The 57,671-nt window shown below is 66.2% G+C and carries 47 protein-coding genes and 1 tRNA gene (2 of these 48 running past the window's edge); 16 read left to right on the top strand and 32 right to left on the bottom strand.

Annotation, left to right across the window (positions count from 1 at the left end):
• The 5 genes from WIX41_RS13145 to WIX41_RS13125 form a co-directional block, all read right to left on the bottom strand.
• Positions 1 to 999 carry the 5' portion of an aspartyl/asparaginyl beta-hydroxylase domain-containing protein gene (locus tag WIX41_RS13145; RefSeq protein ID WP_339448214.1) on the bottom strand. The gene continues 165 nt to the left of window position 1, outside the view, so the window shows 999 of its 1,164 coding nt (coding positions 1–999); its start codon is at positions 997 to 999; its stop codon lies beyond the left edge, outside the window.
• 65 nt (positions 1,000 to 1,064) lie between these two features.
• Positions 1,065 to 2,447, bottom strand: a complete 1,383-nt coding sequence (locus WIX41_RS13140; RefSeq protein ID WP_339448213.1) for a sensor histidine kinase — start codon at positions 2,445 to 2,447, stop codon at positions 1,065 to 1,067.
• Positions 2,444 to 3,109, bottom strand: coding sequence for a response regulator (locus WIX41_RS13135; RefSeq protein WP_214901655.1), 666 nt, complete (start codon positions 3,107 to 3,109; stop codon positions 2,444 to 2,446). The genes WIX41_RS13140 and WIX41_RS13135 overlap by 4 nt, the downstream gene beginning before the upstream one ends.
• Before the next feature lie 234 nt (positions 3,110 to 3,343).
• Positions 3,344 to 3,417 (bottom strand) — tRNA-Gly (locus tag WIX41_RS13130).
• A gap of 142 nt (positions 3,418 to 3,559) precedes the next feature.
• Positions 3,560 to 5,356 carry an autotransporter outer membrane beta-barrel domain-containing protein gene (locus WIX41_RS13125; RefSeq protein ID WP_409187503.1) on the bottom strand — a complete coding sequence of 599 codons (1,797 nt, stop codon included), beginning with the start codon at positions 5,354 to 5,356 and terminating at the stop codon, positions 3,560 to 3,562.
• A 237-nt stretch (positions 5,357 to 5,593) separates the two neighbouring features.
• Here WIX41_RS13125 and thiS point away from each other — a divergent pair, with 237 nt between their 5' ends.
• The 4 genes from thiS to WIX41_RS13105 all read left to right on the top strand — a co-directional run bounded on the left by thiS (position 5,594) and on the right by WIX41_RS13105 (position 9,335).
• A complete protein-coding gene (gene thiS / locus WIX41_RS13120) occupies positions 5,594 to 5,803 on the top strand; it encodes a sulfur carrier protein ThiS (protein WP_339448210.1) in 210 nt (69 codons plus the stop codon).
• Positions 5,804 to 5,931: 128 nt separating this feature from the next.
• Positions 5,932 to 6,726, top strand: coding sequence for a thiazole synthase (locus WIX41_RS13115; RefSeq protein ID WP_339448209.1), 795 nt, complete (start codon positions 5,932 to 5,934; stop codon positions 6,724 to 6,726).
• Positions 6,726 to 7,460 carry a tRNA (guanosine(46)-N7)-methyltransferase TrmB gene (gene trmB, locus WIX41_RS13110; protein WP_339448208.1) on the top strand — a complete coding sequence of 245 codons (735 nt, stop codon included), beginning with the start codon at positions 6,726 to 6,728 and terminating at the stop codon, positions 7,458 to 7,460. The genes WIX41_RS13115 and trmB overlap by 1 nt, the downstream gene beginning before the upstream one ends.
• Positions 7,461 to 7,487: 27 nt before the next feature.
• A complete protein-coding gene (locus WIX41_RS13105) occupies positions 7,488 to 9,335 on the top strand; it encodes an SLC13 family permease (protein WP_339448207.1) in 1,848 nt (615 codons plus the stop codon).
• A gap of 123 nt (positions 9,336 to 9,458) precedes the next feature.
• On the opposite strand, the gene WIX41_RS13100 is transcribed toward WIX41_RS13105, so the two are convergent.
• On the bottom strand, positions 9,459 to 9,809 hold the full coding sequence (locus tag WIX41_RS13100) for a Rieske (2Fe-2S) protein (protein ID WP_339448206.1): 351 nt from the start codon (positions 9,807 to 9,809) through the stop codon (positions 9,459 to 9,461).
• 177 nt (positions 9,810 to 9,986) lie between these two features.
• Here WIX41_RS13100 and WIX41_RS13095 point away from each other — a divergent pair, with 177 nt between their 5' ends.
• The 4 genes from WIX41_RS13095 (at position 9,987) to WIX41_RS13080 (ending at position 13,057) form a co-directional block, all read left to right on the top strand.
• Positions 9,987 to 10,262 (top strand): hypothetical protein, encoded by a 276-nt coding sequence (locus WIX41_RS13095; protein WP_339448205.1) that lies wholly within the window; start codon positions 9,987 to 9,989, stop codon positions 10,260 to 10,262.
• A 55-nt stretch (positions 10,263 to 10,317) separates the two neighbouring features.
• Positions 10,318 to 11,028 (top strand): fumarylacetoacetate hydrolase family protein, encoded by a 711-nt coding sequence (locus WIX41_RS13090; protein ID WP_409187502.1) that lies wholly within the window; start codon positions 10,318 to 10,320, stop codon positions 11,026 to 11,028.
• A gap of 60 nt (positions 11,029 to 11,088) precedes the next feature.
• Positions 11,089 to 11,493 carry a large-conductance mechanosensitive channel protein MscL gene (gene mscL, locus WIX41_RS13085; RefSeq protein WP_339448203.1) on the top strand — a complete coding sequence of 135 codons (405 nt, stop codon included), beginning with the start codon at positions 11,089 to 11,091 and terminating at the stop codon, positions 11,491 to 11,493.
• 142 nt (positions 11,494 to 11,635) lie between these two features.
• Positions 11,636 to 13,057, top strand: a complete 1,422-nt coding sequence (locus tag WIX41_RS13080) for a M28 family peptidase (RefSeq protein WP_339448202.1) — start codon at positions 11,636 to 11,638, stop codon at positions 13,055 to 13,057.
• 174 nt (positions 13,058 to 13,231) lie between these two features.
• Here the strand turns inward: WIX41_RS13080 and WIX41_RS13075 are convergent, their stop codons facing one another.
• From WIX41_RS13075 to WIX41_RS13030, 10 genes are all read right to left on the bottom strand, one after another.
• Positions 13,232 to 14,671: an alanine/glycine:cation symporter family protein gene (locus WIX41_RS13075; protein ID WP_339448200.1), complete on the bottom strand. Its 1,440-nt coding sequence runs from the start codon at positions 14,669 to 14,671 to the stop codon at positions 13,232 to 13,234.
• Positions 14,671 to 15,663 (bottom strand): hypothetical protein, encoded by a 993-nt coding sequence (locus WIX41_RS13070; protein ID WP_339448198.1) that lies wholly within the window; start codon positions 15,661 to 15,663, stop codon positions 14,671 to 14,673. Before WIX41_RS13070 ends, WIX41_RS13075 begins: the two co-directional genes overlap by 1 nt.
• A gap of 584 nt (positions 15,664 to 16,247) precedes the next feature.
• Positions 16,248 to 17,081, bottom strand: a complete 834-nt coding sequence (locus WIX41_RS13065; protein WP_339448196.1) for a TrmH family RNA methyltransferase — start codon at positions 17,079 to 17,081, stop codon at positions 16,248 to 16,250.
• The gene (locus tag WIX41_RS13060) at positions 17,074 to 18,591 is read right to left on the bottom strand and encodes an alanine/glycine:cation symporter family protein (protein ID WP_339448194.1); all 1,518 of its coding nucleotides are present in this window, start codon (positions 18,589 to 18,591) and stop codon (positions 17,074 to 17,076) included. Before WIX41_RS13060 ends, WIX41_RS13065 begins: the two co-directional genes overlap by 8 nt.
• A 179-nt stretch (positions 18,592 to 18,770) precedes the next feature.
• Positions 18,771 to 19,307 (bottom strand): GNAT family N-acetyltransferase, encoded by a 537-nt coding sequence (locus WIX41_RS13055; protein WP_339448192.1) that lies wholly within the window; start codon positions 19,305 to 19,307, stop codon positions 18,771 to 18,773.
• On the bottom strand, positions 19,300 to 22,425 hold the full coding sequence (locus tag WIX41_RS13050) for an efflux RND transporter permease subunit (protein ID WP_339448191.1): 3,126 nt from the start codon (positions 22,423 to 22,425) through the stop codon (positions 19,300 to 19,302). The genes WIX41_RS13055 and WIX41_RS13050 overlap by 8 nt, the downstream gene beginning before the upstream one ends.
• Positions 22,422 to 23,600, bottom strand: coding sequence for an efflux RND transporter periplasmic adaptor subunit (locus tag WIX41_RS13045; RefSeq protein ID WP_339448189.1), 1,179 nt, complete (start codon positions 23,598 to 23,600; stop codon positions 22,422 to 22,424). Before WIX41_RS13045 ends, WIX41_RS13050 begins: the two co-directional genes overlap by 4 nt.
• Before the next feature lie 279 nt (positions 23,601 to 23,879).
• Positions 23,880 to 25,940, bottom strand: a complete 2,061-nt coding sequence (locus tag WIX41_RS13040) for a TonB-dependent copper receptor (protein ID WP_339448187.1) — start codon at positions 25,938 to 25,940, stop codon at positions 23,880 to 23,882.
• A 75-nt stretch (positions 25,941 to 26,015) separates the two neighbouring features.
• Positions 26,016 to 26,492, bottom strand: a complete 477-nt coding sequence (locus WIX41_RS13035) for a DUF2946 family protein (protein WP_339448185.1) — start codon at positions 26,490 to 26,492, stop codon at positions 26,016 to 26,018.
• 293 nt (positions 26,493 to 26,785) lie between these two features.
• Complete coding sequence (locus tag WIX41_RS13030) at positions 26,786 to 27,769, bottom strand: LysR family transcriptional regulator (RefSeq protein WP_339448183.1); 984 nt, start codon at positions 27,767 to 27,769, stop codon at positions 26,786 to 26,788.
• 207 nt (positions 27,770 to 27,976) lie between these two features.
• On the opposite strand from WIX41_RS13030, the gene cysK reads away from it, so the two are divergent.
• Together cysK and WIX41_RS13020 are read left to right on the top strand one after the other, a co-directional pair.
• The gene (gene cysK, locus WIX41_RS13025) at positions 27,977 to 28,936 is read left to right on the top strand and encodes a cysteine synthase A (protein ID WP_339448181.1); all 960 of its coding nucleotides are present in this window, start codon (positions 27,977 to 27,979) and stop codon (positions 28,934 to 28,936) included.
• Positions 28,937 to 29,196: 260 nt separating this feature from the next.
• Positions 29,197 to 29,793, top strand: coding sequence for an O-acetyl-ADP-ribose deacetylase (locus WIX41_RS13020; RefSeq protein ID WP_339448179.1), 597 nt, complete (start codon positions 29,197 to 29,199; stop codon positions 29,791 to 29,793).
• Between the two features lie 101 nt (positions 29,794 to 29,894).
• Here the strand turns inward: WIX41_RS13020 and WIX41_RS13015 are convergent, their stop codons facing one another.
• The 7 genes from WIX41_RS13015 to gap all read right to left on the bottom strand — a co-directional run bounded on the left by WIX41_RS13015 (position 29,895) and on the right by gap (position 40,255).
• Entirely contained in the window at positions 29,895 to 30,899 is a 1,005-nt protein-coding gene (locus tag WIX41_RS13015; protein WP_339448178.1) for a class I fructose-bisphosphate aldolase, read from the bottom strand.
• Positions 30,900 to 31,128: 229 nt separating this feature from the next.
• The gene (pyk, locus tag WIX41_RS13010) at positions 31,129 to 32,595 is read right to left on the bottom strand and encodes a pyruvate kinase (RefSeq protein ID WP_339448177.1); all 1,467 of its coding nucleotides are present in this window, start codon (positions 32,593 to 32,595) and stop codon (positions 31,129 to 31,131) included.
• A 180-nt stretch (positions 32,596 to 32,775) separates the two neighbouring features.
• On the bottom strand, positions 32,776 to 33,462 hold the full coding sequence (locus WIX41_RS13005; protein ID WP_339448175.1) for an HAD hydrolase-like protein: 687 nt from the start codon (positions 33,460 to 33,462) through the stop codon (positions 32,776 to 32,778).
• Positions 33,462 to 34,637 (bottom strand): phosphoglycerate kinase, encoded by a 1,176-nt coding sequence (locus WIX41_RS13000; RefSeq protein WP_339448173.1) that lies wholly within the window; start codon positions 34,635 to 34,637, stop codon positions 33,462 to 33,464. Before WIX41_RS13000 ends, WIX41_RS13005 begins: the two co-directional genes overlap by 1 nt.
• A 167-nt stretch (positions 34,638 to 34,804) precedes the next feature.
• Positions 34,805 to 36,157, bottom strand: a complete 1,353-nt coding sequence (locus tag WIX41_RS12995; RefSeq protein WP_339448171.1) for a DUF3999 domain-containing protein — start codon at positions 36,155 to 36,157, stop codon at positions 34,805 to 34,807.
• Entirely contained in the window at positions 36,154 to 38,808 is a 2,655-nt protein-coding gene (locus tag WIX41_RS12990; RefSeq protein ID WP_339448169.1) for a DUF2339 domain-containing protein, read from the bottom strand. Before WIX41_RS12990 ends, WIX41_RS12995 begins: the two co-directional genes overlap by 4 nt.
• A gap of 442 nt (positions 38,809 to 39,250) precedes the next feature.
• Positions 39,251 to 40,255 (bottom strand): type I glyceraldehyde-3-phosphate dehydrogenase, encoded by a 1,005-nt coding sequence (gene gap / locus WIX41_RS12985; RefSeq protein WP_339448167.1) that lies wholly within the window; start codon positions 40,253 to 40,255, stop codon positions 39,251 to 39,253.
• Positions 40,256 to 40,455: 200 nt separating this feature from the next.
• On the opposite strand from gap, the gene WIX41_RS12980 reads away from it, so the two are divergent.
• From WIX41_RS12980 to WIX41_RS12965, 4 genes are all read left to right on the top strand, one after another.
• Positions 40,456 to 41,082, top strand: coding sequence for an OmpW/AlkL family protein (locus WIX41_RS12980; RefSeq protein WP_339448165.1), 627 nt, complete (start codon positions 40,456 to 40,458; stop codon positions 41,080 to 41,082).
• A 339-nt stretch (positions 41,083 to 41,421) separates the two neighbouring features.
• Positions 41,422 to 43,281 carry an ankyrin repeat domain-containing protein gene (locus WIX41_RS12975; protein ID WP_339448164.1) on the top strand — a complete coding sequence of 620 codons (1,860 nt, stop codon included), beginning with the start codon at positions 41,422 to 41,424 and terminating at the stop codon, positions 43,279 to 43,281.
• A 119-nt stretch (positions 43,282 to 43,400) separates the two neighbouring features.
• A complete protein-coding gene (locus WIX41_RS12970; RefSeq protein ID WP_339448162.1) occupies positions 43,401 to 44,216 on the top strand; it encodes a S1/P1 nuclease in 816 nt (271 codons plus the stop codon).
• Positions 44,217 to 44,225: 9 nt separating this feature from the next.
• Entirely contained in the window at positions 44,226 to 45,026 is an 801-nt protein-coding gene (locus WIX41_RS12965) for an MBL fold metallo-hydrolase (protein ID WP_339448160.1), read from the top strand.
• Positions 45,027 to 45,161: 135 nt separating this feature from the next.
• Here the strand turns inward: WIX41_RS12965 and WIX41_RS12960 are convergent, their stop codons facing one another.
• Genes WIX41_RS12960 through WIX41_RS12950 form a run of 3 tightly spaced genes read right to left on the bottom strand, consistent with a single transcriptional unit; the run spans position 45,162 to position 47,270 of the window.
• On the bottom strand, positions 45,162 to 45,722 hold the full coding sequence (locus WIX41_RS12960) for a hypothetical protein (protein ID WP_339448158.1): 561 nt from the start codon (positions 45,720 to 45,722) through the stop codon (positions 45,162 to 45,164).
• The gene (locus tag WIX41_RS12955) at positions 45,719 to 46,912 is read right to left on the bottom strand and encodes a M56 family metallopeptidase (protein WP_339448156.1); all 1,194 of its coding nucleotides are present in this window, start codon (positions 46,910 to 46,912) and stop codon (positions 45,719 to 45,721) included. The genes WIX41_RS12960 and WIX41_RS12955 overlap by 4 nt, the downstream gene beginning before the upstream one ends.
• Positions 46,905 to 47,270: a BlaI/MecI/CopY family transcriptional regulator gene (locus WIX41_RS12950; protein ID WP_339448154.1), complete on the bottom strand. Its 366-nt coding sequence runs from the start codon at positions 47,268 to 47,270 to the stop codon at positions 46,905 to 46,907. Before WIX41_RS12950 ends, WIX41_RS12955 begins: the two co-directional genes overlap by 8 nt.
• 126 nt (positions 47,271 to 47,396) lie before the next feature.
• Here WIX41_RS12950 and WIX41_RS12945 point away from each other — a divergent pair, with 126 nt between their 5' ends.
• The gene (locus tag WIX41_RS12945; protein WP_339448153.1) at positions 47,397 to 49,349 is read left to right on the top strand and encodes an acetyl-CoA hydrolase/transferase C-terminal domain-containing protein; all 1,953 of its coding nucleotides are present in this window, start codon (positions 47,397 to 47,399) and stop codon (positions 49,347 to 49,349) included.
• 215 nt (positions 49,350 to 49,564) lie between these two features.
• Here WIX41_RS12945 and WIX41_RS12940 read toward each other — a convergent pair whose 3' ends face one another.
• Both WIX41_RS12940 and WIX41_RS12935 read right to left on the bottom strand, forming a co-directional pair.
• Positions 49,565 to 49,807, bottom strand: coding sequence for a hypothetical protein (locus WIX41_RS12940; protein ID WP_339448152.1), 243 nt, complete (start codon positions 49,805 to 49,807; stop codon positions 49,565 to 49,567).
• 7 nt (positions 49,808 to 49,814) lie between these two features.
• Positions 49,815 to 50,720 carry an RHS repeat-associated core domain-containing protein gene (locus tag WIX41_RS12935; RefSeq protein ID WP_339448150.1) on the bottom strand — a complete coding sequence of 302 codons (906 nt, stop codon included), beginning with the start codon at positions 50,718 to 50,720 and terminating at the stop codon, positions 49,815 to 49,817.
• 557 nt (positions 50,721 to 51,277) lie between these two features.
• On the opposite strand from WIX41_RS12935, the gene WIX41_RS12930 reads away from it, so the two are divergent.
• The gene (locus tag WIX41_RS12930; RefSeq protein WP_339448148.1) at positions 51,278 to 52,813 is read left to right on the top strand and encodes an MASE1 domain-containing protein; all 1,536 of its coding nucleotides are present in this window, start codon (positions 51,278 to 51,280) and stop codon (positions 52,811 to 52,813) included.
• Here the strand turns inward: WIX41_RS12930 and WIX41_RS12925 are convergent.
• The 4 genes from WIX41_RS12925 to WIX41_RS12910 form a co-directional block, all read right to left on the bottom strand.
• Entirely contained in the window at positions 52,810 to 53,226 is a 417-nt protein-coding gene (locus WIX41_RS12925) for a hypothetical protein (RefSeq protein WP_339448146.1), read from the bottom strand. The genes WIX41_RS12930 and WIX41_RS12925 overlap by 4 nt on opposite strands.
• Before the next feature lie 556 nt (positions 53,227 to 53,782).
• On the bottom strand, positions 53,783 to 55,792 hold the full coding sequence (gene tkt / locus WIX41_RS12920) for a transketolase (protein ID WP_339448144.1): 2,010 nt from the start codon (positions 55,790 to 55,792) through the stop codon (positions 53,783 to 53,785).
• Between the two features lie 152 nt (positions 55,793 to 55,944).
• On the bottom strand, positions 55,945 to 57,270 hold the full coding sequence (locus tag WIX41_RS12915; RefSeq protein WP_339448143.1) for a dicarboxylate/amino acid:cation symporter: 1,326 nt from the start codon (positions 57,268 to 57,270) through the stop codon (positions 55,945 to 55,947).
• A 33-nt stretch (positions 57,271 to 57,303) separates the two neighbouring features.
• On the bottom strand, positions 57,304 to 57,671 hold the 3' portion of the coding sequence (locus WIX41_RS12910; RefSeq protein ID WP_339448142.1) for a BatD family protein. 1,303 nt of this gene lie beyond the right edge of the window; the window shows 368 of its 1,671 coding nt (coding positions 1,304–1,671); the start codon falls outside the window, past its right edge; its stop codon occupies positions 57,304 to 57,306.

Raw genomic sequence — 57,671 nt, 5'->3', positions numbered from 1 at the left:
CCAGGTAACCACCCCTTGGGGATCTTCGTCCGTGTTCGGCACCACCATCGCCCTTGCCAGCAACGAGTACAGCCGGTTGAACGAACGCCCGAACAGGTTCATCGGCCGATCCACGTCGCACATCAGGATCAGCCGGGGCGCATCGGAATCGTTCCGCGCGAAATGCGGATAGGTTTCGTCGAACACGAAATCGACCCCATTGCGCCAGGACATCCGCTGTCCATCCACGCAGATGTAGCATTCATCCGACTCCGGCGTTTGCAACCCCATGTGGTAGCGCAACGAGCACGCCAACGGGTCCGAATGCAACGTCAGTTCCGCACCGGCCGGAAGCACGGAGAACATGGCAGCGCGGATGCCCGGAACGCGGCTCAGCAACTTCACTGTGTCCGGGCAAAGTCGCACTGCCGACCCATGCGGCTCCCCGTACCACTTCAGGTAGAACTTCCTCCATCCTCGTTTGTGGAAGGTACGGAATCCCAGGTCGTGGAATCCGACCGATCCAGGCGCCGAAGCGGCCTCGAACGCACCGGATTCATGCAACGCAAGGGCTTCGCCCCGGATGCGCCGCCAGTTGCGACGCAGCGCGGACACACCTTCCAGGTAGTCCGCCTCCATGACGGCATGGCGTGCGCTGCGGTGGGTAGCCATGTACAACAGGCAGTTGAACGGCGCGAATACCGGCCAGCTCTTGCGCAGGTATTGGGTGAATCGCGTGTAGCGCACAACGCCGCGGAAACGGTAGACATAGGCAACGGCCGTACAGGCGAGCAACAGGATGATCGCGAGCATCAAGGAAGCAAGGTTCATGTTGAACCTCGATTGCCGGCCGTTTCGGCCCCGTCTGCCGTCTCGACGCTTCTGCTGCGGGTACATGCAATCGCTGTAGGCTTGGGAGCCTTCGCGCACGCCGTACGCGGCGCATTTGCGGGCGGCCTCTGCTTCATTCCGGTATTCCTCTCTGGGGGCTGACGCGTTCCTGTAAAGAACGTCGAACATGACGAACACGATGGGTTCGCCAGCCCAGATAGTGGCCGGACAGATTTAAGCGCTCGTTAGGCTCTTTAGGATTGCGTTAACTGCGCGGGAAACGTCACCCGCACCAACAGCCCACGGCCTTCCAGGCCGGTGCCTGTCTGGATAACAGCTCGATGCGATGCGACGATGCCGGCTACCAACGACAAGCCGATGCCGATGCCACGCACGGGTGTGTTGGCGACACGATGGAACCGCTCGAAGATCGCATCGCGGTCCGCGGCAGGAACACCAGGTCCATTGTCGGCGACCTCCAGGAAGACCGCCGGCGGATCACCCGCCTGCGCTGGGGTCACGTTGCCGCAGCGGATCAGAACATGCCCCCCTTCGGCGGTATAGCGCATCGCATTGTGCAGAAGGTTGCGCAGCAGGATGCCAATCTCGTCGATATCGCACATGATGGTGCATGACGCCAGGTTCAGGAAAAGCGAACGCTCGTTCTGGCTCGCATGCACCTCAAACTCCTGCGCGACATGCTGCACCAGTTGACTGAGGTCCGCCGGGGCACGCCTTGGTGCCTTGGCACCGGCGTTGATGCGGGCCAGGTCCAGCAGCTGTTCAGACAGCCTTGTGCTGTGCTGGGCAACAGTCAGCAGCTTCCTCAGGGCCTCATCCTTCTCTTTCGGGTCATCCTCCCGCAGTGCGATTTCGGCCTGCCCCTGCATGGTTGACAAGGGCGTACGAAGCTCGTGGGCGGCATCGCCGATGAAGCGCCGTTCTCCCTCGATGGCTTCGTCGAGCTGCTGCAACACATGGTTGAACGATTCAACCAGGGGGCTCAGTTCCTTGGGCAGTCCGTCCAGCGGTAGTGGCGTGAAGTCGAAATGCGGTCGGCGGCGCATCGCCTCCCCCAGCGCTCGCACCGGCTTGAGGGCGCTGAGGGTGACTATCCACATCGTAATGCCGACAATCACCAGCAACAGGGTTGCCTGCACGACCTCGCCCATTGCCTTATGGCGCATATCTGCATCCACCACGCTCTGCAGGTTGCCCACCTGGACGGTCACCCGCCCAGTGCTGTCAGAAGCAGAGTAGACGCGCCAATTCCTGTTCTCAACGTGGGTCGATAATGGACCGTCAACGAAGTCTGGTCGCAACGCGGTTCGCGGCGCGCCGGGTGTACTGGCCAGCAATCGGCTTCGATCCACCCAGACCTGGAACGCAAGCGGACCGCGGATGCGGTCGAGTCGAGGCGGCAACGTCAACGAAGGCTCCGTGCGCGAATCGAAGTGGCCGTCAGCGGGAATCGTCACCAGCAGCTGCGTAGCGATTGCCGCCAGCCGCTCGTCCCAGGTGCTGGTGCGGTTGAGCGACAATTTGGTCAGCACAACCGCCACGGCGATCATCCAGAACAGCGCGGTGACCCCGATGATCACCAGCACGAACTGCGCGTTCAGGGACCTGGATTTCATGCCGTAGGCTGACCCACGACGTAGCCCAGTCCATGGACTGTCCGGATCAGATCGTCACCCAGCTTGCGCCGCAACTGGTGGATGAAGACGGCGATGGTATTGCTTTCCACGCTACTGGTGGTGCCATACACAATGTCATGCAACCGGTCGCGTGTGACCACGTGCCCGGGGCGCTCGACCAGTGCAACCAACGTTCGAAATTCCTGCGCACTGAGCACGACATCGACGCCTGCTTTCGTCACTACCCGGCGGCTGCGATCGATCTGCACGTCCCCATACGTGAACACAGGCACCACCCGCCCTTGGCTGCGGCGGATGACCGAGCGGAGACGGGCCCACAGCTCATCAAACGGGAATGGTTTGACCAGGTAGTCGTCGGCCCCTGCATCGAGTCCAGCGATCCGCTCACTCAGCTGGCCACGGGCGGTCAAGATCAGCACGGGCGTGGAATCAGCTCGTGCGCGCATGCCGCGTAGAACGGCCAGCCCGGAGTCACCGGGAAGTCCGATATCGAGCATGACCGCCGCGTAGACATGATCTTCCAGCGCGGCGCGAGCGCCCGCAGCATCGCCCACGAGGTCCACATGCCAGCCACCCTGCCGCGCGCCGCCGCGGATGGTCTCGCCCAGCATCAGGTCATCTTCGACGAGAAGCAGTTTCATCGCCTGTCCGCCCTCATCCTTCCACACGCCCTTTTCACCGGTCGCCGGAACTATGGCCCATCCAGTTTAGTTTTTCTTTAAGGCACCTATGGTCATCGCCAGGAGGGTGATGCCGGGGACGCACAAGGTGACGCAAGCCTACGGAGGGCTGCGGGTCACTGGGGACGAAGAAATGGGCATATACGCCGAAAGGAAGCCCTGCACCACCAACCCGTTGCTGGAAGACGCCAGACATGGAGCGGGTGAAGGGAATCGAACCCTCGTCAGTAGCTTGGGAAGCTACAGCTCTACCATTGAGCTACACCCGCATGGTGCCCGGCAAGTTTATGCGTCGGGGCGGTAAAAAGGCAACGGGCGGCGTGGAGCCGCCCGTTGCTTTCGGCACGACCAACGGTCGTGCCCTACCGGGCCGGTGCACGGCAATTTGCCGCGCACCGCCGGGGTTCAGGCTTAGAAGCTGCCGCTGACCGTAGCGAACAGGCTGATGTCGCGGGCGCGCTTCTGCGCCGCGGTGGTGCTCATGCCGATGTTGCTGTTCAGGCCGAACAGGCTCATGCGTGCGCCCAGCACGGCGGTGGCGTAGTTCTTGTCGAACTCCAGGCCCGGCACCTTGTACGTGCCCACTTCCGGCATGGTCTGCAGCCAGGCGCTGGCCTGCTTGTCGTTCTCGAACTCGTGGTCGTAGGTGACCTGCACGTACGGCTTGATGTTGCCGCCGTCGTAACGGGCCTGCCAGCCCACGCGACCCACGGTGGAATCGGCGTCCTGGTTGGCGTAGCCCAGCGCAGTGGCACTCGGATTGGATTCGACGTAGCCATCCAGCTTGACCTGCTGCCAGATCACCGCGGCCACCGGACCGTGGCGGAAGCCGCCTTCGGTGCCGAATTCGTAACCGGCGGTCAGGGCGGCGGTCAGGTTGCTGCCTTCCGGGGAGCCGGTGTGGGTGCGTTCGGCCGGGCCCAGCTGCACGCGGCGGGTCACGTCATAGTCCAGCCAGCTGTAGCTGATCTGGCCGTTGACCCACACGTTTTCGCCATACCAGCCCGCGAACAGGCCCAGGGTGGTGTCGGACTGGGTGAAGTCGCCCTTGCTGTTGCCGAAGTCGGCGTCCATGCGGCCGTAGCCGGCGAAGCCGCCGACGACCATGCCGTCATGGGCCCAGTCGATACCGAACAGGCCGGCCGGGGCCATGCCGTCATACAGGTCGGCGTGGTCGTAACGCTGCATGTCGCCACGCAGGCCGCCCCACCAGCTCAGGCCGTCGGCCGGTCGGCCATCCAGGTGCCCGCTGACCTGGTCGGCGCGCGCACGGCCCACGGTCTGCGCCGAGTGGGTCAGGATCTGCTGGTTGCGCGGGGCTTCCAGGATGGAGAGCGTGTACTGGCCCAGCATCTGGTGGGTGGCCGTGGTGGGGTGCACGCCGTCGGCGAACACGTAGTTGTTGGCCGCGTTCGGGTTGACGTAGGCGGTCGGGTTGCAGGTCAGCGAGGAGGCCGTGGTGCAGGCCGGGCTGGTGACGTTGACGAACCCGTAGGTGCCCGGGCTGGCGACGATTTCCTGCAGGATGTGGAAGGTGTCCACCGGGATGACCTGCAGGCCGGCCGCCTTCAGGCCACCGAACAGCGCATCGTTGTAGGCCTTGGCCAGCGCAGTGCCCTGTGCCATGCCGACGTCGCCGCCGGCACGTGCGGCCGGGGTCAGGCCGATGTCCGGCAGGGTCGGCACGAGGATGTACTGCGCGCCGGCCGCCTTGAGGGTGCCCACGATGCCGACCTGGTCGGTCACTGCCGCGCCCAGGGTGGCCTGCACCGGTGCACCGGCCTGGATGGCGAACAGGTCATTGGCGCCGCCCCACACGGTGTACAGCGCGTTGGCGTCGGCCTTGCCGCCGTTGGCGGCCAGGTACTGCGCGGTCTGGGTCTTGAGCGAGTAGACCGGAACGGCCGGGGTGCCCGGGGCCAGGGTCTGGTCGGTATCCACGCCAACACGGGCGCCACCGATGGCGTAGTTGTCACCGCCCTGGCCATTGCCGTTGGCGGTGGCGTTGGTGCCGTAGTAGTCGGCCACGTACTGCGCCCACACCCAACCGGGGTTGGTGGTGAACTGGCCGGTCACCGGCTGCACGGAGGCCGGCAGCAGCGCGCGGAAGTAACCCTGGTCGGTCAGGCTGTCGCCGATGAAGACGGTCTTCGAATAGGGCGACTGCGCCATCGCCGGCACGGCGGCCAGGGCGATGGCCACGGCCATCAGGGAACGCAGGGGACGCTTGCTGAGCTGCATGGAAGAACTCCTTTCTGGGGGTGATGACGGCCGACGTACGCCGGCGCACGGTGCCATGGTTCCACTGCACCCCGGCGACATCACGCTGCGCTGCGGCATGGCCGGGGCCAGGGGCGCGCAGACGTCAGCCGGGACAGGCCAGGGCGGGCATCGGTGGGGGCGCAAGGGTACGCAGAAGTGACGACTTTGGGGGACAATCCCGCCATGAACGTCGTCAACATCGTGCTCAATGGCGATCACCGCCAGCTTCCGCAAAGTGCCACCGTCCTGGACCTGCTGCAGGCCGAACACCTGACCGAGCGTCGGGTGGCGGTGGAGGTCAATGGCGAGATCGTGACCCGCAGCCTGCATGGCAGCCATATGCTGCAGGACGGCGACATGATCGAGATCGTGCACGCGCTGGGTGGCGGCTGACGGTAGCGCCGGCCGTTGGCCGGCCCACGGATCGCCTGGGCCGGCCAACGGCCGGCGCTACCATTCGGTGTCCGTGTCCATTCCGAAGCAACCGGACAGGAATGGTCGGGTTGGGCGATAATTCGCTCATGACTGCTCATTCTTCCCCCGATTCGCTGGTGATCGCCGGCAAGACCTACGCTTCCCGCCTGCTGACCGGGACCGGCAAGTTCAAGGACCTGGACGAAACCCGCATTGCCACCGAGGCGGCCGGGGCCCGGATCGTGACCGTGGCGATCCGCCGCACGAACATCGGGCAGAACCCGGGCGAGCCGAACCTGCTGGACGTGCTGTCGCCGGACCGCTACACGATCCTGCCCAACACCGCTGGCTGCTACACCGCCGAAGACGCGGTGCGTACGTGCCGGCTGGCGCGCGAGCTGCTCGATGGCCACAACCTGACCAAGCTGGAAGTGCTGGGCGACCAGAAGACGCTGTACCCGGACGTGGTGCAGACCCTCAAGGCCGCCGAACAGCTGGTCAGGGACGGCTTCGAGGTGATGGTCTACACCTCCGATGACCCGATCCTGGCCAAGCGCCTGGAAGAGATCGGCTGCGTGGCGGTGATGCCGCTGGCCGCGCCGATCGGTTCGGGCCTGGGCATCCAGAACCGGTACAACCTGCTGGAAATCATCGAAAGCGCGAAGGTGCCGATCATCGTCGATGCCGGCGTAGGCACTGCTTCTGACGCGGCGATCGCGATGGAGCTGGGCTGCGATGGCGTGCTGATGAACACCGCCATCGCCGGTGCGCGCAACCCGGTGCTGATGGCCAGCGCCATGCGCAAGGCGGTCGAGGCCGGGCGCGAAGCGTTCCTGGCCGGGCGCATCCCGCGCAAGCGTTACGCGAGCGCGTCTTCGCCGGTGGACGGGTTGATCGGCTGATGACCAATCCCTTCGACAGCGCGGGCGCCAAGGCGCCGCCCAAGCCCTTCACCGTTACCGAAGGCCGCCGCGAGGTGCGCAGCTTCGTGTTGCGCCAGGGCCGCTTCACTCCGGCCCAGCAGCGCGCGTTCGACGACCGCTGGCCGCGCTTCGGGCTGGACTTCACCGGCGAGCCGCGCGATCTGGACGCGACCTTCGGCCGCGATGCGCACAAAGTGCTGGAAATTGGCTTCGGCAATGGCGCCGCGCTGCGCTTTGCCGCGCAGCAGGACCCCAGCCGCGATTACATCGGGCTGGAAGTGCACGCCCCCGGCGTGGGCCGCCTGCTCAATGCGCTGGCCGACGACAACGCCGACCACGTGCGCCTGTACCACCACGATGCGGTGGAGGTGCTGGAAAGGGAAATCGCCGATGGCGCGCTGGACGAAGTGCGCATCTATTTCCCCGACCCGTGGCACAAGAAGCGCCACAACAAGCGCCGTTTGATCCAGCCGGCGTTTGCCGCGCTGCTGGTGCGCAAGCTGCGCGTGGGTGGGCGGTTGCACTGCGCCACCGACTGGGAAGACTATGCCGAGCAGATGTGGGAGGTGCTCGACGCCACCGCTGGGCTGACCAACCGCGCCGGTCCGCGCGGCCAGGTCGAACGGCCGGCCTGGCGGCCGCAGACGCACTTCGAAACCCGCGGCCAGAAACTCGGCCACGGTGTGTGGGACCTGCTGTACGACCGTACCTGATCCCACCCCAAGGAACCGCACCACCCCATGGACACCACGCTGACGCTGACCACCGACATGAAGCTCGTTCTGGGGCTGGTCGGCTTCACGATGGCGATGTTCCTGTTCGAGCGCATCCGCGCCGACGTGGTGGCGCTGGTGGTGCTGGTGGTGCTGGGCGTGACCGGCCTGATCGCGCCGGAGGAAATCTTCGGCGGCTTCTCCGGTAACGCGGTGATGAGCATCATCGCCACCACCATCCTCGGTGCGGGCCTGGACCGCACCGGCGCGCTGAACCGGCTGGCGGCCTGGCTGCTGCGGCGCGGCCATGGCGTGGAAACACGGCTGCTGATGATGACCACGGCCATTGCCGGCCTGAACTCGTCCTTCATGCAGAACCCGTCGGTGATGGCGCTGTACCTGCCGGTCGCCTCGCGGCTGGTGGCGCGCACCGGGCTCACCCTGCAGCGCCTGCTGCTGCCGATCGCCGCGGCGATCGTGATGGGCGGCGCGCTGACCATGGTCGGCAACTCGCCGCTGATCCTGCTCAACGATCTGCTGGCTTCGGCCAACAACAACCTTCCTTCCGGTCTTGCCACGATCGAACCGCTGCGCATGTTCGCGCCGCTGCCGATCGGCCTGGCGCTGCTGGCCGCATCGCTGCTGTACTTCCGCTACTTCGGCGACCGCAAGCTGGTGGAAGAGGAAACGCTGGCCAACGACGGCGTCACCCCGGCCCGCACCGAAAGCTATTTCGCCAAGACCTACGGCATCGAAGGCGATGTGTTCGAACTGGTGGTCAGCGCCGAAAGCCCACTGGTGGGCATGACCCTGGGCGAGGCGGAAAACCTGCACGACGCGCCGCTGATGCTGGCGCTCAAGACCGGCAACGACACGCGGCTGTCACCGCCGGCCGAAATGCGCATCTGGGTGGGCAGCGTGCTGGGGGTGATGGGCGGCCGCCAGCAGGTGAGCGATTTTGCCCAGAACCAGTTCCTGCGCATGTCCTCGCGCCTGAAGCACCTGGGCGATCTTTTCAATCCCAGCCGCGCCGGCATTTCCGAGGCGGTGATTCCGCCCACCTCCGAGGTGATCGGCAAGAGCGCCTCGGACCTGCGCCTGCGCAAGCAGCGCGGCATCAGTCTGCTGGCGATCAACCGCGACAAGCAGGTGATCCGCGAGGACGTACGCAACGTGCCGCTGCGCGCGGGCGACATGCTGGTGTTCCACAGCATCTGGACCGACCTGGCCCAGGCCGCCAAGAGCCGCGACTTCGTGGTGGTCACCGATTACCCCAAGGGCGAGCAGCGCCCGCACAAGTTCAAGATCGCCATGTCGATCTTCGCCATCACCATCCTGATCGCGCTGACCTCCAAGCTGCCGGTGGCGCTGACGCTGATGACCGGGGTGGCCGGCATGCTGCTCACCGGCGTGCTGCGCATGGATGAGGCTTACGCCTCGATCAACTGGAAAACTGTGTTCATGATGGCCGGGCTGATTCCGCTCGGCTGGGCAATGGACAGCAGCGGCGCGGCGGCATGGGTGGCCGGCCACACGATTGACCGCCTGCCCACCGGCATTCCGGTGTGGGTGCTGGAGATCGCACTGGCGCTGCTGACCACGGTGTTCTCGCTGGTGATCAGTCATGTGGGCGCGACGATCGTGATGGTACCCATTGCGGTGAACCTGGCGCTGGCGGCCGGTGGCAGCCCGACCGCGTTTGCGCTGATCGTGGCGTTGTCGGCGTCCAACAATTTGATGACCGCGTCCAATCCAGTGATTTCGATGATCACCGGCCCGGCCAATTACACCCCGCGCGAGTTGTGGCGGGTGGGCGCGCCGTTGTCGTTGATCTACACCATTGTTGTGGTGGTGATGATCAATCTGATGTTCTAAGAGATGCCGCGTGGAACCGGTAGCGCCGGCCGTTGGCCGGCCCTCGGATTACACGCGATCTCGCATCGTCGGGGTTACGGTGATCCATGTACCGCCTGGGCCGGCCAACGGCCGGCGCTACCGTCAGGGTGCGAGGTAAACGTAGCCCTCGTGGACCTTCACCGCCACGCTGCGCAACCGGTCACCCTTGCAGGGGCCGGCCACGCAACTGCCATCATCCAGCGAGAACGACGCGCCATGCGCGGCGCAGACCAGGTCGCCAGCCTTGCTCTTGAGGAACTGCCCGGGCGCCCAATCCAGCCGCCGGCCGGCATGCGGACAGATGTTCAGCCAGCCGCGCACCCTGTCGCCGTCGCGGTACAGCACCAACGACTCGTGGTCGCCGTCAATGCATCCCTCCACCTCGGCAAATCCCCCGTCAATAATACGTTCCAGCGCGATCAGGGCAGCGGCGGGAGCAGTGGAAACAGACATGACAACGCGATCCAGAACACGGTGCGCGATTGTCGCACGCGCTCATGTGGCTGGCTCCACGATGAACACAAGTCATTGATTTAAAATAAACACGACGCGCGCTTAACGACTTTTTCACTCAATGGCATAGCACTGCCGGGATACTGGCTCCTCGCTGACTTCAGCCAAAGAACCGTCATGTACAACCGCTTCCAGTTCAACCAGTTCCGCTCCCTGTTTGCGCCGCGCAAGCCGCGCCATCCGTTGGTGCGCGTGGCGGTGGGCCTGCTCGGTCTGGCGATCCTGGCCGCGCTGGTGTTCGTGGGCGTGTTCGTGGGTGCGGCGATGATCATCGCCGGTGTGGCGTGGAAGCTGCTGGCCCAGCGCAGGCAGGCCGTGCGTGCGGCCGATCCGCAGGTGGTGGAAGGCGAGTACCGCGTGGTGCGCAAGCAGGCATTGCCGTTGTCGCGTTGAGATGTCGCCGGGCGTGGCCCGGCGCTACACTGCGTGAACCCTGTAACAGGACACGCTGATGACCGATGTAATCCCTGCCCCCGAACAGCCCCGCATCCCGGTCGCCGGTGGCGGGTCGTTTCCGGTGCGGCGCATCTACTGTGTCGGGCGCAATTTCGCCGACCACGCCAGGGAAATGGGCGCTGCGGTGCCCGCCGCCGATGATCGCGGCCGCCCGATGTTCTTCAGCAAGCCGGCCGATGCCATCGTGGTCGGCCATGACGATGTGATCCCCTACCCGCCCGCCACCCAGGACCTGCACCACGAAGTGGAACTGGTGGTGGCCATTGGCCGCGATGCGCCGGCCGGTGAGTTGCCGGTCGACCAGGCCGAGGCGCTGGTGTTCGGCTATGGGGTCGGCCTGGACCTGACCCGCCGCGACCTGCAGGCCGCGGCCAAGGCCAAGGGCCACCCCTGGGATTCGGCCAAGGGCTTCGACCATTCCGCACCGGTCAGCGAACTGGTGCCGGCCGGCGAAGTGGGCGATCTTGCCGCGCTCAACCTGTCGCTGGAAATCAATGGCGAAGTGCGCCAGCAGTCGCTGCTGGACCAGATGATCTGGAACGTGCCGGAAATCCTGCACGAGCTGTCCAGGCTGTGGGCGCTGCGTGCCGGCGACCTGGTATTCATGGGTACACCGGCCGGCGTGGCGGCACTCAAGCCCGGCGACCGTTTCAGCGCGCGCCTGGAAAACGTGGCCGAGCGGCACGGCATCATCGCCGGATGACGACACGCGCTGCGTTACGCTGCGGCGTCCTTTGATGTCCCCCCGCTACAGGAGAACCCGATGGGAATGCTGACTGAGTTCAAGGAATTTGCCATGCGTGGCAACGTCATCGACCTGGCGGTCGGTGTCGTCATCGGTGCTGCGTTCGGCAGGATCGTCACCGCGCTGGTGGACAAGATCATCATGCCGCCGCTGGGCTGGGCAATCGGCCGCGTGGACTTCTCCGAGCTGGCGTGGACGCTGGCGCCGGCACGGCTGGGACCGGATGGGCAGGAAATTCCAGCGGTGGTGATCGGCTACGGTGATTTCCTCAACACGCTGGTGCAGTTCCTCATCGTGGCGTTCGCGATCTTCATGGTGGTCAAGGTGATCAACCGCCTGGCCCGCAAGAAGGAAGCCGAACCGGCCGCACCGGCGGAAGAAGTGCTGCTGCTGCGCGAGATCCGCGACAACCTCAAGAAATAATCACCCGCCGGTGCTGCCGGTGCCTCCGGTAGCGCCGGCCGTTGGCCGGCACACATTTTAGAACCATGACCTCTCGCCCATGTGCGGCGCGGGCAGGCTGCTAAGCTCGGGGGCTTCCGCCCTGTTCCCCGGAGTCCGTCCCATGCGTCGCCGCGTCCTTGCCATCGCATCTTCCCTCGCTCTGCTGGCCGCCCCGGCATTCGCCGCGACGGGCACCACCACCCTGCCGCCGAAGTCGCTGGCCACCGCTGCCGAACTGCGTGAGCAGGCCTTGAAGGACGACACCGGCTGGAAGGTGGTCGAATCGCTCACGACCGAGATCGGTCCGCGCATCGCCGGCGGCGAAGCCGATGCCCGCGCCGTGGCCTGGGCCGAAGCCAAGTTCAAGGCGCTGGGTTTCGACAAGGTCTGGAAAGAGCCGGTGACCTTCCCCAAGTGGGAACGCCGCAGTGAACAGGCCCAGGTGGTGGGCAAGCATGCGCAGCCGCTGAGCATCACCGCACTGGGCGGCAGCCCGGGCGGCACCGTGGAAGCCGAAGTGGTGCGTTTTGCCGACCTGGCCGCGCTGCAGGCCGCGCCGGAAGGCTCGCTCAAGGGCAAGATCGCCTTCGTTGATTACCAGATGACCGCCTACCGCGACGGCCGCGATTACGGCAAGGGCGGCGCGGTGCGCAGCAAGGGCCCGTCCGAAGCGATCCGCAAGGGCGCGGTGGGCTTTGTGATGCGTTCGGCCGGTACCGATTCGCACCGCGTGCCGCACACCGGCATCACCCGTTTCGACGACGGCCTGACCCCGGTGCCGTCGGCGGCGCTGTCGGTGCCCGATGCCAACCAGCTGGCACGCCTGGTCGCACTGGGGCCGACCACGGTCAAGCTCAGCCTGGATTGCGGCTGGGATGGCACGGCCACCTCGTACAACGTGATCGGTGAGATCACCGGGCGCAGCCTGCCCAAGGAAGTAGTGGTGATCGGTGGTCACCTGGATTCCTGGGACCTGGGCACCGGCGCCATCGACGATGGTGCCGGCGTGGCGCTGACCATGGCCGCCGGCCACCTGATCGGCCAGCTCAAGCAGGCGCCCAAGCGCAGCATTCGCGTGGTGGCCTTCGCCAACGAGGAACAGGGCCTGTACGGCGGCAAGGCATATGCCGAAGCGCATGCCAAGGACATCGTGCTGCACCAGCTGGCGGCCGAGAGCGACTTCGGCGCCGGCCGCATCTATGCCTTCAACACCGGTTCGCCGAACCCGGAAAGCTCGCGCGAGGCCACTGCCCAGATTGCCGAAGTACTCAAGCCGCTGGGCATCGAGTACGCGCCGGACAAGGGTGGCCCAGGCCCGGATGTCGGCCCGCTGGCGGCCAAGGGTGGCGCGTGGGCGTGGCTGGCGCAGGACGGGACGGACTACTTCAACCTGCACCACACCGCCGACGACACGCTGGACAAGATCGAACCGGCCGCGCTGGCGCAGAACGTGGCCGCGTACACGGTATTCGCCTACCTGGCTGCCGAAGCCGATGGCGGCTTCGGCAGTGAAGCCAAGGCGACCACGCCGCCGAACGAATGACAGCGCAACGCGCTGTCACTCGGTAGAGCGGGCCTCTGGCCCGCTGTCGCCTGGTAGAGCGGGCCTCTGGCCCGCTGTCGCCTAGTAGAGCGGGCCTCTGGCCCGCTGTCGCCTGGTAGAGCGGGCCTCTGGCCCGCTGCGTCTCACCGAAGAGCCGCCGTCCAACGGACGGCGCTACCTTGCCCAGATCGTATTGTCTGGCAACGTCACTGGATCGGGACGATACACCGGGTCCTGGCCGGCACCGCGCGAGGCTTCGTAATCGCGTAGCGCGGCCAACGCCGGCTTCTGCAACAGCAGCAGGGCGATGATGTTGAGCCAGGTCATCAGGCCCACGCCGATATCACCCAGCGACCATGCCACCGTGGCGCTGTTCAACGCCGAATACAGCATGGCGCCGAGGAAACCCAGACGGAACAGCGCCATCACCCACGGCGAGTTCCGGTTGCGCAGCAGGTACACCACGTTGGTTTCGGCCGTGTAGTACAGCGCCAGGATGGTAGTGAACGCGAACGGCAGGATCGCCAGGGCGATGAACGAACGCCCGAAGCCCGGCAGGGCCGATTCGACCGCCTGCTGCACGTAGCGGGGGCCCGCTTCCAGCCCCGGCACGTTGGCCACGATCCACTGCGCCGGCGCGGCCGGGTCATGCACGTTGTAGGTGCCGGCCGACAGGATCAGGAACGCCGTGGCGCTGCACACCACCATGGTGTCGATGTACACCGAGCACGCCTGCACCAGGCCCTGCTTGACCGGGTGCGAGACTTCCGCCGCCGCCGCCGGGTGCGCACCGCTGCCCATGCCCGCTTCGTTGGACATCACGCCACGGCGCACACCCCACTGGATGGCCGTGCCGATCATCGCGCCGAACGCGGCATCCTGCCCGAAGGCACTGCGCACGATGATGCTGAACATCTCCGGCACCGCATCCAGGTTGAGGGCCATTACCAGCGCCGCCACAAGCAGATAGCCCAGCGCCATGAACGGCACGATGACCTGGGCGACCTGGGCGATGCGGCGCACGCCACCGAAGATGACCATCGCCACCACGGTGCCGATGCCGGCGGCGGTGATCCAGCCCGGTGCCGCCCACGCTTCGTCGAGGGCACTGACGATGGCGTTGGACTGGGTGCCCGGCAGCAACAAGCCACAACCGACCACCGTGCTGAGCGCGAACAGCACCGCATACCAGCGTTTGCCCAGCCCCTTCTCGATGTAGTACGCCGGACCGCCACGGTACATGCCGTTGCTGTCGCGCTGTTTGTAGATCTGCGCCAGGGTGGATTCGACGAAGGCGCTGGACGCACCGAGGAAGGCCACGATCCACATCCAGAAGATCGCGCCGGGCCCACCGTAGGCGATGGCCATCGCCACACCGGCGATGTTGCCTACGCCCACCCGGCTGGACAGCGACAGGCTCAACGCCTGGAACGAAGACACGCCCGCCGCCGAACTGCGCCCCTGGAACATCAGCTTGAGCATCTCGGGCAGCCCGCGCAGCTGGATGAAGCGGGTGCGCACACTGAAGTACAGGCCGACCAGCAGGCACAGCCCGACCAGCGCCGGGCTCCAGACGATGCCCAGCAGGCGGGCGACAATGTCATCGAGGCCCATCAGAAGAACATGCCCAGGGCGACCTGCGGATTGATGTAGCTGCCGGTGTTGCGCCCGGCAACGGTGAACTCGACGCCGGCGATCAGCCCGACGCTGGGGCTGAAGTGATACTGCACCGCCGGCGCCAGGGTGACGTTGCGGCTGCCGGGATGACGCTCGTCGATGCGCTGCATGGTGCCGTCGGCACCGGGTGCGTAACCGCTGAGGTGGCGGTCGCTCTGCCGGCTCACCGCGAACTCGAACACGCCCACCCACCTGGAGTTGAAGCTGTACTCGCCGGCCGCCGACAGCCCGATCAGCGAACCCGGCGCGACGTTGCCGCGGAAGCCATCGGGGGTGTCGTACACGCTGTGGTCGTTGATGGCCACGCGCGCCGGTGCCGGGCTGGCGCTGAGCTGGCCGCGCCAGCGCAGCGGGCGACCGTTGGGCAGCCATACCACCTGCTGCATGCCCAACCCGAAGGTGGTGCGCTGCACGCCATCGCCCTGCGCGTTGAGCGGGTTGCCATCGATGCGGTCGTAGCTGCCGGTGGCGTAGCGCTGGCTCAGCGACACGGAAATCGCAGGACGGGTGCCATCTTCATTCGGCGCCTGCAGCAGGTACTGCACCATCGCCGTGGTATCGCCGGCACGGAAGCCGCGGCTGCGGTCGCTGCCGGTCTCGGCGCGCGATGCGCTGAGGTTGACCTGCGCGGTCACGCGCTGGCCCAGGCCGTAGGCGATCGGCACCACGGTCAGCCAGGCGGCGCTGCGGCCGTCGCTGTCATGGCGGCGGCCTTCGCCGTCGAAGTAGCGGTCACTGTCGATGCGGATCAGGTACGGCTCGATGAAGGCATTGCCTTTGGGCAGGCCGGCCGGATTGGGGGTGATCAGCGGCCCCATGAAATTGACGCCGTCGAGCGTGTGCTCGGCCGCCTGTGCCGCGGCGGGCAGCAGGCCGGCGATCAGGGCGAAGGAAATGGGGCGCAGGGAACGCAGCGCATCGAATGTCATGAAATGCCTCATTGGTAACAGAGTGATGCGGCAAGCCAATCCGCCGCACCGGCAATCTGTACAGGAAGTCATCTCGGAAAAATCGGTAAATCACGCGAATAGTGCGTTCTGTGCGCGGGCGCACGCACGAAGATGCCTTTCGCGCCATGCACATTTTTCTGCGGAAATTCCCTATGAAACGCGCTTCCGGATTTCAATCCCGAGCGGCCCGAAACGTCACTGCGCGCACACGTTGGTGGAACCGGTGCGCAGGCCCGAGATGTCGTATTCCACCCTTGAGCACTGCGATGGGGAACAAAAAAAGCCCGGCCAGATGGCCGGGCTACCGGGATTCATCACACCCCACGCGGTGAGCGCCACGGAACAGACCGTGATCCGGACAACGGCGCCGCACTGGGTGGGTGTCTCTCCTCACCTACGCAGTACGGCGCCACTTGGCACTGTGACGCAGCACGAAGGCTGCGCACCATGCGAAAAATCCGAATCGACTGTAGGCACTACTTCATTGGAGAAGTCGATCACATCGCGTAGGGCAGCGCGCCTGCGTTACCCCGATCAAAGCAACGATGACCAACGGCCATCGCCTACCGCTGTGCGTACCAGTACGACAGCAACACGGCTGTTGCCGATGCGACATTGAGGCTCTCTACTGCACCACTACCTGGAATGGAAACCTGCAGATCGCAGGTCTGTGCCAGCGCACGATCCATGCCTTCGCCTTCGGCGCCCATCACGTACACCAGTCGCGCCGGCAACGTGCTCTTGAACAGGTCCGCACCGCCTTCCACCAGCGTGGCGGCAAGACCAAAGCCATCGGCACGCAGTGCGTCCATCGCCTGCGGCAGCGCCGGCAGCCGCACCAGCGGTACTACTTCGGCGCCACCTTCTGCCACGCGCGCCGCCGCGCCGGACAACGCCAGCGTGGAATCGGGCGGCAACAGCAGCCCGGCCACGCCGAAGTGCGCGGCCGAACGCAGGATGGCGCCGAAGTTGTGCGGGTTGCCCACGCCATCCAGCCACAACGCCAGCGCCGGTTTGCCGGCCGGCAGCGCAGCCAGCCATTCGCCCAGCTCCAGCATCGGCGCACGCAGCACATCGGCCACGACGCCTTCGTGGTGGGTGGTGGTGGCCAGTTTGTTGAGGTCGCCCTCCTCCACCACGCGGTAGCCGACGCGGTTGGCCACGCACCACTTCAGCAGCGGCTGCAACTGTGGAATCAGCGCCTCGGCCAGGTACAGCTTGCGCAGTGCCTGCGGCCGGCGTTCGAACAGTGCCTGCACGGCATTCCAGCCATACAGGCGCAGCTCGTCGTTGCCGCGCCCCGGCGGTGGCGGGGTGCCACCTTCGCGCGGCGGCAGCGGGGTGGCCCGAGGCGGTCGCGAGGACGGGCGGCGGGCGTTTTTCCAGGGGTCATTCACTACGGGACGGCTCCAGCTTGCGGTGACGCCAGAAATCGGCGTTCTTGATGCCCAGGGCATCGGGGTCGAAGGTCGGATCCAGGCCGAGTTTCTTCTGGCGCTCGTAATCGCGCAGGGCCAGCAGCGCCGGCTTCTGCACGATCAGGATGGCGATGATGTTCAACCAGGCCATCAGGCCCACGCCGATGTCGCCCAGCGCCCACGCCATCTTGGCGTTGTGGATGGCGCCGAACACCACCATGCCGATGATGCCCAGGCGCAGCGCCAGCACGGTGAGCGGGCGCTTGCGGTTGTGGTTGATGTAGCTGAGGTTGGTTTCGGCCATGTAGTAGTAGGCCATGATGGTGGTGAAGGCGAAGAAGAAGATCGCCATCGCCACGAAGGCCGAACCCCAACCCGGCAGCACGGTTTCCACCGCCGCCTGCGCGTAGCCCGCGCCTTCGGCAACACCGGCCAGGCCGGCAAACACCGGTTCGGCGCCGGCCACCGGCGAGTACACGTTGTAGGTGCCCGCGGCCAGGATCAGGAACGCGGTCGAGGTGCACACCATCATGGTGTCGAAATACACCGCAAAGGCCTGCACGTAACCCTGTTTGGCGGGGTGCGAAACCTCCGACGCCGCAGCGGCGTGCGGGCCGGTGCCCTGCCCTGCTTCGTTGGCGTAGATGCCGCGCTTGACGCCCCATTCCACGGCCAGGCCCATCATTGCGCCGAACGCGGCGTGGGCGCCGAAGGCGCTGCTGAACACGGTGCGGAACATGTCCGGCACGCGATCGGCATTGAGGATCATGATGGTGATGGCCATCAGGATGAAACCGCCGGCCATGAACGGCACCACCACTTCGGCGAAGTTGGCGATGCGCTTGACGCCGCCAAAGATCACCACGCCCAGCAGCAGGGCCACGGCGATGCCGATGCCCAGCTTGAGCGCCTGCACCGATTCCATGCCCATCACCTGGCCATCCAGCGGCCCGCACAGCGCGCCGCCACGGCAGGCGTTGATGATGCTGTCGGCGATGGCATTGGCCTGCACGCCGGGCATCAGGAAGCCAGCGGCAACGATCGTGGCCATGGCGAAGGCCATCGCATACCACTTCAGGCCCATGGCCTTTTCGATGTAGTACGCCGGGCCGCCGCGATAGCGGCCTTCGGCATCCTTGGTCTTGTAGATCTGCGCCAGGGTGCACTCGACATACGAGGTGGATGCGCCCAGGAAGCCCATCACCCACATCCAGAAGATCGCACCGGGACCACCGAAGGCGATCGCGGTGGCCACACCGGCGATATTGCCGATGCCCATGCGGCCGGCCATGGACATGGCCAGCGCCTGGAACGAAGACACGCCGGCGTCGGACTTTTCGCCCTGTACGGTCAGGCGGCACATTTCGAAGAATCCGCGCAGCTGCATGAAGCGCGTGCGGGCACTGAAGTACAGGCCTGCAGCCAGGCACAGGAAAATCAGCGCCTTGCTCCAGATGATGCCATTGATGAACTCAACTACTGCTTCCACGCGCTCTCTCCAGTCGGCGGAAAATGAAGGACGTCCCGTCGGCTGGAAGGGACCCGGTCGATTCTCCATGATCGCGGCTCAGCCCGATAGGGCCGATAGGCCCGATAAGGCCGGTAGGCCCTGACCGTTGGTCAGGGCAGCGGCGGTCGACCTTCCCGGCAGCGGGGCAGAGCCCCGCTCTACGTGGGCTGGCGGATCAGGGCGAAACGCCGCAGGTCATGCAGCCGCCCGCGCTTGAACACCGCAGCACGGGCCGTGCCCTCCTCGGTGAACCCGTTGCCGAGCAGCACCCGGGCCGAGCCTTCGTTGAAATCCAGCACCTCGGCCTGCAGCCTGAACAGGCCCAGCTCGTCCATGACCCACGGCGCGAACAGGCCCACCACGCGGGTCATCCAGCCCTGCCCCCAGTAGGCCTGCCCCAGCCAGTAGCCCAGCTCGGCGGTATGCCCGCGCTCGGCGGTGCCGGGTTGGGCGCCAATGCTGCCGCAGGCCGCACCGTCGATCTCGATGGCCAGGTTGAGCGTGCCCGGTGCCAGGACCCGGCCGCCCAGGAAGGCCTCGCCGTCGGCGCGGGTGTAGGGGAACGGAAAGCGGTCGCGTAGACCGCGCGAGACCGCTTCATCGTTGGCATGCCGCAGCAGGGCGTCCAGATCGTCGCTGCGCCAGGGGCGTAGCACGAACCCATCACCGGTCAGCCGCGGCGCCGGGTCAGGCATGACCGCCGACAGAGGGGGTTTCTGCTTCCTGTTTCTCCAGTTCGCGCGCCACCGCTTCGGGCGAACGCGTGTACGGCGCCAGCAGCGCGTAGAACGCCGGCACCACGAACAGCGACAGGAAGGTGGACACGGTGACGCCGAAGATCACCACGATGCCGATGGTGCCGCGGCTGGCCGAGCCGGGGCCACCGGCGACCACCAGCGGGATCGCGCCGACCACGGTGGCGATGGAGGTCATCAGGATCGGGCGCAGGCGCACCATCGCCGATTCGACGATGGCGCGGTGCACATCACGCCCTTCGTCGCGCAGCTGGTTGGCGAATTCGACGATCAGGATGCCGTTCTTGGCCGCCAGGCCGACCAGCATGACGATGCCGATCTGGCTGAACAGGTTGATGGTACCCCCGCTGACATACAGGCCCAGCAGCGCACCGAGCACGCCCAGCGGCACGGTGAGCATGATCACCAGCGGGTGGATGAAGCTTTCGAACTGTGCGGCCAGCACCAGGTACACCACCAGCAGGGCCATGGCGAAGGTCAGCAGCACCGCGCTGCCGGCGTTCTGGTACTCGCGCGATTCGCCCTTCCAGTCGATCTGCGCGTGCTGCGGCAACTCTTCGCGCGCGGTCTGCTGGGCCCAGGCGATCGCCTCACCAAGCGGATACCCCGGGGCGAGGCCCGCACTGATGGTGATGGCACGCAGGCGGTTGAAGCGGTTGAGGTTGCCTGCCTCGGCCACTTCGCTGAGCGTGACCAGGTTGGACAGCGGCACCAGTTCGCCATTGGTGGCGCGCACGCGGATGGCGGCCAGGCCGTCGGGCGAGGCGCGGCCTTCGCGGCCGGCCTGGACCAGCACGTCGTACTCTTCGCCGTTGTCGACAAAGGTGGTGACCTGGCGCGAGCCCATCATGGTTTCCAGCGCCGAGCCGATCGCGGTGACCGACACGCCCAGGTCGGCTGCACGCTGGCGGTCGATGTTCACCCGCATCTGCGGCCGGGTTTCCTTGTAATCCGAATCGGGGCCGACCAGGCCGGGGTTGTCGGCCATGCGTTCGAGCATGCGGTCGCGCCACTGCGCGATTTCGGCGTATTCGGGACCGCCCAGCACGATCTGGAACGGCTGGCCCTGGCTGCGGACCAGGCCACCGCCGACCTGGGTGCGCACGCGCACGCCACGGATGCCGTCCAGTTCCTTCTGCAGTTCGGCCGCCACTTCGGGCGTGTCGGTGGAGCGCTCGCGCCACGGCTGCAGGAACACACTGATGCGGCCGGTGTGCATTTCCTCGCTGGCACCGAAGCCGCCAGGAACCCGCGGATTGGCGCGCACGATCGGCTTGTCGTCGCCGACGAAGCCGGACACGACCTTCTCCACTTCCTGCACCTGGGCGACGGTGTAGTCGTAGCCGGCGCCTTCGGGGCCATCGATCATGATCTGGAACGAGCCACGGTCTTCGGCCGGCGCCAGTTCGGAGGGCAGCACCTTGAGCAGCAGCGCGCTGGCGGCCAGCGACAGCAGCATCAACACCGCGTAGATCCACGTCTTGCCCACGTGCGCATCGAGCACGCGGCCGTAGGCCGCCGAGACCCGATCCAGGTTGCGGTTGATCAGCCCATGCAGGCCCCTGGGCGCCTGGCCGGTATGCGGCTTGAGCAGTTTGGAGGCCATCATCGGGGTCAATGTCAGCGACACGAATGCCGACAGCGCCACGGCGGCGGCCAGGGCCACGGCCAGTTCGCGGAACAGGCGGCCGGTGTTGCCTTCCAGGAAGCCTACCGGCAGGAACACCGCAACCAGCACCGCAGTGGTGGCGATGACGGCGAAGGCCACCTGCGCCGTGCCGCGCTTGGACGCCACCAGTGGCGGCTCACCCAGGTCGATGCGGCGCTGCACGTTCTCGACCACCACGATCGCATCGTCGACCACCAGGCCGATACACAGCACCAGCGCCAGCAGCGTCAGCAGGTTGATCGAGAAGCCGAAGGCGTACAGGGCAATGAACGCGGCGACCAGGCAGACCGGCACGGTCACGGCGGGAATCAACGCGGCGCGGAAACTGCCCAGGAACAGCCAGATCACCGCCAGCACCAGCAGCATGGCTTCCACCAGCGTGGCGTAGACGCGGTCAACGGCAGCTTCGATGAAGGTGGTGTTGTCGAAGGCCACGAAGATGTGGGTGCCTTCGGGCAGGGTCAGCCCGACCCGCTCGGCTTCGGCACGCGCGGTGCGCGCCACATCCAGCGAGTTGGCGGTGGAGGTCTTGACGATGCCCAGGCCGATGCCGGGCTCGCCATTGCTGCGGTAGTAGGCGCGGCGTTCGGACGAGGCCAGTTCGATCTTGGCCACATCGCCCATGCGCACCACGTAGCCATCGGCGCCCTTGCCCAGCGGAATGGTCGCGAAGTCCTCCGGATTCACGTAGTTGCGCTCCACGCGCAGGGTGAAATCGCGGTCAGCCGATTCGATGCGGCCGGCCGGCAGTTCCACGTTCTCGTTGCGCAGCGCGGTTTCCACATCGCCCACGGTCAAGCCGCGGGCGGCAAGCTGGTCGCGGTCCAGCCAGATGCGCATCGCATAGCGCTGGCGCCCACCGATGCGTACCTGGGCCACGCCATCCAGGCTGGAGAAACGGTCGACCACGTAACGGTCGGCGTAATCGCTCAGCTCCAGCGTGTTCATGCTGGAGGAGGTCATGTTGAACCAGATGATGGGATCGGCGTCGCTCTCGACCTTGGCAATTTCCGGCGGGCGTGCCTCTTCGGGCATGCGGTCGGCCACGCGGCTGACCGCGTCACGCACGTCGTTGGCGGCTGCTTCGATATCGCGGTTGGAGGTGAACTCGATGCTGACCTGGGCGCGGCCGTTGGAGCTGCGCGCGTTGATGGTGTCGATGCCTTCGATGCCGGCCAGTGCGTCTTCCAGCACCTGGGTGATGCGGCTTTCGATCACGGCGGCCGAAGCGCCGGTGTAATCGACCGACACCGAGACGATCGGCGGGTCGATCGCGGGCAGCTCCCGCAGGGTCAGGCGGGTGAAGGACATGATGCCCAGCACGACCAGCAGCAGGCTCATCACTACGGCAAAGACCGGCCGCTGGATGGAGATGTTGGAGAGTTTCATCCGGCGGTGCTCGTGGGTGCCGCGGCGGCGGCGCCGGCCGGCAGACCGGTGGTGCCGGCAGGGGCCGGGGCGGTGGCCTTTTCAGCGGGTGCGTCGGCCGGGCTTGCGGCGGGTGCAGGTGCAGCAGGTGCCGCTGCCGGCGCGGCAGTGTCATTCACTTTCAGGCCGGGGCGCAGTTTGCCGGTGCCATCGACGACGATGCGATCGCCCGCCTTCAGCCCTTCGCGGATTTCGACGACGCCCGAGCGGCGCGCGCCACTGACCACGTCGACGCGCTCGACGGTGTGGTCGGCCTTGACCCGGAACACGAACGAATCGCGCCCGACCTGGACCACGGCAATTTCCGGAATCACCAGCGCCTGGCGTTCGGGGCGGAACATCCGCACGTCAAGCAGCATGCCCGGACGCAGGGCGTGGTCGGCGTTGATGAAATCGGCACGCACGTTGACCGCACGCGTACCGGGATCGACACGGGTATCGATGGTGGCCACGTCGCCTTCGAAGGTACGGCCCGGGTAGGCCACGCTGGTGGCGCTGACCTTGTCGCCCTTGGCCACGGAGGCCAGTTCGGCCTCGGGCACCTGGAAGTCGACATGCATGCGCTCGATGTCGTCGAGGGTGGCGATGACGGTGGTGGGGGTCACCAGCGAGCCTTCGCTGACCTGGCGGATGCCGAGCACGCCGGCAAACGGGGCGCGCACGCGGCGGTCGCCGATATCGGACTGCATTTCGTGCACGCGCGCTTCGGCGGCATCGCGGATGGCGCGCTGGGTGTCGAGGGTGGCGCTGGCCACGAGCTGCTGGGCGGCCAGCTCACGCTGGCGCTTGTACAGCTGGTCGGCTTCGGCAAAGGTGGCCTGGGCCTGCAGCAGGGCCGCTTCCTGGGCCTGGCCACGCAGGGTGACCAGGGGCGTGCCGGCGGAAACCTGCTGGCCGCTCTCGAAGTGCACGGTTTCGATGATCTCGCTGACCTTGGCGGTGATGGTCACCGACTCGCGGGCCTTGGCGGTACCCAGGGCCTGGAGGGTGTCACTCCAGGCGGAGGTCTGCACCACCTGGGTGGTCACCGGCACCACCTCGGCCTGCCGGCGGGCGGCTTGGTCCTTGCCGCTGCACCCGGCCAGGATGACCAGGCCGAGGCCAGCAATGATGCGTGCGGTGATGCGTCCCGACATGAAGTACAGCCCTTGATGTTCCACGACCGCCGAGTGTAGCGGCGCAGCCTGTCAGGTATATGTGCCAAGCGTTTACCGGGGTCTTCACATTGCCCGGTGGCAGGCGCAACGCCTTTCGTGCTGGGGCCTGTCGCGCGTGTAACGGCGTGTGTCAGCGCATGTCGGATTGCGTCGTGCGCAAGCTGGAAATTCCCCTCGCGCGTGGAGCCACGCCCTGCGTGGCTGCGCCCTGTTCCGGCACCGCGCAGCCACGCAGGGCGTGGCTCTACGCGGGGAAGATCAATAGGTGTAATTCACCTTCATCCACAGCGTGCGGCCAGGTTCGTTGATCCGTATTGGGTCTGCCGGGAAGCCAAAATCCGCGCTGCCGGCGAGGTTGAGGTGTTCGCTGTAGGCGCGGTCGAACAGGTTGTCGATGCCGGCACTCAATCGCAGGGCGTCGTTGAAGCGGTAGCCGGCGTTGAGTGCGAAGGTGGCGAAGCCGGCGCTGGGGCCAAGGTCGCGCGCGACCACGTTGCCCTGCCCGGTTGCTACGCGATTTTGGCGGGCCACCGCGCGGGCCAATGCGCCGGCGCTCCAGCGTGCGCCTTCCCAACCGGCGCTCAGGCGCGCTTCCAGCGGCGGCATCTGCGGCAGCGCGCCGCCATCGGCGCGGTTCTCGCCCCATGCGTAGGCCAGCGTCCCGCCCAGCTTCCAGCCTTGCCCGAGCGCGAACTCCGCGCCCGCTTCGGCACCGGCAATGCGCGCGTCGACATTGGTCGCCTGCGTCGTGCTGCCCATCATGCCGCCGTCGCGATAGGTGAACAGGATGTAGTCCTGGATGCGCCCGGCGTAGGCCGACACCCACGCGTTCACCCGTGCATCGCGGTACTGCAGGCCGATATCGAGCTGTGTGGTCTTTTCCGGCTGCACCGCACTGAAGGCATTGACGCTGCCCGCCGGCCCCATGGTGGGGGAGAACAGCTCCCAGTAATCGGGCATGCGCTCGCTGTGGCCGATACCTGCGTAAGTGGTCAGCGTGCTGCTGACATCCCGTTCGAAACGCAGGAACCCACTGCCCAGGTCTTCGCGGCGGCGCTGCCCTGCCGTCGGGTTCGGCGTCGCCATCATGCCGGTGGTGGCGCGTTCGTCGGTGACCTCGGCGCGGTCGATACGCAGCCCGCTTACCCAACGTTGCGCCATACCCTCGCCCAGCGTGATCTCGGTAAACACACCCTGGTTCTTCTGGCGTGCATCGGTCGACCACGGCGTCTGCCTGTACGTATTCCGGCCCATGCCGTTGCGGCTGCGGTGACGACTGTCCAGCGCATCGATGCCGGCCACGATGGCGATGTCCTGCCAGCGCCACTCCGATGCGATGCGACCGCCGGTGGTGCGGCGGTCCACGTTCGATGCCATCGGCATGGGCATGCTGCTGTCCGGGTTCGGCTCGCGCAGCGTGTAGTTGTCCATCACGTGGTCGGCATCGTTGTAGTACACATTGGCCTGCAGCTTGTCCCATGCACCGGGCAGGTTGTCGCGCTCGAAGCGCGCGGCGTAGCTGGTGCGCTTGAACGCCGCGCCATCCATGCCACGCCCCGCATAACGCGCGATCGCATCGCCGGTGCCGGCCGACAGCTCCAGCACCGTATCGGCGTCCGGAGTCCAACCGATGGCGACATCGCTGTTCCACTTGCGCCACTTCGACGGCACCACCTCGCCATTGCCGTCCTTGTAATCATCGGCTTCGGAACGATTGCCGTTGACCCGCACGTAGCCCTGCGAAGCGCCCGCCGTGAGGTCCAGCACCTGGTCGTTGCGGTTGCGCGAACCTGCCAGCGCGCTGGCATCCAGATCGATGCCCGGCGCATCGAAACGCGGGGTATCACGCTCGAAACGCACGGTGCCGGCCGATGCACCGGCACCCCAGCGCACGCTCTGCGGCCCCTTGATGATGGTCAGGCGGTCGAAGGTTTCCGGCGCGATGTAGGACAGCGGGTTGTCCATGCGCGAGGGGCAGGCGCCGATGAGGTTGCCTTCGTTGCTGACGATGTTCAGGCGCGAACCGAACATGCCGCGCAGCACCGGGTCGCCATTGGTGCCACCGTTGCGGATGGCCGCAAAGCCCGGGACGGTCTTGAGGTAATCGGCACCGTCGCTGGCGGGGACCGGCTGGCGCGGCAGGCGCGGGTCGGTGACCCAGTGCAGCGGCGAAGACGGTGCGCTGGCAGTGACCACCAGCGTGTCGAGGGTGCGCGCGTCGTCGCGTTCGGCGGCCTGCAGGGGCAGCGCGGCCAGGGCAAGCGACAGGGAAACAGACAGGCGCGTCACTGCGCCCGCGCTGCGGGAAGAAAGCGTCATGGTGGAACTCCGGAAAACGCACAGGCGCGCGGCACCATCACGGCGTCGCGCAGCAGGAAAATGAAGGAGGCGGTTTCAGGCGTGAAGCGGCGGGCCACGCGCGGCGTGGGCAGGCCAGCGCAGCGAACGCGGCGCGGCGACGGTGCGCAGCACCGCAGGAGCGATCACCGGCAGGGCTGGCAACAACAGGATCAGGACGGCCAGCCACGGCATCAGCCGCGAGGCCATCATGCAGTACTCGCACGCCTCGCCATGGCCGGCGTGCGGGTCTATGGGGGTGGCGGGCGTGGTATCGGCCGGGGCCGCAGCGTGGCCCGCCATGCTGTGCATCGATGTGTCGTGCATCGACATGTCATGCGCCGACATCCCGTGCATGGACATGCCGTGGGTGCTCCCGGCCGGCATCACATGCGCCATGCTGCCAGGCATCAACATCACCGAAGGGCCCTGCGCCTGTTGCCAGCGGCTGACCAGCGGCGCCAGCGCCATCAGCAGCGTCGCCACGAAGGCGAGCTGGAGCAGGACGGCATAAGGGGCGCGGCGGCGGTTCACCCCGCCATGGTAGCGCCCAGGCTCCTCGGAGGTCGCAGTAGTCCGTGCGACCAACCGTCGCAGAGGGCCGGCCAACGGCCGGCGCTACCGGCGGTCGCCGTTGGTCGATTGGCCCGGATCCCGATGGGCCCATGGTCGATTGATCCCGATCCCAATGGGCCCGTAACAATTCGTAGCCCCGGCCGTTGGCCGGAAACCGCGCGCAGCGCGGCACAAGCATCCGAAGGCGGTGAATTGCCGGCGGCCACCATCCGACCAACGTTCAACCCCAACCGAAGCCGCCCGCAGCGTCCTTAAACCGTAATCGTCTGCGTCAACGATTCCCACGTAGGCGGCAGCGGCCAATCCGCCTCCTGGTTGCCATCGATGACGCGGCGCAGGTCGCGGGTGTCGATCTGCGGGGCCAGCACGTGCACCAGCTCCAGCGCGTAATCGCGCAGCACGCGGTCACGCGGCAGCACCGCCCAGGCGATGCACTCATCGATCGGAGCCGGCGCCGGCCAGGAACGCAGGTCCTCATCCCCGGCGTTGACCGCCATCTCGGCCAGCAGCCCCACGCCCAGCCCGGTGCGCACATAGGTCTTGATCAGGTCCGCATCCAGTGCGGTCAGTGCGATGTCCGGGGTCAGGCCAGCGGCAGCAAAGGCACGCTGCAACGAGGAGCTGCCGCGGGTGGAGGATTCGTAGCTGATCAGCGGCTGGGTCGACAGCGCCTGCAGGTCCGGGGCGGCACCGGGGCGGTCGAGCGGGTGGCCGCGCGGCACCAGCACCAGCCGGCGCCAGCGGTACAGTGGAATGGCAATGCCGGCGGTGGGTTCGGCACCGGCGGTACTGATGATGGCGATATCGGCATCGCCCTGGCTGAGCAGGTCCAGCGCATCGCTTTCGGCGGCCTGCTGCAGGTGCACGCTTACCTGCGGGTAGGCCTGCTTGATGCGCGCCACCGCGGGGGGCAACACAAAGCGTGCCTGGGTATGGGTGGTGGTCAGGATCAGCTGGCCCTGGCTTTCGCGGCGCTGGTTGGCCGCGTAGGTGCGGATGTTGTTGGCTTCGCCCAGCACCGCGCGGGCGCGGCCGATCACTTCCACGCCAGCCGGGGTCACCGCTTCCAGGCTGCGGCCCTTGCGCACGAACAGCAGGAAGCCCAGTTCATCTTCCAGCTGCTTGAGCTGTTTGGACAGGCCAGGCTGGGTGGCGTGCACCCGGGAGGCCGCCAGCGTGATGTTGAGCTCGGCGTCGGCGATGGCGACCAGGTAACGGAGTTGGGTCAGCGTCATGGGCGTGCGCGCAGCAGGAAGGAAGGGGTCAAGCCGACTGTAAGGCAGTTGCCGTCACCAGCTTATAACCAAATGTTGTTTATGAAGGTAATCAGGTCATTTCGCGCGCTCATATGCTGGCGCTACGGTCTGGCGGACCCTGCTGTTTGACCCTTCCCTGCCACGGCCGCGTCCGTGGCCGCCATCGATCTTCCGTGGAGCATTCCCATGGCCTTGTACACCTCGATCCTGGACACCATCGGCAACACCCCGGTAGTGCGCCTGAACCGCATCGCCCCCGACCACGTCACCCTGTATGCAAAGGTGGAATCGTTCAACCCCGGCGGGTCGGTCAAGGACCGCCTGGCGCTGGCGATCATCCTGGACGCCGAAGCCCGTGGCGTACTCAAGCCCGGCGACACCATCGTGGAGGCGACCTCCGGCAACACCGGCGTAGCGCTGGCCATGGTGGCCGCCGCGCGCGGTTACAAGTTCGTGGCCACCATGGTGGAGACCTTCTCCATCGAGCGCCGCAAGCTGATGCGCGCTTATGGCGCCAAGGTGATCCTGACCCCGGCCGCCGAGCGCGGCTCGGGCATGGTGCGGCGCGCCCGCGAGCTGGCCGAGGAACACGGCTGGTTCCTGGCCAGCCAGTTCACCAACCCGGCCAACCCGGCCTACCACCGCAACACGACGGCGGCCGAGATCCTGCTCGATTTCGCCGGCAGGCGGCTGGATTACTTCGTGACCGGCTGGGGTACCGGCGGCACCCTTACCGGTGTGGGCGAGGTGCTGAAAGTGGCCCGACCGGACACCCGCATCATCGCCACCGAACCGGAAGGGGCGGCGCTGCTGGGCGGGGCGGAGTGGAAGCCGCACAAGATCCAGGGCTGGACCCCGGACTTCGTGCCGGACGTGCTCAACCGCGAGGTCTACGATGAGCTGTTGAACATCGACGACGCCCGCGCCATCGACACCGCGCGCCGGTTGGCCGCCGAGGAAGGCATCTTCGTCGGCATCTCGGCCGGTGCCACGGTGGCCAGTGCGCTGGATGTCGCCACCCGCGCCGAACCTGGCAGCGTGCTGCTGGCGATGCTGCCCGACACCGGCGAGCGCTACTTCTCCACGCCGCTGTTTGCCGACATCAACGAGGGCTCGGACGACGACTGGCTGGCCGGCCTGCCCTGAACGCCATGGGCCGCGATGCAGCGGGGCAGAGCCCCGCTCTACCGCCCTCCGACGCCCACCCTGCCGGTGGGCGTCTGCGTTTTGGACGCGGCCTTCATCTGCCGTGAAGCCAGCCCGCCGCAAGGTGGAAATGTCGGTCGGTGTGCACCGGGTCGCACTGCCTGAGACGACGATGACGCAGCCTACATGCCCTGGCCGCTAGCGTGTGAGGCGGCAGTCATCCCGTTGTATGGACCCGGTACAAGAAAGGAGCGGCATGCATGAAGATCGAAGTGTGGCAGGGCGACATCACGACCCTGGCGGTGGATGCGATCGTCAATGCGGCCAACGAGTCCCTGCTCGGCGGTGGCGGCGTGGACGGGGCGATCCACCGTGCGGCCGGCCCGCAGTTGCTGGCCGAATGCGCGGCGTTGCCGGAAATCCGCCCGGGCATGCGCTGCCCGACAGGCGAGGTACGCGCCACTGCCGGCTACAACCTGCCGGCACGGCATGTGCTGCACACGGTGGGCCCGGTGTGGCAGGACGGCCAGCGCGATGAGCCGGCACTGCTGGCCAACTGCTATTGGAAGTCACTGCAGCTGGCCGAGCAGCTGGGCCTGAATTCCATCGCGTTTCCGGCGATCAGCTGCGGTGTGTACGGCTATCCGCTGCACCAGGCCGCGCATATTGCCGCCACCGAAACGCTGACCTGGCAGCGTTCACACCGCGAGCCGCAGCGGATCATCCTGGTGGCCTACAACGCGGCGACCTTCAAGGTGTACCAGCAGGCGCTGGCGGCGCTGGGCCAGGCCGCAACGGTGCCTGCCGCCGGCCTGGCCTCTACCCCGGTAGAGCCACGCCCTGCGTGGCTGACGTAGACCCAGGCGAAACCCAGCCACGCAGGGCGTGGCTCTACCCGGGGGCTCAAAAAAACGCCGGCGATCAGCCGGCGTTTTTCAATACATGCGGACGGCGAGGATCAGCCGTTCCACTTGCCCAGTGCAGCCTGGCCGTTTTCCTTGGCGCGGTCGTACACGGTCTGCTGTGCCTTGGCGACGTTGGCCTTGGTGTCCTTGGCCCACAGCTTCAGCGCGGCCTGCTGCATGGCGCGGCCGTAGGAGAAGCTCAGCGGCCACGGCAGGTTGCCCATCTGGTTCATGGCGTTGAGATGCGCGGTGGACTGCTCGTCGCCCTGGCCACCGGACAGGAACACCACGCCCGGCAGGATCGCCGGCACGGTGCTCTTGAGGCACATGACGGTCGATTCGGCCACTTCCTCGACGTCGGCCTGTTCTTCGCAGCCCTTGCCGGAAATGACCATCGAGGCCTTCAGGATGGTGCCTTCCAGCAGCACGTTCTGCTGGTACAGCGCGTCGAACAGCGAACGCAGGGTGGCTTCGGTGACTTCGTAGCAGGTTTCAATGTCGTGGTCGCCGTCCATGATCACTTCCGGCTCGACCATCGGCACCAGGCCGCATTCCTGGCACAGCGCGGCATAACGGGCCAGCGCGTGGGCGTTGGACTCGATGCAGGTGCCCGACGGAATGCTTTCGCCGATGTTGATCACCGCACGCCACTTGGCGAAACGCGCACCCAGCTTGTAGTACTCCTGCAGGCGCTCACGCAGGCCGTCGAGGCCTTCGGTGACCAGCTCGCCCGGGCAGCCGGCCAGCGGGTGGGCGCCCTTGTCGACCTTGATGCCCGGGATCATGCCGTTGTCGGCCATGTACTTGGCGAACGGCACGCCGTCCCTGGTCGACTGGCGGATGGTTTCGTCGTACAGGATCGCGCCGGAAATGTGCTCGTTGAGCTTCGGCGTGGTCAGCAGCAGCTCGCGGTAGGCACGACGGTTCTCTTCGGTGTTCTCGATGCCCACGCTGGCGAAGCGCTTGGCGATGGTACCGGTGGATTCGTCGATGGCGATGATGCCCTTGCCCGGGGCGACCATGGCCTGGGCGGTTTCGGCCAGCTGTTCGATGCTCATGTATTTCCTGTGGCGGGTGCGGGAAAAACACGATTATAGCGGGCCGCTTCCGTGAACTGCCTGTTCACGGAGTCTGGAAGCGATTCCATCGGGTAATCGGTGACCGATGTTGATCGCGGCGATCATTACCACCAGGGTCGGCCAACGACCGACGCTACCGGGGCGTGAATTGCGCGCGTAGAGCCGGGCTCTGCCCGGCTGCACGGGCCGGGCAGGGCCCGGCGCTACCTCAGAGCTCGCCCAGGCCGCTGGCGCGGCCGTCTTCACCCACTTCCAGCAGGCGCAGGGTGTTGGTGGCGCCATGGGTTTCCATGTGCTCGCCGCTGGTGAACACCACGCGGTCGCCAGCCTGCAGCTGGTTGGCTTCCACCAGCAGGCGGATGCTGCCGCGTGCGGCTTCGCGCGGGGTGAAGCCGCGGCTGTCGAAGTTGATCGGGAACACATCGCGCATCAGCGCCATCTGGCGGCGGGCGCCGTCGTGGCGGGTCACCGCAAACACCGGTGCCGAGGCGCGGAAGCGCGACAGGTAACGCGCGGTGCCGCCGGATTCGGTCATCGCCACGATCGCGCGCACGCCCACGTGCTGGGACAGGAACATGGTGGCCATGGCGATGGCCTGGTCGGCACGTTCCAGGTTGCGCGGCGAGGTGCCGAAATCGGTCTCGGTCTGGAACTGGCGCTCGGCGCCCAGGCAGATGCGTGCCATCGCTTCCACGGCCTTCACCGGGTAGGCGCCGGCAGCGGTTTCGGCCGACAGCATCACCGCATCGGTGCCGTCGATGACCGAGTTGGCCACGTCCAGCACTTCGGCACGGGTCGGGATCGGGCTTTCGACCATCGACTGCAGCATCTGCGTGGCGGTGATCACCACCTTGTTCTGGGCCAGGGAGGCCTTGATGATCTTCTTCTGCAGGCCCGGCAGTTCGGCATCGCCGATCTCCACGCCCAGGTCGCCACGCGCGACCATCACCACATCGCTGGCGTCGACGATCTCTTCCAGGTTCTCGATGGCTTCGGTGCGCTCGATCTTGGAGACCAGCGCGGCATAGCAACCGTGCGATTCGGCGATGGCGCGGGCGTCGTTCATGTCCTGCGCGTTGCGGCAGAACGAGACGGCGATGAAGTCCACGCCGATCTTGGCCACGATGCCGATCAGTTCCTTGTCGCGCTCGGTCAGCGCGCCCAGCGACAGGCCACCGCCCTGCTTGTTCAGGCCCTTGCGGTCGGACAGCACGCCATCATTGAGCACGGTGTTGACGATGCGCTCGCCCTGCACTTCCACCACCTGCAACTGCATCAGGCCGTCGTCGAGCAGCAGCACGTCACCGGCCACCACGTCCTGTGGCAGGCCCAGGTAGCTCACGCCGACCTGGGTGGTGTCGCCGGCCGGTGCGTTGGGCGAGGCGACCAGGTCGAAGCGGTCGCCCGCCTTGAGGTGGATCTTGCCTTCGGCGAAACGTTCGATGCGGATCTTCGGGCCCGGCAGGTCGGCCAGGATGCCCACTTCCACGCCCACGCGCTGCGCGGCGGCGCGCACGTCGGCGGCGCGCTTGGCCTGGCCGGACGGGTCGCCGTGGCTGAAGTTGAGGCGGACCACGTTCACGCCGGCGCGGAACAGATCCTCCAGCACGCCCGGCGGGTCGGTTGCCGGTCCGAGGGTGGCAAGGATCTTCGTGCGGCGCTGACGCTCAATCATGGTTAAAGGGCTCCCGGGAAAGGAGTGAAACTAGCACACCCTTCACGTCCCATGAATACGTTTACAGCTTTGTCGCAGCTGCGTTTCGTCGATGTCCTGCAGACAGTCCAGGTGGACCGCGCAGGACAGGGCCAGACCAGGTGACGACATGCGGCGGCGTACGGAGCGCCGCCGCGTCGTTCAATCGATCAGCGACAGCAGGGCATCGGGCGTTGCGGCCAGGTGCCCCGCGCCGGCAGCCTGCAGTTCTTCGGCACCGCCAAAGCCCCACAGCACGCCGATGTTGCGCATGCCGTGGTGGCGCGCGCCTTCGATATCCATGCGCCGGTCGCCGATCATCCAGCACTGCGCCGGCGGCAGCATCAGCCGCCGCAGCGCTTCTGCCACCAACTGCGGCTTTTCGCTGCGGCTGCCATCCGGAGTGGCCCCGATCACATCCTCGAAGCACGCACCGAACGGCAGGTGTTCGACGATGCGCCGCGCATGCGGCTCGTTCTTGGCGGTGACGATCGCCAGCCGGTGGCCCCGTGCGTGCAGGTCCTGCACGACCTGGCCGATGCGCGGGTAGATCTCGTGCTCGCGCCAGCCGACCACATCGAAGCGCTCGCGGTAGTACGTCACTGCCTGCTCCACCTGCGCCGGATCATCGAACAGCGGCGCGAAGCTGGTGCGCAGCGACGGCCCGATCCAGCGCCGCAGTTCCTCCTGCGGCGGGACCGGGCGGCCCATCCCGGTCAGCGCATGCGCCACGCATTGGGTGATGCCCACGGCGGAGTCGATCAGGGTGCCGTCAAGATCGAAGAACAACGTGTCCCGTTGTTCAAGGGCGTGGCGCCCAACCGGCGCCACCCCCGATGCCAGCCCCATCAGTTGCCCCGGGCTTCGAGCGCGGCCACGGCCGGCAGGGTCTTGCCTTCCAGGAACTCGAGGAAGGCGCCGCCGCCGGTGGAGATGTAGCTGACCTGGTCGGCGATGTCGTACTTGTCCACGGCCGCCAGGGTGTCGCCGCCACCGGCGATGGAGAACGCCGGCGAAGTGGCGATGGCCTGCGCCAGCGCCTGGGTGCCGTGGCTGAAGGATTCGAATTCAAACACGCCCACCGGGCCGTTCCAGACCACGGTGCCGGCCTTGGCGATCAGGCCTGCATAGTGCTGGGCGGTCTGCGGGCCGATATCCAGGATCAGGTCGTCGTCGGCCACCTCAGTGACCGCCTTGACGGTGGCTTCGGCGTCCGGAAGGAACTGCTTGGCCACCACCACGTCGGTGGGCAGCGGAATATCGGCGCCACGCGCCTTGGCATCGGCCACGATCTTCCTGGCGGTATCCAGCAGGTCCGGCTCGTACAGCGACTTGCCCACGGCATGGCCGGCGGCGGCGATGAAGGTGTTGGCGATGCCGCCACCGACGATAAGCTGGTCGACCTTGCCCACCAGGTTGGCGAGCAGTTCCAGCTTGGTGCTGACCTTGCTGCCGGCCACGATCGCCAGCAGCGGCTGGGCCGGGGCGAGCAGCGCCTTGGCCAGTGCGTCCAGCTCGGCCATCAGCAGCGGGCCACCGGCGGCGACCGGCGCGAAGCGGATCACCCCATGGGTGGAGGCCTGGGCGCGGTGGGCGGTGCCGAAAGCGTCCATCACGAACACGTCGCACAGTGCCGCGTACTTGCGGGCCAGGGTTTCGTCATCCTTGCCCTCGCCCACGTTCATGCGGCAGTTTTCTAGCAGCACGATCGAGCCGGGGGCGACGTCCACGCCATCCACCCAATCGCGCACCAGCGGCACGTCCACACCCAGCAGGGTGGACAGGCGCAGCGCCACCGGGGCCAGTGAATCGGATTGGCTCCACACGCCTTCCTGCGGGCGGCCCAGGTGCGAGGTGACCATCACCGCCGCGCCCTTTTCCAGTGCCAGCTTCAACGTCGGCAGCGATGCGGTGATGCGCTGCTCGGAGGTGATGCGGCCATTTTCGATCGGCACGTTCAGGTCCTGGCGGATCAGCACGCGCTTGCCGGAAAGGTCGAGGTCGGTCATGCGAACGATGGACATGGGGCAGCAACTCTTTGGCGGAAAAGGAAAGGGCGCCGCGCACGGCGCAGACGCCCATTGTAACGGCCGGGGAGCGTCAGCCGCCCACACGCCCGACGGTAGCGCCGGCCGTTGGCCGGCCCTCATGAACGCCGGGCAGATCTGCATGGGCCGGCCAACGGCCGGCGCTACCGCTGGTTGCTTCGCAACAACGTGATGGCGAACCCGCCGACCACCAGCACGCCCAGCACCAGCAGGCCCCACAGCAGCCAGCGCTTCCAGTCGCGGGCCGGCTGCACGGCGGCGTCGCCGCCGAGCGGCTGCGCGGCGCCCTGCACCGTGGCCAGCGCCGGCTGCCACTGCGCGCCCTGCTGTTCGCGCAGCCGCACGATCACCGTGCCCACCGGGGCATCGGTACGCGCCGCGCGCACGCTGCCGGCGGCCACGCTGTACGGCGGCTCGCCCTGGCTCAGGAACACCAGCGCCTCGGGCTGGTAGCCCAGTTTCAGGGTGGGCGCCGGCATTGCCGTGCCCTGCGCGGCAGCCAGCTTCCAGTAGCGGTCGCGCGTGGGCACGGCCAGCGACTGGGTCTGCGATTGCCGGCGCGCGCCGGCATCCTGCAGCTGATAGGCCACCCACGGTCCGGCACGGACCTGCCAGGGCTGGTTGGCATCGTCGCGGCTGAGCAGGGTCCACTGCACCACGCTGTTGTCCGGCGTGGCGATGTCCACCTGCGCGATCGGGAAGCGGCCATCCAGTGTGTACTCGAATTCGCCCGGCTTGCCCGCGGTGCCGGTCAGCGTGCGCCACTGCCAGTCGATCGCCTGCGCTGCCGCCACGCGCTCGGCCTGCACCGCCGACAACACCGGCAGCACATCCCCGCTCACCGGCAAGATGCGGAAGTACTTCGCCTGATGCCCGATCTCGATGCGGCGCTGCTGCAGGCGCCGCCCATCGTGTTGCAGGTCCACCAGCGGCACGTCATCGGCAACGCGCTGCCAGTCGCGCAGGTCGTCGCTGGCATCCACCCGTACGCGCACCTGCAGGGCCGCCGGCGCCTGCCAGTCCAGCTTCAGCGCCTGCACGCCGGAACGCAGCGCGCTGGCATCCACCAGCCAGCCACCGGGCGAGGCAGTGCCCACGCTGCGACCCAGCCGGGCCTCGACCCGGCGCACGCTGCCATCGGTATTGCGTTCGGTCAGCAGTTGCAGGTCATCGCCTGCGGCGCCGCCCTGTGGCGGCAACGGGAACCATGGCAGCGCCAGCCACTGCGCCGCCTGCGCCAGCGGCTGGTCGGCGGAAAACAGGGCCGACGGCAGCGCCTGGCCCTGCGCATTGAACACCTGCACATCGGCCAGCTGCGGCGACACCGCACTGCGGTACTGCGCCTCGCCCAGCATCAACCGGTACGCACCAGCCTGCGGCGCGGACAGCTGCAGCGGCCACTGCTCGCGGTAGTCCTGGCGCGCATCGGCAGCAGACAGCGCAGGCGCGGCCACAGCGAGCGAAACGGCGGCGATCACACGGTAAAGAAGGGTCACGGTAGCGGCTCCAGGGAAGTATCCGGCGCACGCGGCGGGGCCGGCGCCAGGTAGCCTACGACCGTGCACAGCAGGCCGTAGGCGATGAACGAAGCAATGCCGAGCAGGTTGCCCAGGTGCTGCCGGTCGATCAGCACCAGTTTGGCCAGCACCACGCCCATCAGCACCGCGCCGACCAGCCACAGGACGCGCTGCCCACGGCGCGAGCCCCACACCCAGCTGATCACGCCGAGCACGCTCCAGACCACGGTCAAACTGGTCTGGGCCAGCGTGGACGACCACAGCCGTCCATTCCACGCCACCCCACCCCACTGGTGCACGGCGTGCAGCGTGATGCTGGTCAGCGCGACAAAACCGGCCACTGCCAGCAGCGGCACCCGGCGCGCCTGCAACCCCGCCGGCGCATCGCCGCGCCACAGCCACCGCGCCAGCAACGCCAGCACGGCCAGCTGCGCCAGCTCCAGCGGATTCAACACCGGCAGCCACGGCAGCGGATGCGCCGCACCGGGCGCGAACAGGAAGCCCACCCACGCCAGCCCCAGCACCGCCAACAGCGTCGTCTGCAGCGCATGGCGCGCCACGTTGAAACGCTCGCCCAGCGGCAGGGTCAGCCAGCGCCAGCGCTGCAGCGACACCGTGACCAACACCAGCCAGGGCAACAGCGCTGCAGCCAACGCCCAACCCTGCGCCAGTTCAAAGCGATCGGCCAGCCACGACGCCGCCAGCGACACCACCGTGGGCCACAGCAGCCACCAGATGAACTGCGCCGCCACCGCAGCACGGTCCTGGCCGCCACGCAGGCACCACAGGCTGCGTACGCCCAGCGCGGCGAACACCACCCAGGCCAGCGCGCCATACCCGGCGAAGGGCTGGCGGTGGATGTCCACCTGCCACAGCGCCAACGGGAACGCACACAGCAGCATGGCCAACGTGGTCAACACCAGCGCGCGTGCCGGCATGCGCCGATGCACCTCGGCCGCAATCCACGCGGTGACGGCCACCACGACCAGCAGCGCATCGGGCCGGCTGTCGAATGCAACGAAGCGGGCAATCTCGTGGCTGGCGCCACCGAGCCACCACAGCAGGCCCCACAGGTAGTACACGATGGCCGGCGCATCGCGCCCGGCACGACGATAGCTGAAGGCCGACGCAAAGCCGGCCAGCGCCAGCAGCAACCCGCTCATGAACGTGGGATTGGCGATGGCGGTGGCATCGTGCAGCCAGTAATCGGCGCCCACCACGAACCCGAACGCCGCGCCCATCTGCAGCAGCGCACCAGCAACCTGTGGCAACAGCCGCTGCTGGCGCAGGCCCAGCCAGACCAGCGCCGCGCCTTCCAGCGCGAACACACTGGCCGTAGCACGCGCCGACAGTGCCAACGGCACCGCCAGCGTCGCAAAGCCCACCGCCAGCACCGCATGCGACTGCCCCAGCGCTGCATAGCGCTCGCGCCGGATCAGCACCCGCGCAAACCCCGCGTACAACGCCGCCAGCCCCAGCGCGCACAACGCCAGCAGCAGCCGGTCGTCATGCAGCATGCCCGCCTGCAGCGAGAACGCGATCAGCGGCGTACCAAACACCAGGCTGCCATCGACCAGATCGCGCTTCTCCGCCGGCTGGCGCCGCGCGTACAGGATCGGAAGGATCAGATAGAACGCAAAGAACAGCAGCAGGAACGGCTCGGTACTGGCGAACTTGTCGGCGTTGTACTGCAGCACGCCCCAGGTGGTGCCAATGCCGAACGTGAAGGCAAACCCCAGCAGATTGAGCGCGCGCCAGGGGCGCCACCACGCAATGGCGAGAATGGCCGCATTGAGCACCGCGTAGTACGAGAACAGCGCCACATGGTTGCCGCTCCCCGTGGACAGCCAGATCGGCGCCATGAACCCGGCCAGGATGCCCAGCACCGCCAGGGTGCGCGAGTTCTGTACCACCGCCAGCACGCCCATCCCCGCGATCAGCAGGATGCTCAGCGCAAACGCGATGCCCGGATCGATCAGCGCATAGCGCTTGAACGCCGCAAAGATCGTCAACAGCAGAATGCCGATCGCCCCGCCCTGCAACGCCAGCGCGAACATCCGCCGACGCTCGCGCTGCACCCAACCGAACACCAGCCCCGCCAGCGCACCGGCCGCAATGGCCGCCAGCCGCAGCTCGATCGGCGCATTGAGCCAGCCCTGGTCGCTGGCGTACTTCAGCAGCGCCGCCACACCGGCCAGCAGCACCAGCATGCCGATCTTCACCGGCACATTGCCCTCGGTGAACCAGCGCTTGATCGTGCCCACGATGCGCTCGCCCAGGTCCGGCCCCTGCGGCGGCGCAACGAAGGGCTCGGGTCCGGAGACGGCAGCAGATGGCAGCGGCGGCGGCGCAACCCGCGCAGCCGCAGCGAACGGCTCGGGCACGGGCTCTGCGACGGCCAGCGGAACCTCTGGTGCAGGTGCCGGCGCAGGCACGGGGGCCGGCGCATTAGGGCGCTCTTCCCATGCAGCACTCACGGCCGGCTGGGCCGCCGGATGGGCACTGTCGCTACGTGCCTGCTCCAAGGCAGCCACCCTTCGGCGCAGCCCGGAAATCATCACCAACGCCACGATCAGCAACACCGGCACGGCCAACAGCACCAGTACCGCCAGGACAATCAAAGCTTCCATTCCGCGTCATCCTCAAGGGAACGCCACCGGCAGCCAGAACAACCATGGCGCCAGCAGCAGCGGGCCCATGCTAACTGAATCGGGTGCACGCGCTCATCCAGACGCAGCTGCCGGTGGGGCGAGTGCCAGGCCCCATGCCCTTGCCGGCGAATGTCCCCCGGCGTCGGCCTTCGGCCGCCACCTCCTCCTTTACTTCGCCCACAAGGGCATGGGGCCTGGCACTCACCCCACCGGCGAAGCCCCGTGACGCCCGGCGATCCCGGCTTCCCGGGCTTTCCCCGCTTGCCGCAAGCCGAGCCCCGTCGCTCGCGACGACGCTGATCGAAGATCGTGCGCCAAGCTTTTACTGCCCTGGGCAATGACGCCTCGCTACACCAGGCGAAGAGCCCCAAAAAAAACGGCGAACCGAAGTCCGCCGTTCTTTCATATCCATACGCAGCGATTACTTCGCGGCGACGACCTTGGCCATTTCCAGGCACTTGTTGGAATAGCCCCACTCGTTGTCGTACCACGACACCAGCTTGACGAAGGTGCTGTCCAGCGCGATGCCGGCTTCGGCATCGAACACCGACGTGTGCGTCTCGCCGCGGAAATCGGTCGCCACGACCTTGTCTTCGGTGTAGCCCAGGATGCCCTTCAGCGCGCCTTCGCTCTGCGCCTTCACTTCAGCGCAGATCTCGGCGTAGGTGGCTTCCTTTTCCAGCTCGACGGTCAGATCGACCACCGACACGTCCGAGGTCGGCACGCGGAAGCTCATGCCCGTCAGCTTCTTATTCAGCTCCGGGATCACCACGCCAACCGCCTTGGCCGCACCGGTCGACGACGGAATGATGTTTTCCAGGATGCCGCGGCCGCCGCGCCAGTCCTTGTTCGACGGGCCGTCAACGGTCTTCTGCGTGGCAGTGGCCGCATGCACCGTGGTCATCAGACCGCGCTTGATGCCCCACTTGTCGTTGATCACCTTGGCCAACGGCGCCAGGCAGTTGGTGGTGCACGACGCATTGGAAATGATCGCCTGGCCGGCATAGGTCTTGTCGTTCACGCCGTACACGAACATCGGCGTGTCGTCCTTCGACGGCGCCGACAGGATCACCTTCTTCGCGCCCGCATCAAGATGCTTCTGCGCCGTTTCCTTGGTCAGGAACAGGCCCGTGGATTCGATCACCACGTCCACGCCGACCTCGTCCCACTTCAGGTTGGCCGGATCGCGTTCCTGGGTCAGGCGGATCTTCCTGCCATTGACCAGCAGGTCGCTGCCCGACACTTCCACGTCCGCCTTGAAGCGGCCATGCACCGAGTCGTACTTCAGCATGTACGCCAGGTAATCCGGCTCCAGCAGATCGTTGATGGCCACGATTTCGATGTCATTGCCGAAATTCAGCACGGCCGAACGCAGCACGTTGCGCCCGATGCGACCGAAACCGTTGATGCCAACCTTGATTGCCATGTTCACAAGCTCCTGCAGCCGCGACAGTGCGGCGCCGATGGAAAGGGCCGCCATTCTAGCAAAGCCCGACCCACCCCGGCCCCCGGGATCGGGATGGGAAGCGGTTACAACCGGAAACGCCGTGGATTGATCCGGATCAAGGCGCGCCAAGGCCCGGGAGGGAAAACTGGCCCCATTCCACCCCGCCACGAGACAGCACCATGCGCAAGACCTCCCCCCTCCTGCCCGCCAGCCTTGCCGCCGCCCTGGCCCTGGCCGCCAGCCCCGCCATGGCCCAGTCCAAGGGCGACTGGACCCTCGCCGCCGGTGTGCACCAGGTGGCCCCCAAGTCCAGCAACGGCACCCTGGCCGGCGGCCTCAAGGTCGACGTGGACAGTGACATCAAGCCCACCATTACCGGCGAATACTTCATCGCCGACAACCTGGGCATCGAGCTTCTGGCCGCCCTGCCGTTCAAGCACGACATCAACATCGACGGCCTCGGCCGCGTCGGCAGCACCAAGCACCTGCCGCCGGTGGTCTCACTGCAGTACCACTTCAACAGCAAAGGCAAGGTCTCCCCGTTCGTCGGTGCCGGCCTGAACTACACCACCTTCTTCAGCGAAGACACCAGCGGCGCGCTGGCCGGCAGCACGCTCAAGCTGGAAGACTCCTGGGGGCTGGCCGCGCATGCCGGCGTGGACTTCGCCATCGCCGACAAGGGCGCCCTGCGGGTGGACGTGCGCTGGATCGACATCGACAGCGACGTGAAGCTGGACGGCACCAAGCTGGGCACGGTCAAGATCGATCCGCTCGCCTACGGCGTGTCCTACGTGTTCAAGTTCTGACCGACCCGTCAGCGCCCCTCCCCCCAACCTCGCAGCACCGCATTTCCCCGGCCCTGGCCGGGGATTTTTTTTGCCTGTTGGAGCACTGTTCATCACTACTTCAATTGGAACTCTCGATTCGATCAATGGGCCAAATCGCCAACCAAGCTGCGGTGCGTGCAGATGCATCGATCGATTGAGGAAAATGACGCGCGCCGCTCGCGTCAATTTGCCTGGCCTATCGAAGTGACGTGTCTGGCAACGATTCATCGGAGAGCGGGCAGACGCGGCCAAGCATGCATGGCCGCCTTGTCGGCACGTCCATCCCGCCCCTTTCTCCCGCCCTGCTTAAGGACCGACATGCCTCGCATCCCCTCGCAACTCCCCACCAACGCCGCACCCACGCGCCGGCCGCTTCCCAGCCTGAGCGAAGGCTTCAACCTGATTGCAGGCCAGATCAACAGGACGCCGGCCATGGGCAAACTCTGGTCCATTCTCAATGTGGCAACGCCCAGCGTGGGCACAGCGCAGACTCGGGCGCTGCCGCAGGGCCAGATCGACTTCCAGGAGGTGTCCGGGTCCTCTGATGAGGACTGCCACCTCGCCTGCGGCGGCGACGAGCAGCTCCAACCCGGCGAACTCTCCGCGCTGGAGCTGGAAAGTACCCGCAACGCCCTGGCGATCCTGAAAGACGAGCACGCACGCCAGCCCGAGGGCGACGCGCGTTCGCACTACCAGGCGCAGATCGCCAAGCTGGAGTCGGCCCTGCACAGCCAGGGCCAGGCAACGTCGACCGCGGTCGAGATGCTGGACGTGCAGACTGCGACCACCTGCCAGGCAGAGGCGGCGTACATCGCGCCTGTGGTTGAGCTGCCCCCCGAGCCGCAACCGGTGCGGGCCGAGCAGGCAATGGCCATTGTCCCGGCGGCGCAGCGCACCATGACCAGTGCGTTGGTTGAACTGGGCGAGGCCGTCGGTCGGGTCATCGCCCTGCCGTCGCTCGCCTTGGTGAAGCACACGTCCAACGACAGGACGCTGCTGCCGCGCAACGTTCCCACCTTCAACACGCTCGGTCAAAGCGCTGCGATGGAGGCGGCAGGCAACAGCCTGCGTGCCAATCTTCTCCGGTGGGGCAGCGCGCAGGTGCAATCGCTCAACGTCAAGCTGGCGCACCAGATCGCGCTGAAGGAGAAGGCAAACAGGACACCGGAGCCAGCACCTTATACGAAGCTGGAACGCGCCTGCCTCGTCGACGCCAGCACGTCCCCACTGCGGCGGGTGATGAAGCCGACGAGCGACACCACCATCAAGAAGCTGCTCGAGCAGTCCAATCCTGACGCTGGCAGCTACGGCGCCTTGCATTGCGCGGTGGTTTCCAACCATCCCAAGCGCCTTGAAACACTGCTGCGGGCGAGCGCCGGCAAGATCGACGTCGACATGAAATCCGAGGTATACGGGGCCACAGGGCTTGAGCTCGCCGTGGAACGGGGGTACTGGCAATGTACCGAGGTCCTGCTGCGGGCGGGCGCCAGACCGACCTTGCGCGTGTTCGTGATGCAGGCCGAGGACGGCAACGTGGACAGGTTCCGGCGGCTGCATGCCCACTGGCAGGCGCTGGAAAGAAAGGACGCGCGCGCACGCGGAGCGACGGAAGAAGTCGACTTCCGGGCGGCATTGGGCACGGCGGTGGAGTTCAACGCATTGGATATCGCGCGGTATCTGCTCGAGCAGGGTGTCCGGCCCCGCGGGCAGGGCTACCTCATGCTGCAGTTTGCCGCCGAGAAAGGGCACGCCGCGATGTTGAGGCTGCTGCTGGATCATGTGCCACCTGGCATCGCTTACCCTCCCAGCGAGTCCAACCCAGAGCAGTCCCCGCTGGCCTTCGCCATGCAGGGCGGGTACGTGGAGGCGGTGTCGGTGCTGCTCCAGGAGAATGCCGACCCGCAGTTCGTGAGGGCGGTGACAGACAGCTTCGAGGCGGCAACGACGCAGCTCCCCCGTGCTGACAAGGAGCGGCTCGCGCCGGTGACGACACTGCTGCGCAGCTGGCTGCAGCAGCCGCAGCAGCACCCTGCCTCCGATACCGCGACCGGCCCTGCGCTGCTGGCGCTGCACGGCGAAGCCGCGAATGATCCGCGCGCGGGGGATGCCCTACCGTCAAAACACAGCCGAAAGGTCTTCGCCCCCTCGTACGTGTTCTCGCGCCCGCTTGCCATGTAGCACAACCGCCCTGGCAGAATCCCGGATTCTGCCGGGGCCACCCCGTTGGATCCTGCGGCGCGGCCGGGCGGCCAGATCCGGAAAATGCCAGTGCCAGACCGGGCCGTTAGAATGGGCCGATGAAAATCGCCTCCCTGTTGTCTTCCTCCGCGCTGGTGCTGGCGCTCACCGTGGTTTCCACCAATGCCCTGGCGTGGGGCGCACAGGGCCACCGCCTGGTCGCCCGCATTGCCGAACCGCAGCTGACCCCGCAGACCCGCGCCGAAGTGGCGCGGCTGCTGGCCAATGAACCCATTCCCACCCTTCCGGCCATCGCGGCGTGGGCCGACGAACTGCGCGCCAAGGATCCAGGGTTGGGCAAGCGCTCGGCCGCCTGGCACTACGTGAACATCGGCGAAGACGATTGCCATTACGAGGTCGAACGCAACTGCCGCAACGGCAACTGCGTGGCCGAAGCGCTGAAGGCGCAGACCGCCATCCTTGGCGACCGCAGCCGTCCCGACGCCGAGCGGGCACAGGCGCTGAAGTTCGTCGTGCATTTCGTTGGCGACATCCACCAGCCCATGCATGCGGGCTACGCCCACGACAAGGGCGGCAACGACTTCCAGATACAGTTCAATGGACGCGGCACCAACCTGCATTCGCTATGGGACAGCGGCATGCTGAACACGCTGAAGCTCGATGACGATGCGTATGCGAAGCGCCTGTCCGCGCTGAAGGCGCCCAAGGTGGCCAAACGCCCGGCCATCGCCACCGATGCGGTGCAGTGGGCTGAAGCCAGCTGCCGCATCGCCATTGCACCTGGCGTTTACCCGGCCAAGCGTACGCTGGCACCGGAGTACACCGCGACCTACCTGCCCATGGCCGAAGCCGAGCTGCGCCTGGCCGGCGAGCGCCTGGCGGTGCTGCTCAATGACACATTGGGTAAACGCTGAGGTTTCACCATGTCGCCGCATGTTGCCAGTTTCTTCCATCCGGACAGCCACACCTTCAGTTACGTGGTGCATGACCCGGCCAGCCGGCAGGCGGCGGTGATCGACCCGGTGCTGGATTACGACCCGGACACCGACGCTGTCGGTGCCGGGCCGCTGCAGCCGTTGTTGGCGCATGTACGCGCGCACGCGCTGGAAGTGCGCTGGCTGCTGGAGACGCACGCGCATGCCGACCATGTCAGCGCCGGACGTTGGCTGAAGCAGCAGTGGCCGCAGGCGTCACTGGCGATGGGCAGCGGGATCGTGGAGGTACAGCGCACCTTTGCGCCGCGCTATGGGTTGGAGATGCCTACCGACGGTTCGCAGTTCGATCACCTGTTCGCCGATGGGGAGCATTTTGACGTGGGTGGCATCACTGCCGAAGTGATTGCGGTGCCTGGGCATACAAGCGACAGCGTGGCGTACCGGATCGGCGATGCGGTGTTCACCGGCGATTCGCTGTTCATGCCCGATGGCGGTACCGCGCGCTGCGATTTCCCGGGTGGCGATGCAGCCTTGTTGTACCGCTCGATCCAGCGCCTGCTTGCGCTGCCCGATACCACCCGGGTGTTCATATGCCACGACTACGGTCCAGGTGGGCGCGAGGTGGCCAATGAGACGACCATTGGCGACCAGCGTGCGCGCAACATCCATCTGCACGAGGGTGTGAGTGAAGGTGAGTTTGTTGCCATCCGGCAGGCACGGGATGCGACGTTGGTCGAGCCGAAGTTGATGCACGCTTCGGTGAAGGCGAACATCCAGGGCGGAGCGTAGAGCCACGCCCTGCGTGGCTGCTCTTCGTTGGGCACCGCGAAGCCACGCAGGGCGTGGCTCTACCATCGGGCATCGCGAAGCCACGCAGAGCGTGGCTCTACCGTCGGGCACCGCGAAGCCACGCAGGGCGTGGCTCTACCTCGTCTTTACGGTGTGCTGACCATGCACTATCTCGAATGTGAAAGCGTAGAACAGGCTCACCGCCACCGGCTCCACCCGTTCGGCGTCACGGCAATCGCCGCGGTCGTCCGGCACCTTCCCTGGTGCGAAATGGCAGACCGCGGCAGGCACGTAGCGCCACGCCGCAACCGCTTCCTGCGCAGCCTCCACCAGCGCGCGATTCTCCGGGGCGCTGCCCGCAGCGCAGTCGCTGCGGTCGGCCAACGGTACGCTTCGCTCCACCGTGCCCTCGGCACTCACCACCACCTGCAGGCAGACCGTGGTCGGCGCCAGGTCCCGGCGCGGATCACGATCGCCCAGCACCGGGTCTGGCGCCGCGTTCAGCTGCGGCATGCGATACCCCTCACCGGGCCGAAGCGCGTAGGATTCCACCGCGCCGGCATCACCCCCGCCATCGACGGCCAGGCGCTGGTGGCCGACATTCTCGGTGCGTGTATCCACCCGGGCGAGCTGCTGTGGGCCGAAACAGCCGCACAGCAACGAGGTCGCCACCAAGACCAGCAGCCGTAGGTTCACGGCGCCGGCTCCGATGCCTCCAGCTCGAAGGTCATCGGGATCTGCAACGCCGTCGCCACGGGCTTGCCATCCTTTCGCGCCGGGTCGAACGTCCACTGCCGGGCGGCAGCAACGGAGACCTCGTCGAACACGCCGGCAGGCGTAGCGCTGATCACCTTGATGTCGTCCGGGCGGCCACTGGCATCAACGTTCACGCGCAGCACCACCTTTCCGGAAATGCGCTGGTCATAGGCGCTCTTCGGATACTGCGGCGGCGCGATGTGCCTGGCCTGGGCGTCGGCATCGGCGGGAAGCGAGGCGGAAACGCCAGTGTCCCCCTGGCTCGCCCACGCCACCATGCCCAGGCCCGCGCACAGACCCGCCACCAGTACCTGCCCCAACATCCAGGGCAACGCCTTCCTCTTGTGTTCCTTCAGCATGGCAATACGCTCCTTCAACATCGGTTGACTGCGCCAGTGGCAGGCCATCGGCGCAACCGGGTGGACCCACTGTGCTTTCAGCAGCGCGTTGGCGTAGAGCCGGCGCAGGGCCGGATGCGGGTCCACCGTGCGGGCGTCGCAGGCCAGTTCCTGGTCGCACAGGAAGCGGCGCGCGGCCCAGGGCAACAGGGGATGGAACCAGAACACGCAGCGCAGCAGCGCCAGCGCGGCATTGGCCCAGTGGTCGCCGTGGCAACGATGCTGATGCTCGTGCTGCAGGATCAGGTCGCGCTCGGCAGCGCTGAAGCGTGCGTCGAAATCCGGCCCGACCACCACGCGCGGCTCCCACAATCCCACCAGCGCGGGAAGGCCCGGGTCAGCGCTGGCCTGCCAGCTGCCGTCGCTGCGGGGTTGCAGCGCGCCCAGGCCGCGTTCGAAGCGCTGCTGGCCACGCCATTGCGCCCCCGCGACCAGTATTGCGCCTGCCCCCCATAGCGCGGCCAGCAGCACCGGCCACAGCATCGCGCTGGATGGCAATACGGGCGCGCGCAGCGCAGCGCCCAAGGCCTGGACCGGTGCACTGTCGCTCAGCGGCAGCGTGGGCACGGGCAGCAACGGGGCCAGCAGCACCAGCGGCACCAGCCACCAGCTTCGATACACCAGCGCCACGCCACCGAGCCGCCGCAGCAGGGGCTGCAATGCGGCCAGAAGCAATACCGCAACCGCCAACCAGGCGCTGGCCTGCACCAATCCTTGCAGCAGCTCAGTCATGGCCCAGCTCCTGGATCAGCTTCTTCAACTCGGCGATGTCCTGCGCGCTCAGCTCACCGCGCTCGCTGAAATGCGCCACCAGCGGCGCCACGCGCCCGGCGAACAGCTTGTCCAGCAGTCCGCTGCTCTGTTCGGCTACCCAGGCGTGGCGCTGCAGCACCGGGGAGTAAAGGTAACGGCGGCCATCGCGGCTGGCGCTGATGGCGCCCTTGGTCAGCAGCCGGTTGAGCAGGGTCTTGATGGTGGGCTCGGCCCAGTCGCGCTCGACGAGGGCGGCCACGACCTCGTCTGCCCCCTGGGGGTGCCTGTTCCAGAGCACTTCCATGACAACGGCTTCGGCTTCGCTGATCTGACTCATCATTTACATCCGTAATCGACGGACCGATTACGCGCGTAATCTTTACCGCTGTCAAGCCCCCGCCGTCGCGGTCCGTTCAAACCGGAAATGCTGTAATGCCATACAGACTCCGCAGGAACGCGCCGCATGACCGAGCATCTCACCGACCTTGACGCTGCAACCGACTGGCTGTTGCAGCGTGTCGACGGGCCGCTGCGCATCGGCGCGCCACTGGCGCTGGGCAAGCCGCACCGGCTGCTCAACGCGCTGTATGCGCGGATCGAGAACGACCCGTCCCGCCCGCTGCAGATCTACACCGCGCTGTCGCTCAATCCACCCAAGGCCGGCGGCAATGGGCTGGAAGCACGCTTCATGGCCCCGTTCGCGGCACGTCATTTCGGCGAGGATTTCCCACGCCTGGCCTACGCCGACGCCATGCTGCACGACCACCTGCCCGCGCATGTGCAGGTGGAAGAGTTCTATATGCAGTCCGGCGCCCTGCTCGGTTCGTCGCAGGGGCAACGCGGCTACACCAGCCTCAACTACACCCATGCCGCCGATGCGGTGGCGCAGCGCGCCCCGCACGCGATCGTGCAGAAGGTGGCGATGCGGCCGGACGACCGCCGGCTGTCGTTGTCGTGCAACAACGACATCACCCAGGACACGATCGATGCGATGCTGGCGCGCGGACTGCCGCGGCCCCTGCTGATTGCCGAGATCGATCCGCAGCTGCCCTACCTGGGCGGATCGGCCACGGTGGACGTGTCCTTCTTCGATCTGGTGATCACCCCACCGGCGCCCTACCCGGACCTGTTCGGCCTGCCGCGCCAACCGGTTGGCGATGCCGACTACGCCATCGGCCTGTATGCCAGTGCGCTGGTCCGCGATGGCGGCACGCTGCAGATAGGCATCGGCACGCTGGCCGATGCCATCAGCCACGCGCTGGTGCTGCGCCACACCGACAACGCCCGTTATCGGCAGATCCTGCATGCGCTGGACCCGACCCTGGCCAGCCACCCGACGGTGCTCGAATGCGGTGGCCTGGAACCGTTCGAGATCGGCCTGTACGGCTGCAGCGAGATGCTCAACGAAGGCTTCCGCCGGCTGGTGCAGACCGGGGTGATCCGGCGCAAGGTACATGATGACCTGGCGTTGATGGAGCGGATCGAAAGGGGCAGCACACTGACCATCGACCACGCCACGCTTGAGGCCGAAGGCGAGTACCTGCATGGTGCCTTCTACCTGGGCTCGTCGGAGTTCTACCAGTGGCTGCGCGACCTGCCGGAAGACGAATCGCGGGCGATCGGCATGCGCCGGATCAGCGAAATCAACCAGCTGTACGGCGGCAACGAAACGCTGGAGCGGCTGCAACGCCGGCACGCGCGTTTCTTCAACTCCTGCATGATGGCCACCGCGCTGGGTGCGGCGGTGTCCGACGCGCTGGAGGATGGGCGGGTGGTGTCCGGCGTGGGCGGCCAATACAACTTCGTGGCGATGGCGCACGCACTGCCAGAGGCGCGCAGTGCGCTGATGTTCCGCGCGGTACGCCAAGACAAGGGCACGCTGCAGTCGAATGTACGCTGGAACTATGGCCACACCACCATTCCGCGCCACCTGCGCGACCTCTACATCAACGAATACGGCATCGCCGACCTGCGCAACCTCACCGACGAGGACTGCGTGATTGGCATGGCGGCGATCACCGATGCGATGTTCCAGAACGAACTACTGCAGACGGCGAAAGCGTCGAAGAAGCTGGCAACCGACTTCATCGCACCGGAGCATTGGGCGCGCCGCAACACGGCCGCCGCGGTCAGCGCATCGCTGGCCCCGTTCCGACAGTCCGGCGCCCTGCCCGACTACCCGCTGGGCAGCGATTTCACCGAGGTGGAACAACACCTGGTCAAGGCCCTGGGCTGGCTCAAGCAGAACACCCAGACCCGGAGTGCCAAGCTGCGCACGGTGCTGGCGGCGCTCACCCAACCCGCTGGCGACGGCGATGTGGTGTACCTGCAGCGGATGGGGCTGGATGCGCCGAAAACGTTCGGCGAGAAGATCGAAGCGCGGCTGGTGCGGTTGGGGCTGGCGCGGACCGCGTAACGGCCAACGCGTAACCCGGCTCAGCAGCGGCGCGCATCCCGCGCTGGTAGGGGCGGTTCCCAAACGACCGCCGACCACGCCGATCGGCACGTAAACGCATGACCACAACCGAAGCTGGCGCTTCGGCAGGCGTTGTGGAAATGGGTCGGAGGATATCAACCGCAGGTGGTTGATATCCTCCGACCGGTTTAACGGAATACAGCCACCTGGCGATTTCAGGAGGGGATCTGACGCAGATCCGAGCATGCATCCTCTATGACTTTGAGGAAGTCAGGCAGTGAGAACTTCATCTTTACATCTGTTTCAAGAATTCTAGTCAGATGAAAGAACTCGATCTCAGGCACCCCATCAACCCGCTCCTGATCAATGCGACACAGGAGTTGCGATTCGAATGAAATTTCTGCGGCGAGCGATTCAAAGCTCGTCGGACTGACAAAATCAACTGAAAACCTGGTCATGGCACACCTACTTTTTGGGATCCAAGAACGTACTAAAAGCCCCATCTGCTTCGAACCGCACCCCCTGACCGCTCGCACCTCTGTAGTCGGCTCCTCCCCCACTCAAGAATGTCCTGACGGTACCTGGACTCTTCAGTATCCCCTCCACGACCCGGCCAGCTGCCTCATTCTTCTGAGCAACGTTTCCCGTTGGAGCTGCGAAGGTCCCGCCGGGGCGGGTAGCGTGCTGCTCAAGCTTTCGTGCGGCGACGGAAAGGCCAGTTGCATTGAACGGTTTGCTGGCAGCCTGCAATAGCGGGCCAACCTCCTTGGCAGCAAGACCTGCGGCGCCAACGGTTCCGGTAACCCCAGCCATCTCCGCAGCAATATTGGTGGCTGCGGACATTACGCCAGGGTTAGTCATGGTGGCTAGACCAGCTTCGACCGCCAACGGCGCAAGCATCACCCCCGTAGCAGCCACGGCATATGGCTGGAGCGGCTTGTACACCGCCCCGTTGCCAGCCTCCATGTCCTTGCGATGCCGTTCAACGAAGCGTTCCGCTGCTTGACGTCCGTCAGCATCCGTGAATCTGTACGGGTTGCTGTTCGCATACCGATAACGATTGAATTGACTCACAGACTGGTCATACGCAGTCACCGGATCAACGCTCAGGAATACGCCCAGCTGTGGGTCCATGTAGCGTTGCTGCATATAGCTCAGCCCGGTGGCTGCGTCGCTCACATGCCCCGTATAGCCGGGTCCATCGGCGACCTCGCCACCCACGATCCCACCGTACGGTTCATAGGTGTACCGCTCGATCACATTTCCGTTGGCATCGGACTTGGCCACAACCGAGCCCAGAGCATCGGTATGGATGTAGGTGACCGTCTGGGCACTTGCCGCCAGCACCAGCGATAAGCTGATCAGCGTCACGGAGCCAAGCCATGCCCCCCATGAGCCAAGCCTCAGAATCCTGCTCCTCAGCTTAGCTGCACAGGCGCGCGCACCTATTCTCATCAACTCGGACATCCTTCTACCCCCTGAATGGACCATTCCTGCAGGATTTCGACTTCATATCACAGTATCTGAGTGTTCGGTGGAGCAGGGCTTGATGTTCAAGATCAGCGAGGCCGGCGTGCACCGTCCTCCGTTCCGTTTTTCCGCGCACGTCGCTCTGTCAACGAGCTGACAGCGACAGTTGGGTGCCGTGTCCAGACTCCGCTCCGGTTCGGCACTCCGTTTGCAGGCGTTGCTCCCCATCGCCTTCCGGCGCCAGTTTCGAGCCGACTACGCCATTCAATGGTGCGGATCGGCCATGCATTCGACGCGTGATGTGATAGGCATCAAATCCTGCACTTCGCGCGACATTTTCGGCCAATTCTGAAAGTTTCCCACGGCAATTGCATCCTCCTGAATCGGCCGATACCTTCGCGACCTCGCAGATTGCTGCACATCGCTCGAATGCGACAACGCCGATGAGGAGGACAGCCATGCTGGTGAGGGGATGGAGGAATGCACTTGGGTTTCAGTTTTGCATTCGTATCGACGGGCTGCTGCTTGCGCTGCTGTACGCGGTTGCCTGCTGGGCGGCGCGCAAGATATCGCTGGACCAGCTCTACCTGCCCGCCGGCATCCGCGTGGCAGCGCTACTGGTCTTTCCGCCAAGATTGTGGCCGTATCTGGTTCTGGGGGAATACGCGTACTTTGCACAGCTGCGTCTGCCATTGATCGAACAGCACGGTTTGCAGTGGGTGATCCTGTCTTCCTGCTATCAGATTCCCGCCGTCGCGCTGTTGGTGCATTTTCACAGGCAGGCGATGAAGGCTAGCACCACGACATGGATACTCTCTGTAGCGGCATTGGCCTCGGCAGTTACCGGTATGACGAATGTATGGCTGATGCACCTGCTTTGGCCGACCCCTCCTACCTCAGATATTCATTCGACTGCGGGCCTTTACATACTAGGCCACTATGTCGCCATCCTGAGCATCGCACCAGTTGCATTACTGTGGGTGCAACGATACTCAGCGCCTAGCTGGGAGGCATGGCGACATCCGACGACGATAGCCGCCCTTTCCCTGCTGGTGCTTCTTGGTGTAGCTGCTGCGAACCTTCCTGCAACATCGCCCTCAACCAAAACCAGCCTGCACCTGCTGATGGCCGCGCCAGTTATCGCACTGACGTGTATCCATGGCTGGCGGGGTGCAGCCATAGGCGTGCCCGTGCTGAACCTTATTATTCATTTCACCACGCCTGTCACCGGATTGCCGGAATCATTCGACGCTGAGACCTTCCGGACCCAGCAGATCATGGCAGTGGCCGGAACCGCACTTCTCGCGCTGGGTTCACAGATCACGCACTACTACCATCAGTTCGTGGCGCGTGACCTGCACGGCCGCGAAGCAAACGAGTACGCCAGGAATGTTCAGCTCGCAGGCGAGATGGACCTTCGCGAACGCGCACTGACCCTGAGGAGCATCGGGGATGGGTTTGACGCCTCGCTGAGTACAACAGCCGCGTGGCTGGAGGAGCAGGGGCATAAGCAGGTCGCCTCTGGTCTATTGCACGTTTCCGTGGTTCATTCGCGCAAGTTTCGCGAGCAGACCAGCATGGTGTACCCCACCTCGCTGGAACATGTGGGACTGTATCTTGCGCTGCAGCTGGGCGGGGTAGGTGATACTTGGGAACATACCGAGAGGATGGCGCAGCCGCACTTGAATGGCGATCCCTGCTGCCTGAGCCTGGGATTGCAACTGGCTGCCTATCGCGGGCTGACAGAGGCGGTATCGCTGTTGTTGAACCACGAAGCCGGGCAGATCCAGATCCGCGCTCGTTGTGGCCGGCTCCAGCAGATGCAAGGCATCCTGATCGTCGTGACGGTGCTGGATCCAGCGCATCGGCTGTCAGAGACCACGGTACGCCTGGCCATTGAGCGCCTTCGCGGAAGAGCGCTGCCTTATGGCGGCACCGTTCAGTGCCGCCGCAACCGAATCCGCCTGTTCCTCGCCGAAGCGCCGCCGCTCTAACCGGCCGGACGGGGCACTTCGACTGCCCAGACCGCATCTGCACCGCCACCTAGTAAAACCAGGATGAATTCGGGATGGCGGTACACGACCTTGCCTGCTGCCTCAGCGGGTGCCGCCACACGATCATGCGGCAATGAAACTCGCCGCGCGTTATCGCCCGCAGGCAGCGCCCAGAAGTAATCGTCCGCCTTGCCAATGATCAATTGCACCCGCCCTGCCAGATCGTTGACCTGGTAGTACGCGATTCCGTCGCGCTCGAATCCGTATACCTGCCAGCTCGAATCATTACTCAGATTGTCTGCCATCGGCTTGGTTTCACCCAAGCCGCGCTTTGCCAACTCCTTACCGTTTCCGCCTCCTGGACAGCATGCCAGCGCGATCGTCGGTGCCCCAGTCAGCAGAAGCAGGGACACGGCGTCCCGAACGTATGATTTTCGCACAGCATTCTCCCACGCAGGTTCACCCAATGATTCGGACGATGCTAGCCACGCGTGATCGTGAAAGCTCTGAATGATGTCTGAGACAGCGTTCCAAATTGCCAATGGGGTGCGACATCAGACTCGATTGCGACAGCGCGCCCGGCAGCCTCATCAAGCGCGGAGACTCAAACGTACGGCGCTGACAGCCTGGTTTCGGAACCTGGCACGGTGAGGGCCGGCCAACGGCCGGCGCTGCCGCTTTTCCGATGGCCACCTATCCACTGTCGAGGGTCGTCGGGTGCGGGTTTGCGGGACCGTAGAGCGCCATGGATGGCGCGAACGAGCTTACATGGATGTACTTGCAGCGTGTCCCGCAAACCCGCACCCGGCGGCCCAGCCAGGGACGCGCCTCCGCCGCAGGCTGTTCGCCACGATCCGACAGCAACGGGGCAGAGCCCCGCTCTACAGATCGCTTGCCATTGCCATCCAAAAACAGAAACGGCGCTTTCCTTGCGGAAAGCGCCGTTTGCGTTACTTCACCTGCTGGCGGTTAGTTGGCCAGCTGTGCCTTGGCCGCTGCCACCACAGCATCGGCAGTGATGCCGAAGTGCTTGTACAGCGCATCGGCCGGGGCCGAGGCGCCGAAGGTGTCGATGCCGATCACCGCGCCGTCCAGGCCTACGTACTGGCGCCAGAAACCGGTGACACCGGCTTCCACCGCCACGCGGTTGCGTACTGCGTTGGGCAGCACCGATTCACGGTAGGCCGCGTCCTGGCGCTCGAACACGTCGGTGGACGGCATCGAGACCACGCGGGTCTTGATCCCGGCAGCATCCAGTTCGGCCTTGGCGGCTACGGCCAGGCCCACTTCCGAACCGGTACCGATCAGGATCACGTCCGGCACGCCGCCTTCGGCGTCGGCCAACACGTAACCGCCACGGGCGATCTGCGCCACCTGGTCGGTGCTGCGCGGCTGGTGCGGCAGGTTCTGGCGGCTGAAGACCAGGCAGCTGGGGCCATCCTGGCGGGTGATCGCGGCCTTCCAGCTGACCGCCGACTCGACCGCATCGCACGGGCGCCACACATCGTTGTTCGGGATGTAACGCAGCGACGCCAGGTGCTCCACCGGCTGGTGGGTCGGGCCGTCTTCGCCCAGGCCGATCGAATCGTGGGTGTACACGTGGATGGCGTGGGCCGGGATCAGCGCGCTCATGCGCACGCCGTTGCGGGCGTAATCGCTGAACACCAGGAAGGTCGCATCGAAGGGAATGAACCCGCCATGCAGGGCCAGGCCATTGGCAATGGCGGTCATGCCGAACTCGCGCACGCCGTAGTACACGTAGTTGGCGTTCGGATCATCGGTGGCAACCGACTTGCTGGCCTTCCACAGCGTCAGGTTCGAATGCGCCAGATCGGCCGAACCACCCACCAGCTCCGGCAGCAGCGGCGCAAAGGCTTCGATGGCCAGCTGCGAAGCCTTGCGCGAGGCGATGGTCTGGCCTTCGGCCTGGACCTGGGCGATGTACGCATCGGCCTTGGCGACGAAGTCGGCCGGCAGTTCGCCGTGCGAACGGCGGGTCAGTTCTTCGGCTTCGGCCGGGAACTGCGCGGCGTACTTGTCGAACTGCTGTTCCCATTCGGCCTGGCGCAGGGTGCCGGTACCGCCAGCACGCCAGCCGGCGTAGATCTCTTCCGGAATCTCGAACGGACCGTAATTCCAGCCCAGCTGCTTGCGGGTGGCTTCCAGCTCATCCTTGCCCAGCGGGGCGCCGTGGCTGGATTCCTTGCCGGCCTTGCCCGGCGAGCCAAAACCAATCGTGGTGCGGCAGCAGATCAGGGTCGGCTTGTCGGACTGCGCCAATGCGCTGTCGATGGCGGCCTTGATGCTGTCCGGGTCGTGGCCATCGACGCCGCGCACCACGTTCCAGCCATAGGCTTGGAAACGCTCGGGGGTGTTGTCGGTGAACCAGCCTGCGGTGTTGCCGTCGATGGAGATGTGGTTGTCATCCCAGAAGCAGACCAGCTTGCCCAGGCCCCAGGTGCCGGCCAGCGAGGCCGCTTCGTGGGATACGCCTTCCATCAGGCAGCCATCGCCCAGGAACACCCAGGTGCGGTGGTCGACGATTTCGTGCTCGGGGCGGTTGTAGCGCTGGGCCAGCAGCTTTTCCGCCAGCGCGAAGCCGACCGCGTTGGCCAGGCCCTGGCCGAGCGGACCGGTGGTGGTTTCCACGCCGGGGGTTTCGTGGTGTTCCGGGTGGCCGGCGGTCTTGCTGCCCAGCTGGCGGAACTGCTTGAGCTGCTCGATCGGCAGGTCATAGCCGCTCAGGTGCAGCAGCGCGTACTGCAGCATCGAGCCGTGGCCATTGGACAGTACGAAACGGTCGCGGTTGAACCACTTCGGGTTGTTCGGGTTGTGACGGAGATAGTCGTTCCAGAGGACTTCGGCGATATCTGCCATGCCCATCGGCATGCCGGGATGCCCGGACTTGGCGGTTTCGACCGCATCAGCGGCAAGGAAGCGGATGGCATTGGCCAACTGGCGGCGGGTGGGCTGCGTCATGGTTCTGTCGGGGTCGAATGGCTGCCGCGGGGCTGCGGTGGCCTATTGTCCCATAGTCCACCGACCGGGTCAGGCGTGTGAAGACGGCTCCGGTACACCAACGAAAACGCCCCGCTGGGCGGGGCGTTTGAGGTCAGGAGCGATGGACTCCGTCAGCTGCGGGGTACGACCGGGCCCGGGACCGGGCTTTCGTCGGTCTCGCCCTTGGCCACCAGGGTGGTCAGGGCCAGGTCGCCGGTGACGTTGAGCGCGGTGCGGCACATGTCCAGGAAGTGGTTCACGCCCAGGATCAGGCCGATGCCCATCGGGTCCACGCCGACCATGGCGCAGATCATCGCCACCACGGGCAGCGAGCCGGACGGCACGCCGGCGGTGCCGATGCCGCCCAGGATGCAGACCACCATCACCATCAGCTGCTGGGTGATGCTCAGGTCCACGCCGAAGAACTGGGCCAGGAAGATCACCGTCACGCCTTCGAACAGCGCGGTACCGTTCTGGTTGGCGGTGGCGCCCACGGTCAGCACGAAGCGCGAGACCTTCTGCGGCAGGCCCATCTGGTCGGCCACGCGCAGCGCGGTCGGCAGGGTGGCGTTGCTGGAGGCGGTGGAAAAGGCCATCACCGTGGCTTCCTGGGTATCGCGGAAGAACGCCAGCGGCGATCGGCCCGACAGCCACACTGCCGCGCCGTAGGTCACCACCATATGCAGGGCCAGCGCCAGCACCACTACGCCCACGTAGGCGCCCAGGCGGATCAGCAGGTCGAAGCCGAAGATCGCGGCCAGGTTGAACATGAAGCAGGCAACGGCGTACGGCGCCAGGCGGATGACCAGGTTGATCAGGGTCATCGAGACTTCGAACACGCCCTCGACGACCTTGCGCAGCGGCGCGGTCTTCTCGTCCGGGGACAACACCATGCCGATGCCGAACATCAGCGCGAAGAACATCAGCGACAGGATCGCGCCGTTGCTGGATGCGGCAGCCAGCACGTTGCTGGGCACGATCGACAGCAGCATGTCCATGCCCTTGGGCTGCTCGCCAATGTTGGCCACGATCTCGCGGCTGCGCTCGACGTTTTCATGCAGCAGCTGCTGGGCCATGGCCGGGTCCACGCCCACGCCCGGCTTGAGCACATTGACCAGCACCAGGCCCAGGCCGACCGCGATGCCCGACAGCAGCACGGTGTAGGCCAGGGTCTTCCAGCCGATCCGGCCCAGCGAGCGGATGTCGCCCATCTCCGACACGCCCATCACCAGCGCCGAGAAGATCAGCGGCACGATCAGCATGAAGATCAGGTTGAGGAACAGGCCCGACAGCGGCGTGGTCAGGTAGGTCATCACCGCGCGGGCAGCATCGGGCAACCAGGGAATGCCCGGCCCGACGGCGTGCACGATCAGCCCCAGCAGCAGGCCAAGCCCGAAGCCAATGCCCATTTTCCAATGCAATGGCAGCTTCTGCCGGGTGGTTGCGGCCTCAGTCATGGAGCGGCGTTCCTTGAAATATAGAGAAAGAGTTTAGCCCGGCGGGTAGAGGGGCGGCAGGTCAGTATTTTCCGCCGCCGGCGACGGTTGCCAGTGCGGTCGGTCATGGAAGGCGCGGCGCAGTGCTTGTCGCGCCTGGGCCGCGTCGCCACCATCGCGGCTCCAGCGTGCGGCCTGCAGGTCGCGCAGGGCCTGGCGCTGGTCGGCGTCGGCCAGCCGCGCCAGCACCGCATCCAGCCCATGCACGCCGCCCATCGCGCCCAGCAGCGCGACGATCTCATCCAGCCCTTCGTGGTCCAGCGCGCGGCGCAGCGCGGCGCGCGACGGGGTATGTCCCGCAGCCGGGGCCGCGCTGACGGCGCGGGAGCTGCCCCTGTCGCCGGTGCCGCGGCGGCGCCATG

Origin of the sequence: Stenotrophomonas sp. AB1(2024) (assembly GCF_037482345.1) — a bacterium.
Classification (GTDB): domain Bacteria; phylum Pseudomonadota; class Gammaproteobacteria; order Xanthomonadales; family Xanthomonadaceae; genus Stenotrophomonas.
This window is presented reverse-complemented; position numbering and strand designations above follow the sequence as displayed.

Bases quoted from the DNA above. Each gene is read 5' to 3' on its own strand.
- WIX41_RS13140 (WP_339448213.1), bottom strand. From the start codon at position 2,447: ATGAAATCCAGGTCCCTGAACGCGCAGTTCGTGCTGGTGATCATCGGG.
- WIX41_RS13135 (WP_214901655.1), bottom strand. From the start codon at position 3,109: ATGAAACTGCTTCTCGTCGAAGATGACCTGATGCTGGGCGAGACCATC.
- WIX41_RS13125 (WP_409187503.1), bottom strand. From the start codon at position 5,356: ATGGCCGTGGCCATCGCCCTGGCCGCCGTGCCGGCGATGGCGCAGTCG.
- thiS (WP_339448210.1), top strand. From the start codon at position 5,594: ATGAACGTCGTCAACATCGTGCTCAATGGCGATCACCGCCAGCTTCCG.
- WIX41_RS13115 (WP_339448209.1), top strand. From the start codon at position 5,932: ATGACTGCTCATTCTTCCCCCGATTCGCTGGTGATCGCCGGCAAGACC.
- trmB (WP_339448208.1), top strand. From the start codon at position 6,726: ATGACCAATCCCTTCGACAGCGCGGGCGCCAAGGCGCCGCCCAAGCCC.
- WIX41_RS13105 (WP_339448207.1), top strand. From the start codon at position 7,488: ATGGACACCACGCTGACGCTGACCACCGACATGAAGCTCGTTCTGGGG.
- WIX41_RS13100 (WP_339448206.1), bottom strand. From the start codon at position 9,809: ATGTCTGTTTCCACTGCTCCCGCCGCTGCCCTGATCGCGCTGGAACGT.
- WIX41_RS13095 (WP_339448205.1), top strand. From the start codon at position 9,987: ATGTACAACCGCTTCCAGTTCAACCAGTTCCGCTCCCTGTTTGCGCCG.
- mscL (WP_339448203.1), top strand. From the start codon at position 11,089: ATGGGAATGCTGACTGAGTTCAAGGAATTTGCCATGCGTGGCAACGTC.
- WIX41_RS13080 (WP_339448202.1), top strand. From the start codon at position 11,636: ATGCGTCGCCGCGTCCTTGCCATCGCATCTTCCCTCGCTCTGCTGGCC.
- WIX41_RS13075 (WP_339448200.1), bottom strand. From the start codon at position 14,671: ATGGGCCTCGATGACATTGTCGCCCGCCTGCTGGGCATCGTCTGGAGC.
- WIX41_RS13070 (WP_339448198.1), bottom strand. From the start codon at position 15,663: ATGACATTCGATGCGCTGCGTTCCCTGCGCCCCATTTCCTTCGCCCTG.
- WIX41_RS13055 (WP_339448192.1), bottom strand. From the start codon at position 19,307: ATGCCTGACCCGGCGCCGCGGCTGACCGGTGATGGGTTCGTGCTACGC.
- WIX41_RS13050 (WP_339448191.1), bottom strand. From the start codon at position 22,425: ATGAAACTCTCCAACATCTCCATCCAGCGGCCGGTCTTTGCCGTAGTG.
- WIX41_RS13045 (WP_339448189.1), bottom strand. From the start codon at position 23,600: ATGTCGGGACGCATCACCGCACGCATCATTGCTGGCCTCGGCCTGGTC.
- WIX41_RS13040 (WP_339448187.1), bottom strand. From the start codon at position 25,940: ATGACGCTTTCTTCCCGCAGCGCGGGCGCAGTGACGCGCCTGTCTGTT.
- WIX41_RS13030 (WP_339448183.1), bottom strand. From the start codon at position 27,769: ATGACGCTGACCCAACTCCGTTACCTGGTCGCCATCGCCGACGCCGAG.
- cysK (WP_339448181.1), top strand. From the start codon at position 27,977: ATGGCCTTGTACACCTCGATCCTGGACACCATCGGCAACACCCCGGTA.
- WIX41_RS13020 (WP_339448179.1), top strand. From the start codon at position 29,197: ATGAAGATCGAAGTGTGGCAGGGCGACATCACGACCCTGGCGGTGGAT.
- WIX41_RS13015 (WP_339448178.1), bottom strand. From the start codon at position 30,899: ATGAGCATCGAACAGCTGGCCGAAACCGCCCAGGCCATGGTCGCCCCG.
- pyk (WP_339448177.1), bottom strand. From the start codon at position 32,595: ATGATTGAGCGTCAGCGCCGCACGAAGATCCTTGCCACCCTCGGACCG.
- WIX41_RS13005 (WP_339448175.1), bottom strand. From the start codon at position 33,462: ATGGGGCTGGCATCGGGGGTGGCGCCGGTTGGGCGCCACGCCCTTGAA.
- WIX41_RS13000 (WP_339448173.1), bottom strand. From the start codon at position 34,637: ATGTCCATCGTTCGCATGACCGACCTCGACCTTTCCGGCAAGCGCGTG.
- WIX41_RS12990 (WP_339448169.1), bottom strand. From the start codon at position 38,808: ATGGAAGCTTTGATTGTCCTGGCGGTACTGGTGCTGTTGGCCGTGCCG.
- gap (WP_339448167.1), bottom strand. From the start codon at position 40,255: ATGGCAATCAAGGTTGGCATCAACGGTTTCGGTCGCATCGGGCGCAAC.
- WIX41_RS12980 (WP_339448165.1), top strand. From the start codon at position 40,456: ATGCGCAAGACCTCCCCCCTCCTGCCCGCCAGCCTTGCCGCCGCCCTG.
- WIX41_RS12975 (WP_339448164.1), top strand. From the start codon at position 41,422: ATGCCTCGCATCCCCTCGCAACTCCCCACCAACGCCGCACCCACGCGC.
- WIX41_RS12970 (WP_339448162.1), top strand. From the start codon at position 43,401: ATGAAAATCGCCTCCCTGTTGTCTTCCTCCGCGCTGGTGCTGGCGCTC.
- WIX41_RS12965 (WP_339448160.1), top strand. From the start codon at position 44,226: ATGTCGCCGCATGTTGCCAGTTTCTTCCATCCGGACAGCCACACCTTC.
- WIX41_RS12955 (WP_339448156.1), bottom strand. From the start codon at position 46,912: ATGACTGAGCTGCTGCAAGGATTGGTGCAGGCCAGCGCCTGGTTGGCG.
- WIX41_RS12950 (WP_339448154.1), bottom strand. From the start codon at position 47,270: ATGAGTCAGATCAGCGAAGCCGAAGCCGTTGTCATGGAAGTGCTCTGG.
- WIX41_RS12945 (WP_339448153.1), top strand. From the start codon at position 47,397: ATGACCGAGCATCTCACCGACCTTGACGCTGCAACCGACTGGCTGTTG.
- WIX41_RS12940 (WP_339448152.1), bottom strand. From the start codon at position 49,807: ATGACCAGGTTTTCAGTTGATTTTGTCAGTCCGACGAGCTTTGAATCG.
- WIX41_RS12930 (WP_339448148.1), top strand. From the start codon at position 51,278: ATGCTGGTGAGGGGATGGAGGAATGCACTTGGGTTTCAGTTTTGCATT.
- tkt (WP_339448144.1), bottom strand. From the start codon at position 55,792: ATGACGCAGCCCACCCGCCGCCAGTTGGCCAATGCCATCCGCTTCCTT.
- WIX41_RS12915 (WP_339448143.1), bottom strand. From the start codon at position 57,270: ATGACTGAGGCCGCAACCACCCGGCAGAAGCTGCCATTGCATTGGAAA.